Source organism: Polynucleobacter brandtiae, from assembly GCF_002797575.1.
GTDB lineage: Bacteria > Pseudomonadota > Gammaproteobacteria > Burkholderiales > Burkholderiaceae > Polynucleobacter > Polynucleobacter brandtiae.
In genome coordinates this window covers 336,858-394,528 of record NZ_PGTX01000002.1, presented here as the reverse complement: position 1 = coordinate 394,528, position 57,671 = coordinate 336,858, and the positions used below count along the sequence as shown (strand labels likewise).

The window sequence follows — 57,671 nt, the reverse complement described above, 5'->3', positions numbered from 1 at the left end:
GAATCTCGGACAGACTTAGCGGGTGGACGATTTGTTAAGGAATCCGTGGCCCAACACATCAAGCGCCTAAAGCAAATCAATAAAGCTACGCAATGACTTGGCAGTTAATCTTTACCGAACAGTACAACAAGCGTGCCGCTAAGTTCTTAAAGCGTCACCCTGATGTGGAAAGCCAATATGCCAAAACATTAGCGCTTTTAGAGCTTAACCCAAATCACCCCTCACTACGTCTTCATGGATTGACTGGCAGACTAGATGGCCTACAAAGCATCTCCATTAATTTGAAATACCGTGTCACGATTGAAATGATTATTACTGAAAATGAAATCGTATTGATTAATGTAGGTGATCACGATACGGTGTATTAAGCTTTGCGATATCTCTCTTTAGTTTCTTGAATAATTATTTCGCTGGGTTTTAAGCCCTCGATACGAAGTGATCCAATCGCGCCAGACACTATTTTTTTCCGATTAGCTATTTCGGAATTAGTTTTCATTTTAGTAGTTTCAATTTGGCTCGAGTTTTTGGATTTTCAATCTCTTCCATAGCGGTAATAGTTTTGGCATTAGGCATACGAAGGTCAAACGGAATAGTGCCATCAGTAGCTACACGCTTTAAAAATAAACGGATAGCATCTGAGACATTTAACCTCATTGCCTCAATGGCCTCTACTGCATCAGCTTTAACTTTTGCATCAATGCGGCAGCGTACATTTGTGAGAGTCACTCTTAATTTTTTTTCATACATAACGTAATAGTAATTGCAAATTGAAAGAAGTTCAAAATAGTCAAAAAGAATTTTTGAGCTATTTTTTTTAGCACCCTATAGCAGCCGGTCATATCGCCTGATACTAGCCAACTTCTTATCAATGCGGGATATTTGAACGCTGTTGATGCCACTTTGGGTATATCGGAAAGCGCTGCAAGACAATAGATTTAGTGCCGAGCGCGCTGTGGATCTTGCTGTGCTTAGACCCAATGTGCAGAACTGTTTTAGTCCTCTATCCTACGTTTTCAATCTTCTGCTCTACCGACTGAGCTACCAGGCCAAGACAATTATTATAAATGAAACTGCTGAAATGCTTTGAAAATATGACTACCGTAGCTAACTCTTGGGAAATCCCTAGAAATCCTAGCTAACAGGGATGTTTATCCTGCTTACGATATAAGGCATCTTTAGCTTGTGCGGCGGGGGTTGAGTGGCGTGTTACTCATTTTCTGTTTTGCGGACTGCGCCCAATTTGAAACCAAACTCTAAACCCTGGCAAATTTAGCTCGCGCCACATGCAGTTTTTTATAGCTATCAATCAGCCGATGATGTCTATCAAGACCCTCAAGTTTCATGCTGGTGGGAGTTAAGCCATAAAAGCGAATGCTGCCGTCCATTGATCCTATTACCGCGTCCATTCTCTCATCGCCAAACATCCGCCGGAAACTCAGAATGTAATCATCAAGCTGCAAATCTATATCTAGCGCAATCTCAAGAACAGCATTAATGGCCTGATAAAACAATTTTCGCTCTACTGTGTTGTCGTTGTATTGAAGAAAGGCGCCCACTAGCTCATGTGCCTCATCGAATCTGCGTAAGGCCAGATTAATCAGTAGCTTCAGCTCTAAAACAGTTAGCTGGCCCCAGGGCGTATTTTCATCAAACTCAATGCCAATCAATGTAGCGATATCGCCATACTCATCAAGCTCGTTATTTTCTAAGCGCTCAAGCAGGCTACTTAAACTGACATCATCTAAGGAGGATAAATTTAAAATGTCTGCCCGAAATAACAAGGCTTTGTTCGTGTTATCCCAAATAAGGTCTTCTATTGGGTACACCTCAGAATAGCCCGGCACTAAAATCCGACAGGCTGTTGCACCAAGCTGATCATATACAGCCACATAGGCTTCTTTGCCCATAGACTTGAGAATATCAAATAAGGTTGCCGCCTCTTGTGCATTCGACACTTCACCCTGACTAGAAAAGTCCCACTCTACAAATTCATAATCTGGTTTTGAGCTAAAGAAGCGCCAAGAAACAATCCCACTTGAGTCAATAAAGTGCTCAACAAAATTATTTGGCTCGGTCACTGCCTCACTTGAAAAAGTTGGAGGAGGTAAGTCATTGAGGCCTTCCAAGCTACGCCCCTGAAGAAGCTCTGTCAAACTTCGCTCTAACGCCACAGCCAAACTTGGATGCGCGCCAAAGGAAGCAAACACACCACCCGTGCGGGGGTTCATTAAAGTGACGCACATGACCGGGTAAATACCGCCTAACGATGCATCCTTCACCAGCACCGGAAAGCCTTGTTCCTCTAAAGCCCTTACACCAGCCAAAATATCGGGATACTTGGCTAACACTTCGGGCGGAACCTCTGGCAGTGCAATTTCATTCTCAAGAATTTCTCGTTTTACTGCCCGCTCAAAAATCTCCGACAAGCATTGCACCTGTGCTTCTGCTAGGGTATTGCCCGCACTCATACCATTGCTGACATACAAGTTTTCAATCAGGTTTGATGGAAAATAAACTGTCTCACCATCGGACTGGCGTATGTAGGGCAACGAGCAAATGCCTCGCTGCACATTGCCTGAATTAGTATCAATCAGATGGGAGCTGCGCAGATCACCATCAGAATTAAAGATATTAAGACAGTACTCATCTAGAATATCTACCGGCAGGGCATCGTTAGCGCCCGGTTTAAACCAGCGCTCGTTTGGATAATGCACAAATGCTCTGCTGGCGATATCCTCACCCCAGAATGCGCCCGCATAGAAATGGTTATTACTCAGCCGCTCAATATACTCACCCAAAGCAGATGCCAATGCGCTTTCTTTTGTCGAGCCCTTACCGTTGGTAAAGCACATCGGTGAATGGGCATCACGAATATGTAATGACCAAACATGAGGAATAATGTTGCGCCACGAGGCAATCTCAATTTTTATACCCAGGTTTGCCAACACAGAAGACATCTGGGCAATCGTTTCCTCTAAGGGGAGATCTTTACCTGAAATATAAGTGAGGGCCTCGGAGGCTGGTTTCAAGGCCAACAAAGACTGTGCATCGGCATCTAAGTTTTTTACTTCTTCGATGACAAACTCTGGTCCTGCCTGCACTACCTTTTTAACGGTGCAGCGCTCAATTGAACGCAATATGCCTTTACGATCGTTAGCGGATATATCTTGAGGTAGCTCAACTTGGATCTTAAAAATCTGTTGGTAGCGGTTTTCAGGATCAACAATGTTGCTTTGTGAAAGGCGAATATTCTCGGTAGAGATCTTACGAGTATCACAGTAAAGTTTTACAAAATAGGCCGCACATAGAGCAGATGAAGCTAAAAAATAATCGAATGGGCCTGGAGCCGAGCCATCGCCTTTATATCGAATAGGCTGATCTGCAATTACGGTGAAGTCGTCAAACTTTGCCTCAAGACGCTGCTTATCGAGAAAGTTGACCTTAATTTCCATGGGAGTGATCCGATAATGATGTAGACATGATTATCCTCTGGAACGGCCCCACTTAAACTGCATCGATACTTTAAGCAAACTAGGTGTTATTGCTCACCCTTATTGCGAGACGTATCAATACCTAAGGCCTTGAGCTTACGATAGAGATGGGTTCTTTCGAGGCCCGTGTATTCAGAAATCCTGGTCATGCTGCCGCCCATAATGATCATCTGATGCTCAAAATAGGCTTTCTCGAAAAGATCTCTGGCTTCTCTGAGCGGTAAATCAAAATAGGTTTTTGCAATACCGCTGATATATTCGCCGGCTGACGATGCTAGAGGTTGCTCAAGAGTCGATGCTTTTGGGCTACCACTACCTGCGGAAAGGGATGGCTGGGATGCCTTATCTTCTGGTGGCTCGACATATTTAGGTGAACTCTCTAAGGCTTTATTAACCGTCTTGAGTAGCTTTTGTAGTGCAATAGGTTTTTCTAAAAAATTAAGGGCGCCGATACGAGTTGCCTCAACCGCTGTATCGATGGTGGCATGACCAGACATCATCACAACCGGCATCGTAAGTTGCCCTGCCTTAGACCACTCCTTTAATAAGGTAATGCCATCAACATCGGGCATCCAAATGTCCAGCAAAACTAAATCCGGCCGCATTTGCTCACGAATAGTGCGAGCCTGCATTGCGTTCTCTGCAGCGTACACAGTATGGCCCTCATCCGATAGAATTTCATTAAGAAGTTCGCGGATCCCCATCTCATCATCGACCACCAAAATACACGCCATACCTATGCTGCCTCTTTTGCTAGATTCATAAACAAAATGGATACTTGCGCTCCGACCACCACATCTGCCCGCATGCGGTTACGGATTTCAATTTTGGCGCCATGATCATCCACTATTTTTTTCACGACTGCTAACCCTAATCCAGTGCCTTTACTCTTAGTAGTCACATAAGGCTCGAATGCTCTAGCCAGTATCTTAGCTGGAAATCCTGAACCACAATCACTAATGGTCAAGCGTACTGCATTTTGGACTGCGTTATGAGATTCGCCATAAGGAACTAGTTCTGTTTTGACTTCTACTGGCGCATTTTTTTGCCCGCCTTCCAGAGTGGCATCCTGCGCATTTTGTAAAAGGTTGTGAATCACCTGCCTTAGTTGTGTAGCGTCGCCCATAATATTTGGGCAGAGCGGATCGAGCTCAGCCTTTAAAGGGCTGCCCTCATACAAGCCCAAAATCTCCTGGGTGAGGCTATTAATTGAAATCGCTTTTAATTGAGGTGTGGGTGTTTTTGCAAAGTCTCTAAAGTCGTTCACCATTTCTTTCATGGCCTGCACCTGACCAATGATGGTCTCAGTACTACGATTCATCATTTCTTCCTGCTCTGGAGTGAGTTTGCCGGCTAACTTATATTGCAACCTCTCTGCTGAGAGCTGAATAGGAGTCAGCGGATTCTTAATTTCATGAGCCAGGCGCCTAGCCACTTCGCTCCAAGCAATTGAACGTTGTGCACTGACGACGTCTGTAATGTCATCAAATACCACCATCCGCAAATCAGGATTGAGCTCTGTACCGCGGACAAATAAAGTGACGCCCAACTCATTCTCAAACTCATTGGTGCTTTGTAATTGAATCTGTTTTTGCCATACCCGGCCAACTCCTGCCTGGCTTGCCCCAGCTAGATCACTATCGACCCCGACCGCTAGTTTCATTGTGGCGAAGCCCTCTTTGATGGCCTCTTCAAACTCCAGCAGAGCAGGACTATCACTTAATGGACGTCCACTTGCCTTAGTTAGGTCTTTCTTAAAAATGCGATCTGCTCCAGCATTACTTGAAACTACATTAAATTCTTTATCAAAAATACAAACGCCTGCAGTCAAGTTACCCAGCACTGTTTCTAAGAAAGATTTGGATTCTTGTAATAATGTTCTGGTATCCGCCAACTGGCGTGTCATTACATTAAATTGGCGCGTCAGCATGCCCAACTCATCGCCAGTATCTAACTCTGGCTTAGGCGAAAGGTCGCCCTGAGCGACGGCTTGTGTTCCTTTAAGCAGCATTAATAGCGGTCTTGCCAACTGACGACCCAATATCAGGGCCAAAGTAACCGCTACAAACAATGCAAAAAACAAAGTCAATGTCAGCGTGCCCACGAACATTTTTCGCAGGCCGGTCCGCCCCAAAGACTTCTCCTGATAGTCACTATAGGCCGCCTGAACTGCTAAGGTATTTTTTGTAATGCCCTCAGGAACGGTTTTAATTAGCTGCAAGTACCAAAACTCTTTTTGATATTGCGCATTTAAACCGAATCCACGCGCACTAGTAGTGCGCTCTTTCAATAGGGGGATGACTACCCGTAGACGATATTCGGGGGACCCACCATTGAGCTGGGGCTCATCAATAAATGCCGTACCACTAGCACTACTAGAGGCCTGCCTAATGACCTCTGAGCTAGGAGCTCCTGCTGGCTGCTTCACCGTATCTGATACTGCCGTTACGACTACTGCTTGACGACCATTAAAAATCGTAATCTCTTGAATACCAAACTGATCGCGCATTCGTGAAATCAGCAAAGTTAACTCGGCCGGACTAGACGAGTTAGGCATGATTTGAATTTGGTTGGCAATAACCCTGCCTTCTTCTTGCAATTCTTGCAATGAGGTACTTAATGTCGCACGACCCAACTCCAAGCCGGCCTCCAGCGCAGACTCTACCTTAACGTCAAACCAAGTCTCAATACTGCGAGAAACGAATTGTAAGGAAACGCCGTACAAAATTAACCCTGGCACAACACCAACCAAGGCAAAAATCATGGCAAGTTTTGCAATCAGTCGTGCACCAAATCGTCCCTTGTGCCATCGAATTGCGATTACGATCACCAGTGTCACAATCACTAAGGCAAGACAAATGCCGATAGCCATATTGGCCGCATAGAGCCAAATAAAGTAATTATCAAAGAACGCTGTATTGGACGACGCGATCGACAGTAATACCAACAACAATAGTGCAAATGCCCCTATAAGGCTTGCGGCAATCGGTAAGGCGCGCCTCTTCCACGCCTCCTTTTCAGGAGCGCTTAGCCTAAAGAGGGGAATAGCAATTCTCATCGCTTAATGATGTTGGGGCCGTTTGGTAAAAAAGGAACGCGAACCCAATCACTAGAAATATTCCAATCCCGATTATTTAAGGCGTTTACTTGGAAGGGTTTGGGGAGCTTACTCAAATCTAAGGACATTCTGACTGCCGCTATATAAGACTTGCTCGAGTCTATTTGATTGTTATCAATTACCTTCCAACCGCCAATAGTGCCTACGGCCTGCAATGCTTCAAAAATGGTCTTAGCGGAAAAAGTAAAACCCTCCGAGGCAATTCGATATTGTTGTGTGATTGGCTGATAAGAGAGGCGGGTCTGGCGCTGTGCAAGGGCCGGCCTCTCATCAAACCAATACCAACGTGCGCGAGTAAGGTCAAACTCTGTTTGAAAATAAAGCACCACCCCTTTTTGTACCGCATCTTCCAACCCCGGAGTTAGCTCAACCTGAAATGCCGTGTTGAGTAGCCAGTCGTTTTCCACTCGCTCAAGTTCCAGCGCTTTAAGCTTTATTCCTTCTGCGCTTGCTGTGGCCGAGAAAAAGGTCAGCACCAATAAAAGGCAAAAGATAACTTGGTTAATGCGTTGGCTCATTACCCATTTTTCTTAAACAAGGCGTAGTAAAAACCATCGTTGACCTCAGTCGGTAAAATTTGGCCAGGGGCCGGCAATCGTAATGCATCGACAAACTCAGCAGCAAACCAAGTTGCTTGATCTGCCCCCTCCTCCGGAAATACCGAGCAGGTCACATACAATAAAAGACCGCCCGGCTTAAGCATGTTCCAAGCTTGGGTCAAAATCGCACGCTGACGTAACTGTAAAGCATGAATATCTGCCTCACGTCGCAAAAATGGAATATCGGGATGTCTAGCTACGATACCTGATGCAGAACAGGGGGCATCGAGCAGTATTTTGTCAAACAGCACGCCATCCCACCATGCCGTTTTCGAAGCATCTCCACGAACAATCTTAACCGCGTCTGACTGCAAGCGTAAACGATCTAAATTTCCACCAATTTTTCCAAGACGCGTGCCGTCCAACTCTAGGGCAATCATTCCGCATTCGGCCAACTCCAATAGGTGTGCCGTTTTTCCACCAGGCGCAGCACAGGCATCCAAAACACGATCTCCTGGCTTTGGATCAAGCAATATCGCCGCAATCTGCGCGCCCGCATCTTGGACCGAAACGGCACCGGCGTAAAAACCTGGTAAATCAGATACGGGAACAGCTTCCCTTAATAGCAAAGCTGAGCTCAAGGCAATGCCTGCGATTTCAGCAATCGGTTCAGATGCAATCCCCTCTTGCTGTAGTAGATCTTGATATTCCTGACGCGTATGCTGTTGAGCATTGACACGCAAGATCAAGGGGGCTCGCTGAGCCTGCTGTATCAGCATTGCTTGCCATACCTTAGGAAAATTCTTCTTCAGGCTCGCTCGCCACCAAGGAGGAAAGAACATCGGGATTGGATCAGGTGGATAAGCACCCTCATTCTGCGCCTGTATTTTAAGGCTCACTTTACGCAACACCGCATTTACCAAACCCTTGGCATACATCGTTGGCTCATACTCGCTACAGGCCTTTACCGATTGATCAACAATGGTGTGCGCTGGGTACCCCTTGCCGCCAGTACTACCCTGTAGCAATAAGGCAATCGTAACGCTAAGCAAATATTCGACTTCTGGCGGTGGCACTTTCGGAATGTATTCCTTGATGAACTCATGGCTTCTTACCCACTTTCGTAAAGCATCAAAAGTAAGGCTTTGAACAATCGGGCGCTCATGAGCATCTAGCTGATCAAGAACCTCGGTTAGCGATCTTCCAAGCATCACCTCGCCAACAGCTTGTGCAGAAATGGTGATGGCCTCAGATAAGGGGAGGCTATGTAATATTTTTTGATCAGTCAACACTATCTTTCTGAAACTGCATTATTTTTTCTTGCGACCGATAAGGGCTTAGACAAGCGCCTGCGCTCATTCTTTTCCCGCCGGGCTTTTGCATTTCTAAAACCTCAATGACGCCATCGCCACACTGAACAAATACACTACCATCGTTTATCTCCAGTACCTCGCCGGGATTTTTTGTTTGAGAGGCAGCTATTTTGTTTGGCAAACAAGCATTCCAGAACTTCATTGGCTCGTGATCCAGGCTGCTAATTGCCCCTGGAAATGGATTAAAGGCGCGGATACGTCGTTCAATTTCTATAGCGCTGAGCTGCCACTGAATTGCCGCTTCGTTTTTAAGAATTTTATTAGCATAGGTAACGCCCTCAAGCGCCTGGGCGGTGCGCAGTAGCGGCGTGCCTTGTTCAATACTGCTAAGCACCCGCACCATCAGCTCCGAGCCCATGTCCGCCAGACGATCATGTAATGAAGCGCTTGTTTCCTGCGGTGAAATCTTCAGCTCGCCTACCAACACGACATCGCCCGTGTCTAAGCCTGCATCCATTTGCATGATGCTGATACCCGATTTGATATCGCCACGCTCAATTGCACGCTGAATGGGCGCTGCCCCACGCCAACGGGGTAATAGTGAGGCGTGGATATTAAAGCAACCATGCCGATGATTTTGTGACGCAAGATCTAGGATTTCTTGCGGCAGAATCAAGCCATATGCGACCACTACCATTGCGTCAAACTCTAGTCCGGCAAGGTGCTGATATATCTCTTGCGCCTTAGTGCTTTTTTCTACATCAACATGGTCGCGCTTTAATGTAAGGGGTTGCAGCACCGGGATATTTCTTTTCAATGCCTCTGCTTTGGTTGGGCTTGCTTTTAAATGCATCCCCCTGCCTGCTCGTCGATCAGGCTGAGTTAGCACCAGCACAATTTCATGACCTGCCGCTACTATGGCGCGCATCGCATGGGCTGAAAATTCTGGGGTGCCTGCAAAAACAATTTTCATTGGGCGCTCAAAAATTATCAATGCGTTCTTTTGCGCGCTTTTTCATTTTGAGTGAAATACGGTTACGCTTCAGCATAGAAAGATACTCAACAAATACTTTTCCCTTGAGATGATCCATCTCGTGCTGCAAGCAAACTGCCAATAAGCCGTCGGCCTCTACTTCAAACTCTCTTCCATGTTCATCTAGCGCCTTGACTCGAACAACTGCGGGCCTATCCACATCATCGTAATACTCCGGCACTGAAAGACATCCTTCGCGCCAAGATTTTTTTTCCGGACTTGCCCAAACTAATTCTGGGTTAATGAACACCATCAACTCATTTTGGTTGTCCGACACGTCAATAACAATAATCTGCTCATGAATGTCGACCTGTGTAGCAGCCAGACCAACACCGGGCGCGTCGTACATCGTCTGAGCCATATCAATCACAATTTTTTTAATGCGCGCGTCAACCTGCGCTACAGGTTTAGCAACCTTGTACAAGCGTGGGTCTGGGTAACAAATAACAGTTAATAGGGACATATCGGAATTATCCAACAGAGTAATCCGCCTGTCCTGATAGTTTGCACTTTCTTAATAGGGACAATTGCTTAATGCCTCAAGCAAATAACCCTCAAATCATCTCGATTGAACGAAATAGCCCCCGATATCCAGCTCGGCTTCTTGATCTCAGCGACCCCCCGAACACGCTCTACTTATCTGGCGAGGGATTCTGCCTCAATGCTCCAATGATCGCCATTGTCGGCTCACGCAAACCTACCGCACAAGGCATTAAAAATGCAGTTGACTTCTCTCAAGCCCTATCTAAGGCTGGATTTTTAGTGATCTCTGGAATGGCTCGCGGTATTGATGGTGTAGCCCATTCAGCCGTGCTTGGGCTTGCCACAGGTCACCCTACCGTAGCAGTTTGTGGAACGGGCTTAGATATTGTGTATCCACCAGAGCACCATACCTTGGCCAAGTCTATCCGCCGGCAAGGTCTGCTGATATCCGAACTGGCACCTGGGGTCGGCCCAAAGCCCTATCACTTCCCTCGCCGCAATCGCATCATCGCCGCCCTATCGCTGGGAGTTCTAGTGGTGGAGGCTGCCGAGCGGTCCGGATCCCTCATTACTGCTAGATTGGCCTGTGAGCTAGGAAGAGAGGTGTTTGCCATCCCGGGATCAATCCATAGCCCACTATCCAAGGGGTGCCATCAATTAATTCAACAAGGGGCCAAATTAGTTCAAAATCCCGAAGATGTCCTGGTGGACTTGCAAATATATTCAAAAAACCCCTTTAAGAACGTCTAGATTGGGGATTCGAGAACAAATGCGTGATCTGTAATCCTCTTATATCAGGCCTGCATTTGCGCTTTTTGGACTTTTTTCAATTTATCGGTTAATAATAAATAAGGAGCAAGGATGACTAAATTCTATTTTGATGTGAATTCGTTATCCAATTTCCTTATTAAAAACACCATTTCCAGCTCAAATTTAGGCAAAAACGCGTGGCTACAAAAGCAACTACCAAAAAAAGCACCCCAAAGGCATCTTCAATAGATCACCCTAAATCGCTCATCATTGCGGAGAAGCCCTCCGTTGCCAACGATATTGCCAAAGCACTGGGTGGCTTTACAAAATATGAAGATTATTTTGAAAGCGATGATTTTGTTATTTCGTCTGCAGTGGGTCACCTTTTAGAAATTGCAGCGCCAGAGGAGTTTGAGGTCAAGCGCGGCAAATGGTCTTTTGCAAATTTACCCGTCGTACCCCCCTATTTTGATTTGCGCCCGATTGCAAAAACAGAGTCTCGGCTCAAAGTTTTACAAAAACTCATTAAACGTAAAGATATTAATGCGTTGATCAATGCCTGTGACGCGGGACGTGAAGGCGAACTCATCTTTCGATTGATAGCGCAGCATGCTAAAGCCCAACAGGCCGTGAAAAGACTATGGCTGCAATCTATGACGCCCGCGGCAATTCGTCAAGGTTTCGCATCACTACGAAGTGATGAGGAGATGAAGCCTTTGGCCGATGCTGCACGCTGTCGCTCTGAAGCGGATTGGTTGGTTGGAATTAACGGTACCCGTGCCATGACTGCTTTTAATAGCAAAAGTGGGGGCTTTTTCTTAACTACAGTAGGACGAGTTCAAACGCCAACACTTTCTATTGTTGTTGAGCGTGAAGAGCTCATTCGTAAATTTATATCTAAAGATTATTGGGAAGTGAAGGCCGAGTTTATTGCTGCGGCAGGCGTTTATGAGGGTCGTTGGTTTGATCCTAAGTTCAAAAAAGATGCTACCAGTCCCGAGGCTCGCGAAAATCGACTTTGGAGTGAAGCGGCGGCACAAAGTATTGTGGCGGCGTGCCGAGATAAAAAGGCAAGCGTCAAGGAGGAAGCAAAACCCGCCACCCAATTAGCGCCACAGCTATTTGATCTAACTAGCCTGCAACGCGAAGCGAATGCACGCTTTGGCTTCTCCGCAAAAAATACGCTGGGCTTAGCTCAAGCGCTTTACGAGCGCCATAAGGTGCTGACCTATCCACGTACTGATGCAAAAGCGCTGCCGGAAGATTACCTAGAAACCGTCAGGCAGACGATGGAAAATTTAGTTGAGAATTCTCAGGAATATCGCTCCTTTGCTAAAACAATTTTGCAGGGAGATCCCAAGGATTCAAAGGCGGGCTTCGGTTGGATCCGGCCTAATAAACGTATTTTTGATAACTCTAAAATTTCAGATCACTTTGCGATCATTCCCACTTTAGAGTCCCCTAAAACCTTAAGCGAGCCCGAACAAAAGCTGTATGACTTAGTGGTGCGGCGCTTCTTGGCAGTTTTTTATCCTGCAGCAGAATTCCGCGTAACCACCCGTATTACCGAAGCCTCCGGACACCACTTTAAAACGGAGGGTCGCGTTCTAGTCAACCCAGGATGGCTGACGGTTTATGGAAGATCTACCCAAGCAGATGACGAACTCGTTGCAGTACAAGAGGGCGAAACTGTTCAAAATGAATCGATTGCTGCGCTAGCCCTAAAAACTAAACCGCCAGCTCGATATACAGAAGCAACGCTTCTTTCTGCGATGGAAAGTGCCGGTAAGTGGGTCGATGACGAGGATATGCGTGAAGCTATGGCTGAAAAAGGTCTTGGCACACCTGCAACCCGCGCTGCCATTATTGAAGGCTTGCTTGCAGAGCGCTACATGGTACGTGAAGCCCGTGAACTTATTCCTACTGCCAAAGCCTTTCAATTAATGACGCTCTTACGCGGCCTTGATGTTGAGGAATTAACTCGACCAGACTTAACGGGTAGCTGGGAAAATAAGCTGGCACTGATCGAGCGCGGCGAAATGAATCGCGATACTTTCATGCAAGAAATTGCACAAATGACACAGCGCATTGTTAAACGCGCCAAAGAATACGATAACGATACGATCCCGGGCGATTATGCAACGATGTCGACCCCTTGCCCACACTGCAAGGGGTCTATTAAAGAAAACTACCGTCGCTTTGCCTGCGAAAAGTGCGGCTTCACTATCAGCAAAACACCGGGTGGGCGCGCATTTGAATATCCCGAAGTAGAAGAGCTACTGCGTGAAAAAACAATCGGCCCTCTACAAGGATTCCGCAGCAAAATGGGTAGGCCATTTGCTGCCATTATTAAGTTGAGTGAAATTCCAGAGGATGATGCTGACTATCCTAATGCCGGCTTTAAGTTGGAGTTTGATTTTGGCAACAGCCAAGAAGACGAATCTGAAGCGATTGACTTTACTGGTCGTCAAGCTTTAGGGGTATGCCCAAAATGCGCTAGTGCTGTGTATGAAGACGGTATGCGTTACTTATGTGAAAAAAATACTGGGCCGGATAAATCGTGCGATTTCAAAACAGGTAAGGTAGTTTTACAGCAAGAGATCTCAACAGAGCAAGTTCAGAAATTACTCACTGAAGGCAAAACGGATTTATTGACGAACTTTAAATCTAACCGGACTGGAAGGGGCTTTAAAGCTTATTTAGCACTGGGCACTGATGGCAAGATTGGCTTTGAATTCGAGGCGAAAGCACCTAAAGCTGAAGGCGCAGCTAAGGGCACGGCTAAAGTCCCCGCAAAAAAACGGGCCGGTGCGAGCGCAGCAACTAAATCAGCCGCAAAGCCCAAGCGTGTCAGCAAAGCAAAATCATCCTCTAGCACTTGAGCGGTAATTAGTTTAGCTGCCAAAGCAGACCATAGAATTCCCCTTGACCCCAGGGCTGTTGCCATAAATATCCCTGGGCGTTGAGTGAGGGCGCCAATAATTGGCAAGCGATCACCAGCCACACAACGAATACCAACAAAGCTTTCCTGTTTTTGTAACGCCTGCTCTTCTCCCTCTTCATAAGCGATCAAGCCTTTGGCTTGTTTGCGATTGAATTCATCGCTCGAATCCCAGGCCTGTAAATCATCTACGCCCTCATCAAAGCTAGCGCCAACAGCCCAACAATAATTTCCATTACTTAATTTTTGTGATGGTAGGCAATAGCCCTCACCCGAGATTGCGGTCTTAGGCATCTTCATAGCCCAAGGCGTGTCACGTGCAATTGAAAATATGCTTAACTGTCCTCGCACCGGTCTCAGAGGTAGGCGCACACCAATACTGGCGGCCAAGCCTTTACTTTGGGCTGCTGCTGCAATAATGACTTTTTTTGCAAAAAGAATGGGCTGATTTTGATAATTCATTAAGACCCAAGAGTCTCCATCTTTTATCAAATGCGAAACGCTCGTGTCCCACTGGGTGCTTAATTTTGGATGGGCGTTTAGTAATGCGCTTGTTGCTGCTGCCAAATCTAATGAAGCACCTCGTGGAAGCCAAATTCCGTTTTGCCCAACTCCACAAACCTTCATTGCTTCGTCTGCTAGCAGGGCTTGCGCCATCCCCTCATCTAACTCTAGATCACGCAGGTGACTAGCCACCTCTTCACGATTGAACGTTTTACCTTTTTTTGCCGGCTGAAATACACCATGCTGATTCCAAACCTGACCCCAACGGGCCTCTGCCATTAAAAAGGCAATGCGTGTCAAGCGGAGTAGGCGTGGGGCACCCTTGCCTACGTGCGGGTGCGCAATGGCATGACGATGGCTTGAACATTGTGTAGCAGGAAATCGGGCGGCATCAATCACACAAACAGATTGGCCACGTTCAAGCAGTTCTCGGGCAATAGCTGCCCCTGCAATACCAGCCCCAATCACCACGATGTCATGGTGTTGGGGTGAGATCATTAAATAAAAATAGCTCTAAGGAATATAAAAGTAAATTACTTAAAAGCTTTTAGGCGCTTAATCGCTTCTCAATATTGCTACGTACTTCAATTAACTCTTTTGGCACTCGATCACCAAGGTGCGCAAATAACTCTGAGTGCAACTTTAATTCTTCTTTCCATTCATCGGCAGCAACTTCAATGGCTTTTCCAAATTTTTCAACAGAAAAATCAAGGCCATCCCACTTTAAATCGGCATATTCAGGGCAAATACCAAAAACAGTTTCTTCGCCTTTGGCTGTGCCCTCTGCGCGCCCCAAAATCCAGGAGAGCACTCTCATATTTTCACCGAAGCCAGGCCAAACAAACTTACCATCTTCGCCCTTGCGGAACCAGTTCACGCAATAAATTTTAGGCAATACAGCGCCCTCAGCAGCAAGCGTTTTACCAATGTTGAGCCAATGCTGGAAATAATCACTCATGTTGTAGCCAGCAAAAGCAATCATTGCAAATGGATCTCGACGAACCACCCCGATCTGGCCGGTAATCGCTGCGGTTGTCTCAGAACCCATCGTGGCGGCCATATAGACGCCCTCTACCCAATCACGTGCCTCACTCACCAATGGCACTGTATTTGAGCGGCGACCGCCAAATAAAAATGCGTCAATTGCAACGCCCTCAGGATCATCCCAATTAGGATCAACCGCTGGGTTATTGGTAGCGGCTACAGTAAAGCGCGAGTTTGCATGTGCCGCTTTACGTCCCGCTAAGCCATCGGCAGGTGTCCAATCCTTGCCTTGCCAGTCAATTAGATGGGCCGGAGGTGTTTCAGTTAAGCCCTCCCACCAAACATCACCATCATCAGTTAACCCAACGTTTGTAAAAATAACATCACTATTTAAAGAGTCCAAGCAGTTTGGGTTCGTTAAGCGATTGGTTCCTGGAGCCACGCCAAAGTAGCCTGACTCTGGGTTAATGGCAAATAAGCGCGTCTTGCCAGTGACGGAATCTTTGCGGGGTTTGATCCAAGCAATGTCATCACCAACGGTGGTTACTTTCCAACCCTCAAATCCCTTTGGAGGAATCATCATAGAGAAGTTGGTTTTGCCGCAAGCCGATGGAAAAGCTGCGGCGATATGGTACTTCTTGCCTTCAGGCGAAGTCACACCCAAGATCAACATATGCTCTGCTAACCAGCCTTGATCGCGCCCCATATTGGATGCGATACGCAAGGCAAAACATTTTTTACCCAAGAGTGCGTTGCCGCCATAGCCCGAGCCAAAAGACCAAATTTCTCGAGTCTCAGGGTAGTGAACAATATATTTAGTCTTATTGTTGGGCCACAGGACATCCTTTTCGCCAGCCGCCAATGGTTTGCCTACAGTGTGCACACAAGGCACAAATTCACCGTCTACACCTAATTGATCAATAACTGCTTTACCCATACGGGTCATGAGGCGCATATTGATTGCTACGTAAGGGCTATCAGACAACTCAACGCCAATATGAGCAATGGGGGATCCGATTGGGCCCATTGAAAACGGCACAACATACATTGTTCTGCCACGCATGCAGCCATCAAACAATGGGTTTAATGTAGCGCGCATTTCGCTTGGCTCTACCCAATTATTAGTTGGACCCGCATCATCCTTTTTTGCAGAACAAATATAGGTTCTATCCTCTACTCGAGCCACGTCATCTGGATCAGAAAGGGCTAAAAAAGCATTTTTTCGTTTCGCTGGATTAAGACGCTTAAAAACACCGGCACTCACCAACAATTCACAAAATTCATCATATTCAGCCTGAGAACCATCGCACCAACGAATACTATCCGGCTTGGTTAGGGATGCAATATCTGCAACCCACTGAATCAGTTGCTGATTTTTTACGTATTCTGGTGCATTCGCCACATTGGTTGTCATGAGAATCCTAAATTAAAATAATTTTGATTGTGAATTTTAACATTTATGTCACATTTGAAGGTGCGCGCCTAGGCTAGCGCCACCCTTATTTACCAATGCAAAATTGGCTAAATATCTTACCCAAAAGGTCATCTGGCAGTAGTTTACCGGTAATTCTTCCCAGCTGATCCTGGGCCAAACGAAGCTCTTCTGCAAACAATTCCAGCGAAATATTGCCATTAGCGGCAAATTGCTCCGAACGCTCTAGGTGCTCCAAAGCTCTATTAAGGCAATCTAAGTGTCGGCCACGCGCAATGATGATGCCCTCCTGCGACCCACCCCAGCCCACGGCTGCCAAAATGCTTTGTTTTAAATCCTCGATTCCGACACCCGTTTTAGCTGAAATATGTAATGCCTTGTGATTGCTTGGAGGCACAGGGCCAGTCATTAAGTCAGCTTTATTATTAACCTCTAATACAGGGCATCTAGGAGGTATTGCTGTCAATATTTGATCCTTGAGGCTTTGGCTTGCTGGGTCCAAAAATGCTTCTGAGGAAGCGGGATCTTTGAGGAATATTACCAAATCCGCCGTCCTAATTGCTTCCCAGGATCTTTCAATCCCTTTTGCCTCAACTACATCTTGAGTTGCGCGTAATCCCGCAGTATCAATAATATGCAATGGAACGCCGCCTATCTGGATACTTTCCTTCACTCGATCTCGGGTAGTTCCGGCAATAGGAGTAACAATGGCAATCTCCTCTCCTGCAAGACGGTTTAACAGAGAGCTTTTGCCTACATTAGGGGCTCCAGCCAACACGATCTGAATGCCGTCCCGCAGTATCTTCCCTTGTTTTGCGCCGTCAACCAGAGAATGTATTCGCCCCATGACGACCTTCAGTCGATCCCGTGCATGGGCGCTTTCTAAGAACTCAATCTCCTCCTCGGGGAAGTCTAAAGTAGATTCCACTAGGATTCTTAACTGGGTAATTTCCTCAATCAAAGCATTGATATCGCGTGAAAACTCGCCCTGTAGGGAGCGAGCTGCACCGCGCACTGCAGCCTCGCTCTGAGCATCAATCAAGTCAGCAATCGCCTCCGCTTGCGCTAAATCGATTTTATTATTTAAATAGGCCCGCAAACTGAACTCGCCTGGCTCTGCAATTTCTAGGCCCTGGTCTTTACTTAATTCAAGGCACCGCTTCATTACTAAGTCAAGAAGCTCTGGGCCGCCATGGCATTGCAATTCCAGAATATCCTCACCCGTAAACGACTGAGGGGCTGCAAAATAAATGGCGATAAGCTGATCTATCACTGCGCCCTGACCATCCCTTAAATTCAAAAGATTTGCACGGCGAGGTAGAAGTTGCTTTTGAAATAATGCCTGCACAATTGGCAATAATTTTGCCCCGCTAATGCGGATAATGCCAATGCCTGCCTTGCCTGGAGCCGTAGCAACCGCAATGATGGGGGTCTTTCTGGTCATCATTGCGGAAAGTTGTCGATCGATACTTACCAAATATTTATTTGGTGAGCTTCTTTCCAAACATTTGATTAATCTGCCACTGTTGTGCAATGGAAAGAATGTTGTTCACTACCCAGTAAAGCACTAAGCCTGCGGGGAAAAAGAAGAACATCACCGAAAAAACTAGAGGCATGTACATCATTATTTTTGCCTGCACAGGATCCGGTGGAGTTGGATTTAATTTTGTTTGTATAAACATCGATGCCGCCATGATGATGGGCAAAATGTAATACGGGTCAGGGACTGATAAGTCATGAATCCATAAAACCCAAGGCGCGTTACGCATCTCCACCGATGAGAGTAAGACCCAATATAAAGAAATAAATACCGGAATTTGAATGACTACGGGCAAGCACCCACCCAATGGGTTAATTTTTTCCTTGCGGTACATCTCCATCATTGCCTGGTTTAACTTTTGTGGCTCACCCTTGTATTGCTCTTTCATTAGCAACAAACGTGGCTGCACTTCCTTCATGCGCGCCATTGATTTATAGCTGGCGGCAGATAAAGGAAAGAACACAAGCTTAATCAAAATCGTGAGGAGGATGATTGACCAACCCCAGTTCCCCACATAAGCGTGAATATTTTCCAGCAACCAAAAAATAGGTTTTGCCAAAATAGTCAGGTAGCCGTAATCTTTTAGGAGCGCAAACCCAGGCGCAATAGTCTCCAAGAGGCTCTCCTCTTGTGGGCCGACAAATAGCCTTGCGTTTTCAATAACAACCATGCCTGGCGCCACCACACCTAATGGTATTTGCATACCAATGCGATATAAGTTGTTGTCAATTTTTCCCGCATATATATCGCGCACCGTTTTATCACCAGGGATCCATGCGCTGGCAAAATAATGCTGAACCATAGCAATCCAAGCTGGATCGCCTGCTGCAACCTGAGTCGGAATGGTAATTTTGTTTTTATCGATTGCTGTAAATTCTAATTTATTGAATTTTTCTTTTTCGGTATATACAGCCGGGCCGGTAAAGGTACTTGCAGAGAAGGCGCCATCGAATGGACCGATTTTTTGTTCCTGAGCACCATCACGTACTAATTCGGTATAGAGCACGATAGGGTTTGTATTGGCACCCATTTGAGTAACTCGGTGGCTAATGTCCACTACGTAACTGCCAGGATTTAATGTAAACGTCTTTTCAAGCTTAGTACCATTGCGCTCGCTCATCAAAATAGCAAAGGGCCTGCCTGATGCATCCTTGCCCGACTGCATTAATTTAAATGTGCTCGTGTGATTTGGTAAGTCAGGATTACCCAAAGTGATCAAGCCTGAGCGTGCAAAATATTTATGTGTCGGCGTGTACTGAAATAATTCAACCGGCTTATTTTCTGCGGTCAACTGTTTTGGCAACCTTGCTTCAACGATGTTTGCTCCGATTGCGCTAATTTCTAAAACTAGCACCTCATTTTGTAAGGTGAACTTTTCAGCCGCCTCAATTCCACTGGCAATAGGGTTGCTTGCCTGATTGGGTGCGGCTAAGTTTTCACTCTGCAACACCCTTGGTGTATCAATGCTGGTTGGCTGTCCTTTTTTATCAATGGCCGCGCTGTTATTTTGCGATCCCCCGAATAAGGATGGCTTACCTTCATGAACTTGCCAATTGTTGTAGAGCATGAGGCCGGCCATAGAGAAGACCGCCCAGAGAATCGTTTTTTTAAAGTCCATTTGTATTCAATCAGTAAGGGGTTGTTTTTTTACTGCGGGATCATAGCCGCCACGTGACCATGGGTTACAGCGTAAAACGCGCATGGTCGTAAGACCTGCACTTTTAAAAAATCCATAGTGGGCAAAGCAGTCGCATGCATATTGGGAGCAGGTGGGCTCAAACCTACAGTGCATTCCCAAGTGAGGGCTTAATGCAATTTGATACATCCGAAGTAATTTAATTGCTAGCTTGTTTAATAGATACATACTAGATTAACGCCGTGATTTGAGCTCGCATGATAACTTGCTCTTTTTTCCTGAGCTTGCCGCGAGTTTCTCTACCAATGGGTTTTTTTAACTTCATCACAACATCGCCGATAGGCGCAGCTAACTGCGCATTGCGCACATGCTCACGAATCATGCGCTTTAGTTTGTTGCGATCTACAGCACGTTTAGCTAATTTCTTAGCGACCGCAACACCTAAATCCGACTTTATGCCTGGATTTTTCTCAACCAAATACAAGCCCCAATAAAAACTGGTCTTAGGGCGTGTTTTTAGTAGTTCAGAGATCCTGGCGCTATTCAACGGCTAGGTTAAACAGCTAAACGTTTGCGACCTTTTGCACGGCGAGCATTAAGTACTGCGCGCCCGCTTTTGGTTTTCATGCGAATACGAAATCCGTGTGTGCGTTTACGACGTGTTACTGAGGGTTGGTATGTTCTTTTCATGATTCATCCTGCAAAACCGCTTATTTTCCTCGCTGCCAGTCAAAAGGTCAACCAATGTCAGCAAATATATTGTTGATTTCTTAGGTTTTATTGATCAAAAGTAGCTAGCTTGTTGTTTTTTATGGGGTTTTCATTTTTATCCCCAAGTTATCCACAGCTTTTCCACGTTTTCGGAGCTTGTGGATAACTTCGCGAAATCGCTACAATGAATCCTCTAAAAATGAACAACTTACAAAACTCACCCACATTAAATGCGCTTAGTCCTCCGAGATTTTGGGATGATGCGCTTAGTAAATTAGCGCGAGAGCTTTCACCTCAACAATACAAAACTTGGATACAGCCTTTGATTTTTGTTGGCCAAGACGAAAGTGAGCAATCACTCACTATAGGAGCGCCAAACAGATTCAAATTAGACTGGATTAAAAAGACTTTTTCAGATCGTTTCCAGGCGCTAGCATGCGATTATTTTGGTTGTGCTATGACGGTTCACCTGGTATTGAGCGTTGATGGGGCTAGAGAAGATGTTGGCCAACTGTCATCGCCTATAGGTAATCCATCTTTTAAGGAAGAAATTACCACCAAGGAAGACTCTTTGGTTAATGAACAGGCGTTTGAAATTGAGGATCATTCAAAACTAAACCCCAACCTTACGTTCGAAACGTTTGTTACGGGTAAAGCCAACCAGCTAGCTCGGGCGGCATCTATTCAAGTTGCCCACAACCCCGGAACCTCTTATAACCCCATGTTTTTATATGGTGGGGTTGGGCTTGGAAAGACGCACCTAATTCATGCGATTGGAAATCACCTCCTGAAGGAAAAACCAAACGCCCGCATTCGATATATTCACGCTGAGCAGTATGTTTCAGATGTGGTTAGGGCCTATCAACAGAAAGCGTTTGATCGTTTTAAGCGCTACTACCACTCCTTAGACCTACTGCTAATTGATGATATTCAGTTTTTTAGCGGCAAATCAAGAACCCAGGAAGAGTTTTTTTATGCCTTTGAGGCCCTTTTAGGCAATAAAGCGCAGGTCATTATTACTAGCGACACCTATCCAAAGAAAATAGCGGGTATTGATGATCGCCTTATTTCTCGCTTTGATTCTGGTCTTACTGTAGCTATCGAACCACCAGAGTTAGAAATGCGCGTCGCTATTCTGATGAAAAAGGCACTAAGCGAGGGGATTCCCATGAGCGAGGATGTTGCCTTTTTCGTTGCCAAACACCTAAGGTCAAACGTAAGAGAGCTTGAGGGGGCGTTAAGAAAAATCCTAGCCTATGTTCGTTTTCATGGCAAAGAAGTCACTATTGAAGTTGCTAAAGTGGCACTTAGGGACCTTTTATCCATCCAAAACCGACAAATCTCGGTGGATAGTATCCAAAAGGCTGTTGCAGATTTTTATAGCATTAAAGTCGCTGATATGTACTCCAAAAAACGTCCAGCAAACATTGCGCGACCTCGGCAAATTGCTATGTTTATGGCAAAAGAGTTAACCCAAAAGAGTCTGCCGGAAATTGGCGAGTTATTTGGTGGCCGGGACCACACCACTGTATTGCACGCAGTGCGTAAAATTGGTGAAGAGCGTTCCCACAACAGCCAACTGAATCATGAGGTCCATGTAATAGAGCAAACATTAAAATCATAACTTTCTTAGGTGAAAAAAGGTTGTGGATAAGTTAATGAATAAGTATGGGGATTGTTTGTGGATAAGTTGTAAAAAGACAGTGCTTCATGCAAAAATAGTGGCACAGTAGAATGTTATACACAACTTATGAAGCATTTATACAAAAGATTTCCACAGGTTTTAGTTGTCTTAATTGCTTGTTTTTAATGGGAATTTTGACTTACCCACAGAAAATGCAGGCCTTATTACTACTACTAATAAGATATATACAAGGATTTAAAAACAATGCAACTCGTAAATGCTTCGCGTGACAGTCTATTAAAACCATTACAGGTTGTAAGTGGAATTGTTGAACGTAGACACACCCTGCCAATACTCGCAAACCTTCTTTTTAAAAAGTCGGGTGACAAGATTTCATTTGTTTCAACAGATATTGAAATACAAATTACAACTAGCGCCAATTTTGGGATTGGGTCCGAGGAAGTAACAACGACAGTAGCTGCAAGAAAGTTGCTCGATATTTTGAGGGCGCTTCCTGAGGGGCCGGTTGCATTAAATTTAAAAGATAACAAGATGGTTGTTCAAAGCGGTAAAAGCCGCTTTTCTTTGCAGACTCTTTCTGCTGCCGAATTTCCGGTTATGCAGAGTGTTGGAGAAGTAACGGCCAGTTGGAAGATGACGCAAAAAAGTTTTCGTCAGTTAATTAGCCAGGTGCACTTTGCTATGGCACAGCAAGATATTCGCTACTACTTAAATGGGATGCTTTTAGTAGTCGAAGGTAAAAAAGTGATCGCTGTTGCAACTGATGGGCATCGACTCGCCTTTTCGCAAGTAGATTTATTAGAGGCGCCGATCGGTTCTGGTGAAAAGCAAGAAATTATTATTCCGCGTAAAACCATTCTCGAGTGTCAACACTTGTTAGGAGACTCTGACGACACACTTGAAATGAGCTTAACCTCAAATCAAATCAAGTTTTCCTTCGGAGACATTGAACTCATCTCCAAATTAGTTGAAGGAAAATTTCCGGACTTTCAGCGAGTTATTCCGAAAGGCCATAAAAACACATTGGTTGTTGGTCGAGAACTCTTACAGTCGGCACTGCAACGCGCAGCCATTTTGACTACGGACAAATTCAAAGGTGTTCGTTTTTCACTCTCACTAAACAAAATCACAATTCAATCAACAAATGCAGAACAAGAAGAGGCACAGGAAGAAATTGTCATCGAATATGACAGTGAAGATGTTGAGATTGGGTTTAACGTAAGTTATTTAATAGACGTTTTGTCGAATTTAAAAAATGAGAATATTCAAATTAGTTTAGGTGATGCCAATAGTAGTGCGGTAGTCACTCTTCCAAACTCAGAAGATTTCAAGTATGTCGTAATGCCAATGCGTATTTAATTTAGAAAAAAATGACTGAAGAAAAAAAAGTAGTAGAGCAGTATGGTGCATCATCAATTCAAATACTTGAGGGTCTAGAGGCGGTTCGTAAGCGTCCTGGTATGTATATCGGAGACACCTCCGATGGAACTGGCTTACATCATCTTGTTTTTGAGGTTTTAGATAATTCTATTGACGAGGCTCTGGCTGGGCATTGTTCCGAAATTACGGTGGTAATTCAAACGGATAACTCTATTTCTATTGTTGATAACGGCCGGGGTGTTCCAACAGGCATTAAGTACGACGATAAGCACGATCCTAAAAGAAGTGCGGCCGAAATCGTAATGACTGAGTTGCATGCAGGTGGTAAGTTTGATCAAAACAGTTATAAGGTTTCTGGTGGTCTTCACGGAGTTGGTGTTAGTTGCGTAAATGCATTATCGAAATGGCTTAAGTTAACCATTCGTCGCGACGGTAAAACACATTACATGGAATTCGCGCGCGGCGTAATTCAAAATCGTAATATTTTGGATGAGGGCGGTGTAATAACATCCCCAATTACAGTAACTGGTGATACCAACCTTTCTGGCACAGAGGTACATTTTTTAGCAGATGAAGGAATCTTTGGAAACGTTGAGTTTCATTACGAGATTCTTGTTAAAAGAATTCGAGAACTTTCTTTTTTAAATAATGGGGTGCATATCAAGTTAATTGATCAACGCTCTGGAAAGGAAGAGGATTTCGCTTTTTCTGGTGGTGTTAAAGGTTTTGTTGAATACATTAACCAAAACAAAAATGTGCTGCATCCAAATATTTTTTATGCGGAAGGTATTCGCCCCTCTGACTTAGGTGGCGATATTACCGCTGAGGTATCAATGCAGTGGAATGATAGTTTTAGTGAGCAAGTACTTTGCTTTACCAACAACATCCCGCAAAGAGACGGGGGATCACACCTTACCGGGCTTCGGGCGGCCATGACGCGTGTTATCAATAAATATATTGATGAGCACGAAGTTGCTAAAAAGGCAAAGGTAGAAATCTCTGGTGATGACATGCGCGAAGGTTTGGCTTGCGTCTTATCAGTTAAAGTCCCTGAGCCTAAATTCTCAAGCCAAACAAAAGATAAGCTGGTTTCAAGTGAAGTTCGTGGCCCAGTCGAAGAAATTGTTGCCGAGGCCTTAAGCGCGTATTTGCAAGAGCGTCCAGCAGATGCAAAAATATTGTGCGGAAAAATTGTTGATGCGGCTCGTGCGCGTGAAGCAGCACGTAAAGCGCGTGATATGACAAGGCGCAAAGGCATGCTTGATGGTCTAGGCTTACCAGGGAAACTGGCCGACTGCCAAGAAAAGGATCCCACCAAATCTGAACTTTTTATTGTTGAGGGGGATTCTGCGGGCGGCTCAGCGAAACAAGGGCGTGATCGTCGCTTTCAAGCGATCCTTCCCTTAAAAGGAAAAATTCTTAACGTCGAGAAGGCGCGCTTTGACAAAATGTTGGCCAGCCAAGAAGTGGTTACTTTAATTACTGTTTTGGGCACTGGAATTGGTATTGAAGAATACAAGGCTGATAAGTTGCGCTATCACCGCATCATCATCATGACCGATGCGGACGTCGACGGCAGCCATATCCGAACCTTGCTCCTCACTTTCTTTTATAGGCAAATGCCGGAACTAATTGAGCGGGGTCATATTTATATAGCCCAACCACCCTTGTACAAGGTGAAGTACGGTAAAAACGAACAATACATCAAAGACGATGCCCAGCTTAATCAATTGTTATTAAAAATTGCTCTTGAGTCTGCCTCCCTTCAAACGCCGTCCGGAGAAATTATCGAAGGGGATGCGCTAGGAGAGCTGGCAAAGCACTATCAAGTGATTCAGTCAGTTGTGGATCGGCTCTCTCGAACAATCGATGAGGATGCTTTGCGTGCAATTGCATCAGGCACCCCATTAAACTTAGACACCGAAAAAGAGGCGCAAAATTCGGCGGAGCGACTACGTGTTGCATTAGCCCAATCTTTGAACCCTTTGGCTTTGCCCCCAGAAATTGTTGTGCAAAAGGAAGAGCGCACTGAGCGCTATAAGTTATTGTTTTCCCGCCGCATTCACGGCAACCTAAAGCTTTCGGCCATTAACTCAGACTTTGTACAGGGCGATGATTATCAAAGCCTGGCTAATGCTGCGGCGGTGTTGTCCGGCAAAGTCTTGCCGGGTTCAAAGGTGCGCCGCGGCGACCCTGATAAAAACCAGAAAGAACAATCTATCCAAGATTTTAGAGCAGCCTTTGCCTGGTTGTTATCTGAGGCGGAGCGCATTCTTAGTCGTCAACGATACAAAGGTTTGGGTGAGATGAACCCCTCCCAATTGTGGGAAACCACAATGGATGCGGGCTCTAGAACGTTGCTTCAAGTAAAAATTGAAGATGCCCTGGCTGCTGATCAAGTTTTCACCACACTAATGGGGGATGATGTTGAGCCGCGCCGCGCCTTTATTGAAAAGAACGCCCTAATTGCTCGTAACTTAGACGTTTAATTTATATGAGTAAAAAGAAGTTGCTGGCCCCTGATATTGATCGCACTCGAATTGTTGTGCAATCCTCTCCTATTCACGGGAGGGGTGTGTTTGTAGCTAAGGCGATTAAAAAAGGTGCGGCCATTATTGAATACAAGGGTGAACGCATTAGTTGGAAGCTCGCTGAAAAGCGTCATCCACACGATCCTAGCGATCCAAACCATACCTTTTATTTTTCTCTTGAAGATGGTCGGTGCATTGATGCAAAGTATGGTGGCAATGCAGCGCGCTGGATTAACCACTCCTGTAAGCCTAGCTGCGAAACCCGCGAAGAAAGCTTTTCTGGGGAGCCTCGTGTTTTTATTTACGCTAAGCGCGATCTCAAGGTTGGTGAGGAGCTGTTTTATGATTACTCGCTTGATGTTGAGGGCCCCATCACAAAGCAGATGAAAAAAGATTACAGCTGTCGCTGCGGTGCAAAGAAGTGTCGTGGCACCATGCTTTCCCTTGATACAAAGTAGCCTACCCTCAATGGTATTTTTATCCATTCAAGAACTAGAATTAGCAATTAACTACTGGCGTAGCCAATTACCCGCGCTAGGGGAAGAGCTTTACCTTTGCCCCGAGGTTGCAGCGCTGGCCAAGCCTTATGCTCTGATGATTATGCAGGGCGCCCAAAGGGTGCCTATGGATATTTTGGATGAATCTGCAATGGTTGCTATTCAAGGTTATCTAAAAAATACACAAAACAATTAAAAGCTAACATTACCCTTTTAGGGTTACCGCTATACAGATAAATGATTGCTTAAGGTATTCTTAATCTTTATTTTTAAATAATCCAAGGAATTGCGTTTGCAAGACACCATATTAAAAACCGTCAGTCTTGGGAAGACCTTTAAAGGCTTTCAAGCGGTTAGTGATGTTAATTTAAATGTAGCTCGTGGCTCTATTCATGCGCTCATTGGGCCAAACGGTGCCGGCAAAACAACCTGTTTTAATTTACTTACTAAATTTTTAGAGCCATCTAACGGTCAAATTATATTTAATGGCCTAGACATTACCAAAGAGCGACCAGCCCAGATAGCGCGGCGCGGCATCATTCGCTCTTTTCAAATTTCAGCGGTTTTTCCGCACCTTAGTGTTTTAGAGAATGTTCGTGTTGCACTCCAGCAGGGGTTGGGCTCTAGCTTCCATTTTTGGAAATCTGGCGCCTCACTGAAGGTTCTTCATGAGAGGGTAGAGGAGCTTTTGTGTGAGGTGGGTTTGGCTGACTTTGCCGACGTAGAGGCCGTCAACTTGGCTTATGGTCGCAAAAGAGCCTTAGAGGTTGCAACCACCCTTGCGATGGAGCCTGAGCTCATGCTGTTGGATGAGCCGACCCAAGGCATGGGGCATGAGGATGTAGAGCGGGTAACCGAGTTAATTGAGCGTGTGTCCAAAGGCCGCACCATCCTAATGGTGGAGCACAACATGAAGGTGGTTTCTTCAATTGCTAATCGCATCACTGTTTTGCAGCGTGGCTCGGTTCTGGCTGAGGGCTCTTATCAAGAGGTTTCTTGCAATCCGTTGGTTGTTGAGGCTTATATGGGCAGTCAAGGCGGGGGGGTGTTGTGAGTTCGGTTGCGCTTAAGGTTGAGGGCCTAGAGTCTTGGTATGGAGAGTCCCACATTTTGCATGGGGTAGATTTCTCTGTAAATAATGGGGAGGTAGTCACATTATTGGGCCGCAATGGCGCCGGCAGAAGCACAATTCTTAAAACTATCTTGGGTTTAACCAGCAAGAGAAAAGGCTCCATCCGCATCTATGGTGAAGAGACCATTGCTATGCCAACATATAGGGTTGCACGATTAGGCATTGGTTATTGCCCCGAAGAGAGAGGTATTTTTGCCAGCCTAAGCGCAGAAGAAAACCTACTTCTATTGCCTGAGATAGCCGCGGGCGGTATGGGTTTGGATGAAATCTACGAGATGTTTCCTAACTTATATGATCGGCGCAATAGCCCTGGCACCCGACTGTCTGGTGGGGAGCAGCAAATGTTGGCAATGGCCCGGATTTTAAGGACTGGCGCCAAATTACTACTATTGGATGAAATTACAGAAGGTCTTGCCCCGGTTATCGTTGAGAAATTGGCTGAAGTGGTAAGCAGCCTAAGGAGCAAAGGGTTCACTATTATTTTGGTGGAGCAGAATTTTAGGTTCGCGGCACCTTTGGCGGATCGGCATTATGTTGTAGAGCACGGTAGAGTGGTTGAGGTGGTTGAGCAAAGAGAGTTGGCAGAAAAAGCCGCCCTGTTAAACGAGTATCTTGGTATTTAGTGATTTTCTATAGGAGATGGGAATGAAGTTAAAGCAAATAACCGCATGTCTGGTTGCGGGCGCCTTGTTCGGCACCAATCCAGCGTTCGCTCAAGGCGCCTCTAAAGTAAGTGGCGATGTTGTCAAAATTGGAGTGCTGACGGATTTATCCTCAATATACTCAGATTTGGCGGGTCCTGGCGCCGTTATCGCAGCAAAAATGGCGATTGCTGACTTTTCAAAAGATGGCACAGTAATTGGCAAAAAGATAGAGTTGGTCAGTGCCGACCATCAAAATAAAGCTGATATTGCCGCCAATAAAGCGCGAGAGTGGTACGACAAAGATGGTGTAGATGTCATTGTTGAATTGGTATCCACCAACGTTGCCCTAGCGGTTATGGAAGTGGCTGAACAAAAAAATAAAATTACCCTAGTCTCGGGCGCTGGCTCAGTAACCATTACCAATGAAAAGTGCACTCCAAATAATGTTCATTGGGCATATGATACTTACGCGTTATCAAATGGCACCGGCAAGGCCGTAGTTAAGCAGGGAAAAAAGAATTGGTATTTCATTACGGCAGACTATGCATTTGGGGCTGCGCTTGAAAAAGACGCTACTGCCGTGGTTACTTCAAATGGCGGTAAGGTTTTGGGCACCAGTAAACACCCATTTCCCAATAGCGACTTTTCTTCATATCTATTAAAGGCGCAAGCTAGTGGCGCTGATGTGGTTGCTTTAGCCAATGCTGGTGCTGATACGATTAACACCGTTAAGCAAGCCTCCGAATTTGGCGTTAATAAAAAGCAAACGGTTGTTCCTTTGCTCATGTTTATTTCTGATGTGCATTCTTTGGGTTTGAATGCTGCGCAAGGAATGTATTTGACAGAGGGTTTCTACTGGGATAAAGACGATAAGACACGTGAGTTTTCTAAGCGCTTTATTTTGCAACATAAGCGTATGCCAACCATGGTTCAGGCCGGCGTTTATTCATCAGTCCTTGCTTATTTAAATGCGGTTCAAAAAGCTGGCACTGACGACACCCAAGCGGTTATGAAAGTGTTGAAGTCTACAAATATTGATGATGGTTTGTTCAAAGGCAAGATTCGTGCTGATGGAAAGTTCGAGCATGATATGTATCTGTTGGAAGTGAAAAAACCATCTGAATCAAAAAGCCCTTGGGATTATTACAATGTGCGCGCAGTGATTCCTGCCGCCGAAGCAACACAGCCCCTTGCATTATCAAAATGTAAATTAGTTACTAATAAGTAATTGAGTCTTAACTCATATGTTTGAAATTTTAGGAATTACCCCCCAAGGGCTGGCTGCTCAGCTCTTGGTGGGGCTTATCAATGGATCGTTCTATGCGATCCTAAGTTTGGGCTTAGCTATTATTTTTGGCCTTCTCAACATCATTAATTTTTCTCATGGTGCTCAGTACACTATGGGTGCTTTTATTGCTTGGATTGGGTTAACTCAAGTTGGGCAATGGTTTGGCTTCCCTGATTTTTCAATTAATTATTGGTTTGCTCTAATTCTTGTTCCTTTGGTGATGGCGGGGTTTGGTTTAATTCTAGAGCGCACCATGTTGCGACGCCTTTATCATTTAGACCATTTATATGGGCTGCTGCTCACTTTTGGTTTGGCGCTCATCATTGAGGGAATGTTCCGGCACTGGTATGGTATTTCGGGTGAGAGTTATTCCGCACCAGAAATTTTGCAAGGGGCAATCCCACTAGAAGCCATCGGCATTATCTTGCCCAAATATCGCCTCTGGGTAGTAGTCGCGTCTTTAACAGTTTGCTTTTCTTCTTGGTATGTTATTGAGAGAACAAAGCTGGGTGCCTATCTTCGTGCAGGTACAGAAAACCCAAAACTACTTCAAGCTTTTGGTATTAATGTGCCACTAATGATTTCGTTGGCTTATGCATACGGTGTTGGCCTTGCAGGTTTTGCTGGTGTTCTGGCCGCCCCTATTTTTCAAGTAAACCCATTAATGGGTTCTAATTTAATTATTGTTGTTTTTGCTGTCGTTGTTATTGGTGGTATGGGCTCCATCATGGGCTCGATCTTGACGGGTCTCGCTTTGGGTCTAATAGAGGGGCTCACTAAAGTCTTTTATCCTCAAGCATCCGGCGTTATTATTTTTGTGATCATGGCGATTGTTTTATTAATTCGCCCTGCCGGTCTTTTTGGGCGGGAAAAATAAAATGAGTTTAAATGTTAAGTGGGTCTATGCTGTTTTGGTTTTGTTGTCTTTGATTTTCCCCTTTCAAGAATTTATTTATTTAGTATTTGCGATGAAGGTGTTGTGCTTCGCCCTTTTTGCTTGCGCGTTTAATTTGCTATTGGGCTTTACAGGGCTTCTTTCTTTTGGGCATGCAGCCTTCTTTGGAACTTCTGCTTACATTACCGCCTATTTATGTAAAGAGATTGGCCTATCCCCTGAGCTTGCCATTCTCTTAGGCGTTCTGAGTTCTGCAGTGTTGGGCTTTTTAATTGGTTCGCTAGCTATTCGTCGCCAAGGTATTTATTTTGCGATGGTGACTTTGGCCCTTTCTCAAATGGTATATTTTTTAGCAGTACAACTTCCCTTTACTGGTGGTGAAGACGGTATTCAGGGTGTACCCCGCGGCATGCTGTTTGGTTTTATTGATCTTAAAAATGATGTCACGATGTATTACTTTGTATTGGCCGTTTTCTTGGGCGGCTTTGCTTTGATCTTGCGCACGGTGCATTCACCTTTTGGGCAGGTGCTTAAGGCTATTCGAGAGAATGAGCCGCGCGCTATTTCTCTTGGCTACAACGTTGATCGTTTTAAGTTGATTTCGTTTGTGCTTTCTGCCGCGCTTGCTGGTCTGGCTGGATCGTTGAAGACCCTAGTTTTTCAGTTGGCGACACTGACAGATGTCCATTGGCATATGTCGGGCGAAGTAGTACTAATGACGCTTTTGGGTGGCGTGGGAACTATTCTTGGCCCAGTATTGGGCGCCAGCATTGTTGTTGGGTTGCAAAATTATCTAGCCAACATAGGCTCTTGGAGCACTATTGCTACTGGCTTTATCTTTGTTGTCTGTGTTTTGGCGTTTCGACGTGGTGTCGTTGGTGAGATTGCGCATTTCTTCAAAAGCAAAAGCTAGCCCTACCCTTTCTAGGCCGTTTTTGTTTTGGGGTGGATTTACGGTATTAATTTCAATAATTATAAATATTTAATTAAATCAATAACTTGCGTTATTTATCACCACAATATTGACATTAAAGTAGTCAATTGTTTCACGTGAAACCCACAAAATGCTATGATCATCGCCCTATCTAAGGCAATTCATGCGCTATTTAAAAAATTTCGATGTCATTGTGGTTGGTGGCGGTCACGCTGGGACTGAGGCCGCACTTGCTTCTGCGCGCATGGGCTGCGATACCTTATTGATTACCCATAGTATTGAAAGTTTGGGTGCTATGAGCTGTAACCCCTCCATTGGAGGTATTGGCAAAGGTCACCTAGTTAAAGAGATTGATGCGATGGGTGGTGCCATGGCTGCAGCAACAGATGAAGCTGGAATTCAATTTCGAATTTTAAATTCAAGTAAGGGGCCTGCGGTACGCGCAACTCGTGCTCAGGCTGATCGTGTTCTGTATAAGGCAGCTATTCGGCATCGCCTTGAGAACCAGGAAAATCTCACCCTTTTTCAGGCTGCTGTTGATGATTTGGTCGTTAAGGGCTATGAGGTTCAGGGTGTTATTACTCAGATGGGTTTGGAGTTCACCGCCAAGAAGGTGGTACTTACTGCCGGGACATTTCTGAATGGAAAAATCCACGTAGGACTAAATAACTATGCTGGGGGAAGGGCGGGCGATCCCGCGGCCGTTTCTTTATCTGATCGTCTAAAAGAGTTAAAGCTTCCGCAGGGAAGATTAAAAACAGGCACCCCACCCCGAATTGATGGCCGGACCATTGATTTTTCTGTCATGCTGGAGCAACCTGGCGACTTAGATCCCGTGCCAGTGTTTTCCTACCTGGGTCGTCCCGAGCAGCACCCTAAGCAGGTTCCTTGTTGGATTTCTCATACAAATGAACAAACGCATGACATCATTCGTGGTGGCCTAGACCGATCTCCAATGTATACCGGCGTGATTGAGGGGGTTGGGCCCCGTTACTGCCCTTCTATCGAAGATAAAATCCACCGCTTCGCCTCTAGAAACAGCCATCAAATATTTCTGGAGCCTGAGGGCCTTACAACTAATGAGTTTTATCCCAATGGTATCTCTACGAGCCTTCCCTTCGATGTTCAGTGGGATTTGGTGCGCAGTATTCGAGGGTTGGAGGCCGCCGTAATTGTGCGACCTGGTTATGCCATTGAGTATGATTTTTTTGATCCCCGTCACTTGCGCCATAGTCTGGAGACTAGGGCTATTGGCGGACTTTATTTTGCTGGCCAGATTAACGGTACAACAGGCTATGAAGAGGCGGCTGCTCAGGGTATGCTTGCCGGCATTAACGCGGGCTTGGCGGCTCAAGGTAAAGAGCCTTGGGTGCCTAAGCGAAGTGAGTCTTATATTGGTGTTTTAGTTGATGATCTGATTACTATGGGGGTCCAAGAGCCCTATCGCATGTTTACTAGCCGCGCTGAATACCGGCTAAGCTTGCGGGAAGATAATGCCGATTTGCGTCTAACAACCACAGGGCATGATTTTGGCTTGGTTGATGAGCACCGCTGGAGAACCTTCTGTAGAAAGCAGGACGGTGTTTCACGTGAAACATCGCGCCTGCAAGACATTTGGGTGGGCCCAAAACACCATGCAGCAAAGGCGCTCTCACAGCTTTTAGGTCAAGACCTATCCCATGAGTGCAGTTTGGCTGAAATCTTACGTCGACCAGGCCTCACTTACGACGCGATTACTGGGTTAGAAAACGGCTTGTGGTCTGTGGGCAGCCTGGATGACGATTTAGGTTTAGCGAGTCAAATTAGTGATCAAGTTGAAATATCGATTAAATATCAAGGATATATAGATCGACAAACGGCAGAAATTGCACGTCAAGCCTATAACGAATCCTTTCCCTTGCCCGAGTCTTTAGACTATACCGAGGTTGTCGGCCTATCCAAAGAGGTTCAGCAAAAGCTTAATCTCCATAAGCCAGAAACCTTGGGTCAGGCCGGTAGAATTTCTGGGGTCACTCCTGCCGCCCTTTCCTTATTGCTGGTCTATCTCAAAAAAGGCTTGGGGCGCGCTCAGGAGGAAATTCATGAGTAGCGAATTAATGGCTTTAGGCATTGAAAATATAGGGCTCGATTTAAGCTCCTCAAATATTGCGGATCTAGACTTATTTTTGCAGGAAATGGGCCGCTGGAATCGGGTACATAACTTAACGGCAATTGAGGGGGCTGAAGAGTCAGTTCGATTGCATCTCATTGATTCTATTACAGTTTTACCAGTCATGCGTCAGTTTTTGACGGCCGCAAACCCCAAAATCGCTGATCTTGGCTCGGGCGGAGGTTTGCCTGCAATTCCAATAGCCATTGTGCAGCCAACTTGGCATTTAACGCTGATTGAAGCAGTTCGCAAGAAAACCGCTTTTTTGCAACATGTTCGAGGAAGGTTGGCCCTAAAAAATATCGAGGTGCTGAGTGAGCGCGTTGAGGCGGTAGCGCAATCTAGACCCAGACAATTTGATGCTGTTATTTCTAGGGCATTTACCAATCTCAATCATTTTTTAGACTTATCTTTGCCTTTATTGAAGCCTGGCGGCTTGGTGTTTGCTATGAAAGCAAAGCGTGCGGACGAAGAGTTGCTGGAGGTTTCCATGAGTAACTGGACATTGTTGGCTGATGAGGCTTTACATATTCCGCTTTTAGCGGTGGAACGACGCCTACTGGTGTTGTCCCCTGCAATAACCCCTTCCACTCTTTAAGAAAAAATGGCGAAAATATTCTGTATTGCAAACCAAAAAGGGGGGGTCGGTAAAACGACCACCGCTGTTAACTTGGCCGCTGGATTAGCGGGCCATCAGCAGCGCGTTCTATTGGTGGACTTGGATCCACAAGGCAATGCAACGATGGGCTCAGGCATTGAAAAAGCAGATTTAAAAAACACGGTTTATCAGGTGCTAATCGGGCTCTCTTCAGTCAAGGCAAGCGCGCTGCGATGTGAAAGTGCGGGCTATGATGTTTTGCCAGCAAATCGTGATTTAGCGGGCGCTGAAATAGAGTTAGTAGATTTTGATGACCGCGAAGGTTGTTTGAAAGCAGCGCTCTCTGAAGTGGCCAATGATTATGATTTTATTTTGATTGATTGCCCGCCCGCTCTTTCTTTGTTAACGCTAAATGGATTATGTGCGGCCAATGGTGTGATTGTGCCAATGCAGTGCGAGTACTTTGCGCTTGAAGGTTTGTCGGACTTAGTAAACACGATTAAACAGGTACATGCCAACCTCAATCCTGATTTAGTCATCATTGGTCTTTTGCGCGTGATGTTTGATTCTCGGATGACATTGCAGCAACAGGTATCAGATCAACTGCTGGAGCACTTTGGCGATAAGGTATTTAAAACTATTATTCCTCGCAATGTACGCCTGGCAGAAGCCCCGTCCTATGGGCTCCCTGGGGTGGTTTTCGATAAAGCATCACGAGGCGCTAAATCCTATTTGGATTTTGGCGCTGAAATGATCGAACGTATTAAGCAAATGTAAAGCCAGGGACAGGTAAAAATATTATGGTTGCAATTAAGAAAAAAGGTTTGGGTCGCGGGCTCGATGCATTATTAGGTAACAAGGCGCCTAAAGACGCTGTTGCTCAAATTAATTGTCTGCCATTAACGGCATTACAAGCCGGAAAATATCAACCACGTCAAAAAATGGAATTGAGCGCCCTTCAGGAGCTGGCGGAAAGTATTCGTGAGCGAGGTGTAATGCAGCCGCTGTTGGTTCGTTTGGTTTCTCCAGGGAAATATGAAATTATTGCGGGCGAGCGACGCTTTCGGGCTGCAACTTTAGCTGGATTAAAAGAGGTTCCTGTGCTGGTTTCCGGTGCAGACGATCAAGCTGCTGCTGCAATGGCTTTGGTCGAAAATATGCAGCGAGAGGATTTAAATCCGCTGGAAGAATCTCAAGGATTGGCGCGCCTAATTGAAGAGTTTGGGTTTACCCATGAGCAGGCCGCCAAAGCAGTTGGAAAGTCTCGCAGTGCCATTACAAACTTATTACGCTTAAGTCAGTTAGCAAAGCCGGTTCAGGCAATGCTTTTGGCGGGCGCTATTGACATGGGGCACGCACGCGCATTGCTTCCCTTGCCTGGAGCCAGCCAAGTTGCTTTGGCGCAAAGAATTGCTGCCCAAGGCTTATCAGTTCGTGAGGCCGAAAGAATGTCTACAGCCTTGGCTTTAGCAGGGGGTCAAATTGGTGATAAAAAGACAAAAATAAAGTCAGGCGATAGCAGTACACCCAGCAGCGACCCTGATATGCGTAGTTTGACGCAAGAGATTGCCGATTTAATCGGTTTGAGTGTGGATTTTAAGTTTAAGGGCCAAGGGGGTGAGCTCAGAATTCGCTTTAGCCAATTTGATGAGCTGGACTCTTTGCTAAAAAAGCTAGGTATTCAAGCGTAAATGCCCCTCAAATGACCTTAAAACAATTGACCAATTGCAGGGCGCACCTTAAACTCACGGAGCTAAATTGATTCCTCAAAAAAATCAATTTTCTGAGGCAAACGATTGGGAAAAGCCCGAAGAAGAGGTTTATCGGGTTTTAAGCAAGGCAGAGATGGCGGAGCTTCAAAAAAGCAACGCCATAAAGTATCCCTCCCTGTCGCCTTGGAAAATTTTGCTTGCACAGATAGTGCTCACCATGCTTAGCATGGTGATTTGGTCATTTTTTGGGGAGCCGAGAGGGATAAGCGTTTATACTCAGTCGGCCTTTTTAGGTGGTTTAACTAGCGCGTTGCCTTCTGCTTTATTTTTATTGAGGCTTGAAGCGGCAAAAAAGACGCAACAGTTAAATCCAGGTAAATTTTTAGCAGCATTAGTTTCCGGCGAATTTATTAAAATCGTCGCTACGCTAATGATGTTTTTGGGAGTTGCGGTCTTAATTCCGGGTGTTATGTGGGTCCCTCTGTTGGTGACTTATGTGCTTGCCCTCAAATGTGTGTGGCTGGCGTGGTTTTGGCGCCAAAAGTAATAAACAAGATTGAACCAAAGGACTAGTTAAGAGATGTCTAGCGAAGTAAACACAGCCCATGCGGCAGCAGAAAAAATGACGCCAACAGCGTACATTTCTGAGCACCTACAAAACCTTACGAATTCGGGTGGTCCACAAACCTCGATCGTTGATTTCAGCATCATCAATTTAGACACTATTTTCTGGGCCTCGTTGATGGGCTTGCTCGCGGTTTTTATTCTGTTGATTGCGGCTCGCCGTGCTACACCAGGTGTTCCTGGTCGCTTCCAATGTTTTGTAGAAATGATTGTGGAGATGGTTGATACGCAAGCGAAAAGCATTGTGCACGGGGATCGCTCCTTTATTGCTCCTTTGGCCCTGTTCGTTTTCTTTTGGATTATTTTGCTCAACACCTTGGATTTGATTCCAGTGGATTGGGTATTGGGCGTTAACCACTTCATCGAGAGTTTTGGCGTACACGTGCCCCATCACAGACTGGTCCCTACGACCGACCTGAACGCTACGATGGGTATGTCGATGTCAGTGCTGCTATTGGTTTTCTTCTACAGCTTTAAGGTCAAGGGCTTTGGCGGATTCTTGCATGAACTCATCTCAGCCCCATTTGGTGCTGAGTGGTATTTAGCCCCATTTAATGTTGCTTTAAACATCATTGAGTACCTCGCAAAGGGAGTTTCACTTGGAATGCGACTATTTGGCAACATGTATGCCGGAGAGTTGGTTTTCTTATTAATCGCCCTGCTTGGTAGTGTTTGGACCTTTAATTTAGATTTATCCTTGTTCGGATTGGTGGGCCACGTTATTGCTGGATCAGCTTGGGCCATCTTCCACATTTTGGTGATTTTGTTGCAAGCCTTCATTTTTATGATGTTGACCTTGGTCTACATCGGGCAAGCACATAGTCACCACTAAGATTTTTTATTTTTAACTTATCTCTTTAACTTCAGGAGTCAGCAACATGCAACAATTTCTAGCAAACATTCAGGGTTTCACAGCAATCGCCATTGGCATGATTATCGGCCTAGGCGCTATCGGTGCTTGTTTGGGCATTGCATTGATGGGCGGTAAATACATCGAAGCATGTGCGCGTCAACCAGAATTGATGGAGCCGCTCCAAACAAAAATGTTCCTTTTGGCTGGCTTGATTGATGCCGCGTTTTTGATCGGTGTTGGTGTTGCAATGTTATTTGCCTTCGCAAACCCACTCCTCGCAGTTATTAAGTAATTGTTTTGGCGTGGATGACCATTTGGTCGTCCAACCGTTCACTACAATACTGAAAGGAATATCGTGAATCTGAACGCGACCCTATTCGCGCAAATGATCGTTTTCTTTGTCTTATGGTGGGTTGTTGCACGCTTTGTGTGGCCACCGCTAGTTAAGGCATTAGATGAGCGTTCATCCAAAATTGCCGATGGTTTGGCTGCTGCTGAGCGTGGTAAAGAAGCGCTTGCATCTGCTAACAATGCAGCCGAACAAGAATTAACAAAGGCACGCCAAGAAGGTGTGCAGCGCGTTGCTGAAGCTGAAAAACGTGCACAAATGTCCGCAGAAGAAATTCGGGCGAATGCACAAGCCGAAGCTGCTCGTATTATTTCTCAAGCTAAACAAGACGCTGATCAACAGGCTACTAAAGCCCGTGAGGTGTTGCGTGCCGAAGTGGCATTTCTAGCCGTTAAAGGCGCCGAGCAAATTTTGCGTCGTGAAGTGGACGCAAAGACACACGGTGCTTTGCTTGATCAACTGAAGACAGAGCTCTGATATGGCCGATTTAGCAACGATTGCACGCCCCTACGCTGAAGCGATTTTTCAAAGCGCTAAGCCTGCTGATTTTGCTAGCTTCATAGACCAGCTAAATGAGTTGGCCCAGTTAGCTGCGCTACCAGAAGTTGCTGGCCTATCAAATAATCCAAAAGTTTCTGCGACTGATCTAGGTAAGCTTCTTTCTGGCATGATGAAGACGAAATTAGACAGCCAGGTTGCTAGCTTTTTGAGTTTAGTAATTCAAAGCCATCGCTTATCAGCCATGCCCGAAATTGCGAGTCAATTTGAAGGCATGAAAAATAAAAGCGAAGGCGCCGCAGAGGTAATGATTACTAGCGCTTTTCCCTTAGAGGGATCTGCGTTAATTGATTTGTTGTCAAGTTTGAAGAAGCGCTTTGGGGGCAAAGAATTGCGTCCAACTATTCAAGTTGACCCAGCTTTGATTGGTGGTGTTCGCATTCAAGTTGGCGATGAGGTAATGGATAGTTCTGTAAAAGCACAATTAGCTCAAATGCAAATAAGTCTTGGCGCATAAATATCCCTATTAAGAACATACGAAATAAGACCCAGGAGTAAGTAATGCAACTCAATCCTTCCGAAATCAGTGAACTGATTAAAAGCCGAATTAGCGAAATGGGCATTGACTCCCAAGTTCGTAACGAGGGTACTGTTATTTCAGTAACCGATGGTATCTGCCGTGTACATGGCTTATCTGGCGTGATGCAGGGTGAAATGTTGGAGTTCCCTAACAACACGATCGGCCTTGCTCTGAACCTTGAGCGTGATTCAGTTGGCGCGGTAGTGTTAGGTGAATACACCCATATTAAAGAAGGCGATCCAGTAAAGTGTACGGGCCGCATTTTAGAGGTGCCGGTTGGCCCAGAGCTTCTTGGCCGAGTGGTAAACGCACTTGGGCAGCCAATTGATGGCAAGGGCCCAATCAACACGAAGTTAACAGACTTTATTGAAAAAGTGGCGCCAGGAGTTATTGCGCGTCAATCTGTTAGCCAGCCACTACAAACAGGCCTGAAGGCTATCGATGCGATGGTTCCCGTCGGCCGCGGTCAGCGCGAGTTGATCATTGGCGATCGTCAAACAGGTAAAACAGCGGTTGCAGTAGATGCGATCATTAACCAAAAAGGTAAAGGCGTATATTGCGTTTACGTTGCGATCGGTCAAAAAGCCTCCACTATTGCAAACGTAGTCCGCAAGCTGACTGAGTTGGGCGCGATGGAGTACACCGTTGTTGTTGCGGCGAGTGCCTCTGAATCAGCGGCCATGCAATATCTTTCAGCCTATGCTGGCTGCACCATGGGCGAATACTTCCGTGATCGCGGTGAAGATGCGTTGATTGTTTATGACGACCTTACAAAACAAGCTGTTGCCTACCGCCAAATTTCTTTGCTACTACGTCGTCCACCAGGTCGCGAAGCCTATCCTGGCGATGTGTTTTATCTTCACTCACGTTTGCTGGAGCGCGCTGCTCGTGTAAGCGCAGATTATGTAGAGAAGTTTACTAATGGCACAGTTAAAGGTAAAACAGGCTCATTGACTGCATTGCCTATTATTGAGACTCAAGCAGGTGACGTTTCTGCATTCGTTCCAACCAACGTGATCTCCATTACCGATGGCCAGATCTTCCTAGAAACCGATTTGTTTAACGCAGGCGTACGCCCTGCGATCAATGCGGGTATTTCAGTTTCTCGTGTTGGCGGAGCAGCTCAAACTAAGGTGATCAAGAAATTGTCCGGCGGTATTCGTACCGACTTAGCGCAGTATCGTGAATTAGCCGCCTTTGCGCAGTTTGCTTCCGATCTTGATGAGGCAACACGCAAGCAATTAGAGCGCGGTCGTCGCGTTACTGAATTGTGTAAGCAAGCCCAATACAAGCCTTTGCAGGTTTGGGAAATGGCCGCTTCACTTTACGCGGTTAATAATGGCTTCTTTGATGACCTCGAAGTAAAGCATGTGCTCGCATTTGAAAAAGGTCTTCAAGATCATTTGAAATCAAAATACGCAGATTTAGTTGCGCGTATTGAAGAGACTAAAGATCTGAACAAAGATGACGAAGCTGCCTTACGTGCTGCGATCGAGGACTACAAGCGTTCAGCCTCTTTCTAAGAGGATCCGCATAAATCATGGCAAGTACAAAAGAAATACGATCTAAGATCAAGAGCGTACAAAATACGCGCAAGATCACGAAGGCAATGGAAATGGTCGCCGCATCCAAGATGCGTCGCGCTCAGGAGCGCATGCGAAATGCGCGCCCGTACGCTGAAAAAATTCGTGAAATTGTCGCCAATCTCTCTAAAGCAAATCCAGAGTTTCGTCCTGCTTATATGGCGACTCGTGAGATTAAGAAAGTTGGCACGATTCTAGTTACAACAGACAAGGGCTTGTGCGGCGGTCTAAATACCAACGTACTGCGTTTGATTGCAAATCAAGTACGCGACTTTCAAGAGCAAAAGATTGAAATCTCCTATACGGCGATTGGCTCAAAAGGACTGCAATTTTTGAATCGCTCTAAAGCAAAGCTACTATCCCAAATTATTCAGATTGGCGACACGCCACATATGGATGTATTGATTGGGGCAATTATCGCGCAATTAGAGGCATTCGAACGCGGCGAGATTGACGCTGTCTATTTGGCGTATACCCGCTTTGTTAATGCGATGAAACAAGAGCCCGTTTTGGAAAAGTTATTGCCCTTAGAGCCGGCTGCCTTAACTCCGGAGGAAAAGGCAGGAAACTCTTGGGACTATATCTATGAGCCTGATGCCGAATCTATTTTGAATGGCTTGTTAAAGCGTTATGTTGAAGCAATGATTTATCAAGCGGTTACCGAAAATATGGCCTCTGAACAATCTGCAAGGATGGTTTCGATGAAGGCTGCTTCGGATAATGCAAAGAATGTGATTGGTGAGTTGCAGTTGGAATACAACAAGACACGACAAGCGGCTATTACTAAAGAGCTGTCAGAGATTGTTGGTGGAGCGGCTGCTGTTTAAGCGGTCAGCGTTTAGGAATACGAAAAGAATTTACAGAATTAAAAGCGGAGAAATGCGATGAGCAACGGAAATATTGTGCAATGTATCGGTCCAGTGGTGGATATTCAATTCCCACGTGACAAAATGCCAAACATTTATGATGCATTGACACTAGTTGAAAGTGGTGAAAAATCATTTGCTGAAAAAGGCTTAACCTTTGAAGTTCAGCAGCAGATCGGCGATGGTGTAGTACGCGCTATTGCCATGGGAGCAAGCGATGGATTGCGTCGTGGCATGGAAGTCAAATCTACCGGCGGGCCAATTTCTGTTCCTGTTGGGCCGGCTACATTAGGCCGCATTATGGATGTTCTTGGCCGACCAATTGATGATGCGGGCCCAATTGCTACCGATGTACGCCGCTCCATTCATCAACCAGCACCAAAGTTTGATGAACTGTCGCCGTCGGTTGATTTGCTCGAAACGGGTATTAAAGTTATCGACCTGGTTTGCCCATTTGCTAAAGGCGGTAAGGTTGGCTTGTTCGGTGGTGCTGGTGTTGGTAAAACCGTCAACATGATGGAGTTAATTAACAACATCGCCAAACAGCATTCCGGCCTATCTGTGTTTGCGGGCGTGGGTGAGCGTACCCGCGAAGGAAATGACTTTTATCATGAGATGAAAGAGTCGAACGTTATTGATAAAGTAGCGATGGTTTTCGGTCAGATGAATGAGCCACCTGGTAACCGTTTACGTGTTGCGTTAACTGGCTTGACAATGGCTGAAGCATTCCGTGATGAAGGTCGCGATATTTTGTTTTTCGTTGATAACATTTACCGCTTTACTCTTGCTGGTACTGAAGTTTCTGCGCTGTTAGGTCGTATGCCTTCCGCAGTGGGTTATCAGCCAACTTTGGCAGAAGAAATGGGTAAATTGCAAGAGCGCATTACTTCCACCAAGACTGGCTCTGTTACTTCGATTCAGGCCGTGTATGTTCCTGCGGATGACTTGACCGACCCATCACCAGCAACAACCTTCTTGCATTTAGATTCTACGGTGGTACTTTCACGTGATATCGCTGCTCTGGGTATCTATCCAGCAGTTGATCCACTGGACTCAACGAGTCGCCAGCTTGACCCACAAGTAGTTGGCCAAGAGCATTACGATGTTGCTCGTGAAGTGCAGATGACTTTACAGCGCTACAAAGAGTTGCGCGATATTATTGCAATTTTAGGCATGGATGAGTTGTCCCCAGAAGATAAGCTGGCCGTGTCACGCGCTCGTAAGATTCAGCGTTTCTTGTCACAGCCTTTCCACGTTGCTGAGGTATTTACAGGTTCACCAGGTAAATACGTTTCATTAAAAGAGACCATTCGTGGTTTCAAAATGATTTGTAGTGGTGAATTGGATCACTTGCCAGAGCAAGCGTTCTACATGGTGGGTTCAATTGATGAAGCCATCGAGAAAGCTAAGAAGCTTTAATCGAACTCATCTAGGGAAATCATGTCTACCATACGCGTTGATGTTGTGAGTGCTGAGCAGTCTATTTTCAGTGGCGAAGCCAAATTTGTAGCGCTTCCCGGTGAAAATGGCGAGCTCGGTATCTTGCGTGGCCACACCCCTTTAATTACTCGTATTCGCCCTGGCTCAGTACGCATTGAAAAAGCAGACGGTGATGAGGAGTTTGTATTTGTTGCGGGCGGCTATTTAGAAGTACAGCCTGATCACGTTACAGTTTTAGCCGATACCGCTATTCGTGGCCATGATCTAGACGAAGCAAAAGCGATTGAAGCGAAGAAGCGCGCAGAAGAAGCAATGCAGAATCGTGGAACAGACTTTGATTTAGCTTTGGCCCAGTCAGAGTTTGCGATGGCAGCAGCACAGTTGGCGGCGCTTGCGCGTTTTCGGCGTAAAAAATAAAAACCGGCCATCCTTTGCTGTTAAATGATCGGTTTTTAAGGGCCTGCTTAGGCGAAGCGGTTGACCAAACCCCGCTTTGGCTCATGCGTCAAGCGGGGCGCTATCTTCCAGAATATAACGCCACACGTGCAAGAGCTGGCAGCTTTCTTGGCCTTGCAAAAAACCCAGCCTATGCAACTGAAGTAACATTGCAACCACTGGATCGCTACCCACTAGATGCAGCAATTTTATTCTCTGATATTTTGACCATTCCCGATGCAATGGGTTTGGGTCTGAAATTTACAGCAGGTGAAGGCCCAAGTTTTGATAAGCCACTTCGCACAGAAGAAGCAGTAAAGAAATTACGAGTTGCCGATATGGACCAACTCAGATATGTTTTTGATGCAGTTTCAGAGATTCGAAAAGCGCTCATACAAGATGGGAAGCAGCGGGTTCCTTTAATAGGCTTTTCAGGAAGCCCTTGGACTTTAGCTTGTTACATGATTGATGGATCGGGATCTGATGATTTCCGCCATGCAAAAACAATGATGTTCAGCCGTCCCGATTTGCTAAACCATATTTTAGAGATCAACATACAGTCAGTTGCGGCCTATTTACATGAACAGGTTAAAGCAGGCGCTCAAGCATTAATGATTTTTGATACTTGGGGAGGCTTGTTGCCAGATGGCTGGTACCAGCGCATGTCATTGTCTTCAATGCAAAGAGTGATTGAGTTGTTACCGCGTGAATATGAGGGTAAAAAAATACCCGTCATTATGTTTACAAAGGGTGGCGGCATCTGGTTGAATGACATTGCACAAGCGGGTGCCGATGTAATTGCAATAGACTGGACAATGCCGTTAAGCCGAGCCCGGAAGCAGTTACTAGAAATCAACAAGCCCTTAGCCTTGCAGGGCAATTTAGATCCACTAATTCTATTTTCTGACCCCAGTCAGATTGAAGCGGCAACTTCAGCCTTGCTTGATGATTTAGCAAAGGCGCCCCCACTTAAGTCCGGACTACATCCACTTGATGGACATATTTTTAACCTGGGACATGGTATTAATCAATTTACTCCGCCAGAAAGTGTAAGCGCCCTATCTGCAGCGGTAATTTCAAAGTCAAAAGCACTCAGAGCCGTCGAATAATTCAAAGTAAATGCTAACTTAGGCCCAATTTTGGGAAAAGTTATGCACATATTAGTGCAGACATATAAATACAGTGAGATTGGAAGCAAGTTTCAATAGCTACATTTAATAAATCTTATAAGTACTTGATTAATATAGTTATTAATGAAAATACTGAATTATGATTTCAAAATCAATTGCTATAGAATAAATAACAGAAAACCAAATTTTGTATGATATCCACAGACTTATCCACAAGCAAAGGCGGCAATCTAGGGCAAATGATGCTTAAGCCTATTGTGGTTCAAGTGGTATTCGATAAGCCTTTGGCCCAAGGATTTGACTATCTCTGGGATGCTGAAAAAATAGGCAAATTACCAGAAATAGGTAATTTAGTAGAAGTGCCACTTGCTAGGTCAAAGAGTGTTGGGCTTGTTATAAAAGTAAGCGATCACTCCGATTTTGATATTAAAAAGCTTAAATCAGTAAATTATTTAGCGCCGTTACCGGCGTTAGACCCCTCTATGTTGCGCCTAATCAATTTTGCCAGCCAGTACTACGTCCACTCGCTAGGAGAAACGATCTTGCCGACCATTCCACAAATGTGGAAAAAGTCAGATGAATGGGGTCAAATCCTTCAAAAAATAGAAGTTGCAGAAAAAAAGAAAGCCAAAAATAAAGCCCTTGTTACGGAAGGCTTAATTACAAAAGACCGGTTAAACCCTAATCAAAAAGAAGCCCTTGATGCACTAATTGCAAATAAGGAAAAAGCCGGCGGCTTTAGAGCAATCTTGTTGCAAGGACAAACAGGTAGCGGCAAAACAGCAGTATTTCTCAATTGGCTTGCTGATATTTTAGAAGACGAAAGTGCGCAAGTGCTTTTGCTGGTGCCAGAAATAAACTTAACCCCACAGCTGGAAAGAAGGGTTAACGCATATTTTCCAGAAAAAAAGATGGTGGTGTTACACAGCGGCATTAGCGAAAAAAAGAGGGGCATTGCATGGTACGAGGCAATGACAGGAAAGGCCAAAATTATTTTAGGAACGAGATTGGCCGCTTTAACCTCCCTCCCCTATCTCAGTGCAATTGTAGTAGACGAGGAACATGATGCCTCTTACAAGCAGCAGGATGGAATAAGGTACTCTGCTAGGGACTTAGCAATATGGAGGGCGCATGATCTGGGCATTCCAATTTTATTGTCTTCCGCAACGCCATCACTAGAAACGTGGATGGCCGCACAGTCAGGTCGATATGAAAATATAAGACTAGATCAGCGCGCGCAGGGAGCGGCCTTACCTAAAGTACATTTAATCAATACGCGTGACCCACAAAATCAATATAGCCCTGGTGACGTTGGCGCACCCAAACAGAAAAGCTTAATAACTAAAACATTAGCGCTAGCAATTACAAAAAATCTAGAGGCAAAAAAACAAAGTTTAATACTGATTAATCGACGTGGCTTTGCACCGGTGCTCAGTTGCAATGCATGCAATTGGCTATCAAAGTGTACGCAGTGTTCGACTTATACCGTCATGCATAAGGCAGGATCTATTGGAAACAAAGCACTATTAAATTGTCATCATTGTGGATTAGTCAAAAGTATTCCTAGTTTTTGCCCAGACTGTGGCAACGCTGATCTTAAAACACTGGGGCATGGAACGCAAAAACTAGAAGATGCTATTGAAGAAATGTGGCCCAATGCAAGTGTATTAAGAGTGGATATAGATTCAAGTAGAAAGAGCAAGGGAGCAGAAGCGCTTTTTCAAAAAATACATGAGGGCCATGTCGATATTATCGTTGGCACGCAAATGATCGCAAAAGGCCATGACTACCAGAACATAGGGCTGGTAGCGGTACTGGACGCCGATAGCCGTTTATATTCTGCTGACTTTAGAGCGGCGGAACGATTATTTGCGCAATTGGTACAAGTAGCTGGGCGCGCTGGAAGAGCAGGTACAGATGGGGAGGACGGTGGCGCTATTTATATTGAAACACAATATCCAGAGTCGCCCGTTTATCAATACTTATTACATCATGACGTTGATGGTTTTTTAGCGTTTACTGCGAATGAAAGAGAAGAGGCTAAACTACCGCCCTGCTCTTATCAAGCCTTGATTCATGCCGAGGGAAAAAGCTTAGAGAAGGCAATTCAATTTTTAAATGAGCTAAAGCAGTTTTTAAGGGCGCGTGGTGTTATTACAAAAGAATTGAAGATTTATGATCCCGTTCCTAAGCCCATCATGCGGGTTGCCGGATCTGAGCGAGCCCAATTGGTAATTGAGTCTATGAATCGCAAAACATTACAAGAGGCTCTTGAAGTCATTGATCAACATTTGCGTCACAATTCTCAAGGACGTATTAGTAAGACATCAAGAGTGCGCTGGTTAATTGAGCGCGACCCGATTGCTATTTAGTTCCCAGCATTAGCGCTGTATTGATCCAAGTTCATTAGGGAGCTCAATTCTTTATCAAGGGTCTGGGAAGAATGAGGTTTGATTTTAAAAAGCCACATTGCATACGGGCTTTGATTGACTGATTCTGGGGATGAATCCATGTCGGCGTTAAGGGCAACAATCTCCCCGCTAATCGGCGCATGAATATCACTCGCTGCCTTTACCGATTCGATGACTGCTATTGCTTCGCCTTGCTTTACCTGTTGACCAATTGTGGGCGCCTGAAAAAACATAACGTCACCAAGCGCCTCTTGGGCATGGTGACTTATTCCAACCCAAATTAAATCATCTGCTTCCGCACTGGCCCACTCATGGGTTTGTGCAAACTTAAATGTATCTTGAGTGTTCATGAGTTAACCTATTGCGAACAAAAGAAGAACTCCATGGCAGGATGGAGCGCATGACGCTAACTACGACAAATCCAAAAGTGGTAGTTAGGTTTTTGCAGAGCCGGTGCGATGGGTGCGATTGTACAAACAACTGGCACAAATCCAGCGTTGCTTACGATTGCTGGTTGGTATCCAGGTGCCGCCTTCCAGACGCTTCTCTCGACTGCAAGATGAGCAAAATTTCAGGCTCTGAGAGGTGTCTTGAGTGGCGGCTGGAGTAGATGTAGTCATGGGCAATCCGGGTAATCCAAATCTTTTACAGGAGACCTATTTTACCCGTTTTGTACTGACGGAGCTGGACTTAAAACAACCCTGACAGATTCGGCCATCTTATTGCCATCAAAATCAAGCCAAGCTTTGTTTTCAAAGTCATATAGTTTGCATTTGCGGGCAGTATCAAAATACCAAGCCCAGGAAAACTTTTGAATAAAAATACGCTCCGGAAGGATAGTTTCAAGCGTATTTTGTGCTTCTGGTAACCGATACAGGGGAACACTCATGTCTACATGATGTGCAGTATGCTCCATGATGTGGTGCATCAGTTTGCCCCAGATCCAGTTAAAAGTAAGGTGGACGGTGGTGGAAACAAAGGGCTGGGCACGTAACCACTCTGATTTCTTGTCATACCAGGATACATTTGGGTGGGTATGGTGAACATACACCACAAAACCAATCATGCCATTCCAAAACAAGAAAGGCAGTGCAAAGCCAGCAAGTAAGCCAGTTAATACTGATTGGTCTGTAGCTAGGGCGCCAACAATCAGGCAGGCAATCCAAATAATGGCAAATGCGGTAACGAGTAGGTTGTCCTTCAGAAAAATTGGGCGATTACCGGGTTTATTTTGTGCGTTAGGAAAGTACTCCCGTCTCCACCAAATTTCAATGAGGTAATAAAAGACAGGTCCCCAGCCGCTTCGATATAAGCGCTCTAGACTTTTACGCCAAGCAGGTAAGGCGTCAAATTCAGATTTGGACAATGGGGCCCAAACAAAGTCAAAGCCCTTTAGATTGGTTTGGCCGTGGTGAACCACATTATGGCCTACGTCCCATAGGCTATATGGTGTTAGGGATGGCAAGAAAGCAATACGACCTAGCACTTTGTTTAGTTCGCGGTGGGGCGTGAAGCTTTGATGGCACGCATCGTGGCCCAATATAAAGATGCGTCCAGTTACAAAACCAGCCACGATACCAAAAACAATTTTGAGCAAAATACTTTCTACAAAAATGGTTCCAGCAATACAGCCAAGCCACAAGACGGCATCGGTCACCAGTAATAGCAGTGCCTTCGCTGTTTCGCCCTGTGCCATAGGAATTAACCAGCTACGAATAATTTTTCGGTGCGGTAATGGTAGCTCGGGGGCCAATGGATTGAGTATGGATGGCTCAGAAAGGGTAGTATTTAAGTGTGTGGACATGATTAGAATCAATAAGTTAGACAGAAATGATAGCCTTATTCATAACTTCTCGCATGACGTGAGTCAAAAACCCCTCACATTGGTGCGCCCGGCAGGAATCGAACCTGCGACCCTTGGCTTCGGAGGCCAATACTCTATCCACTGAGCTACGGGCGCTTATTGAGAAAAACGCATGCTCGCACATTGTAAGTGCCTATAGGGCTGAGCTCTCGTTATAATCTGTCGAAATCTACTTTAAACCCGTTAAATAATAAAAAGTCCTATGAGCGAAGAGCACGGAAATCTAATTAAGACCCCTAAACAGTTAATCATCATGGTGTTTGCGTGCTTTTTTGTGCCGCTAATCATCATTTTATTATTGTTAGTCTATGTCAACAGTGGAAAGCGGGCCGATACCGAGGCTTCGGCGGAGCAGCTGATTAAGCCGGTGGCTCAGCTGAACTTTAAAGACGCTAGTGCGCCACGGGAAATGCAAACAGGCGAACAGGTTTACAAAGCGGTCTGTTCCTCCTGTCACGCGACTGGCGCGGCTGGAGCCCCTAAATTCGGCGATACCAGCGCTTGGGCTGCACGCCTAGGCAAGGGTTACGATGTGCTGCTTACTTCGGTGATTAAAGGCAAGGGCGCAATGCCCGCCCGCGGTGGTGCAAATCCGGCAGATATAAGCGACTATGAGCTGGGTCGTGCAGTTGTTTATATGGCTAATGCGGCCGGTGGAAAACTAGTAGAGCCTAAGGCCCCTGCTGAGAAATAAACTTCAGTAAAAATGAAACAAAAAAGCTGGCTTAACGCCAGCTTTTTTACTTTTCAGGATTTTGCTCTTTCGCAGCCAATGCAACCTGATAGGCTTCTTTCTTGCTCATTCCCAGTACCTGTGCAAGTACGGCCGCGATTTCTTTGCTCGCTAAATAGGGGCTGAGGGCATTTGCCCATAATAGTAGGCTTGCATGTTCTGGGGCCTCGCTCCCATTGGCTTGACGCCCCGCTACTAAAATAATGAATTCCCCCCGAAGACTTTCTGCTTCTTTAAGCCATTGCGCAATGTCTGCGGCTTTTAGGGAAACTAGCTGTTCAAATTTTTTAGTAAGCTCTCGGCCGACTACTATTTGGCGATCGGGCTCTAGTTGCTTGCCCAGTAATGCAAGGGTTGCTTGAATGTGATGGGGCGACTCAAAAAAGATAGTAGTTTTGGAGCTCGTTTGGAGCTCCTGAATAAAAACATCTCGTTCCTTTGCCTTATTTGGCCAAAAGCCCAGAAACTGAAAGCGCCCCTCGGATGGCAGCATAACCGTACCACTTGCAGAAATGGCAGTAGAAATGGCGCTGGCACCCGGCACGGGAATAATTCGAAAGCCTGCTTTTTGAACTGCATTTACAAGTCTTGCCCCAGGATCTGATATTCCTGGAGTCCCCGCATCTGATATGTAGGCCCATCGCTCATTTTGGGAAAGACGCTCAATGATGGTCTGTGCCCCCGTAATTTCGTTATGTTCGTGTAGTGCTAGGCATTTTTTATGGATACCGAAATACTGCAATAGCGGCCCACTGTGGCGGGTATCTTCGCAGGCAATACCATCTACTGAATTCAGGATGTGTAGTGCCCTCAAAGTGATGTCTCCCATGTTTCCAATCGGAGTGGCAACCATGTATAGGGCGCCGCTTGGCATATCTTGCTGTTTTAAAAAATCGAGGTTACTTAAATCCATGAAGGGAATCTTCTGCTTAGGGGGGTATGAATAAGTAAGAGAATACGTCCCTTTTCAATTCGATAGTCAGCAAGTGAATTTAGCTTCCTTTTGGCGCATAATATTGTGATGGACAAAGACACCTTAGAGCGGTTAAGCGCACGCACATCACAGCACTTTTTCGATAGTATTGCCGTTAAGCAAGAGGCAGAAAAAATACTTCCAGATCAAGTGGCTCATGGAGTTGTTGCAATGACAAGTTGTTTACGCGCCGGCGGAAAGGTAATGGCTTGCGGAAACGGAGGCTCAGCAGCAGACGCACAACATTTTGCCGCAGAACTCATTGGGAGATTTGAGCGAGAGCGTCAAGAGTTGGCGGCCATAGCGCTGACAACCGATTCCTCTATTTTGACAGCTGTTGGGAACGACTATAGTTACGATGAAGTATTTAGCAAGCAGGTGCGCGGTCTTGGTAAGTCTGGAGACGTCCTATTGGGCATCTCTACTTCCGGAAACTCAAAAAATGTCGTTGCAGCAATTGAGGCAGCCAAAAAAATGGGCATTCAAATTATTGCACTTACTGGCAACGGCGGAGGAAAAATTGCGCAATTATTAGGGGCCGATGATATTCACCTGTGCGCACCCTCTACGCGTACTGCCCGTATTCAAGAAACCCATTTAGTTTTGCTTCATGCGTTGTGTGATGGCGTTGACCATCTTCTTTTGGATTAAAAAATATCCAATCTTTTTAGAGAGTGCCCAAATGCGAATTCAAGTCTTCAGTAAATTAGTTATTCTTTTGACCATCCTGTCTCAGCTCTCTGCTTGCGCAGTAGTTGCTGTTGGCGCCGCATCTGCGGGCGCGGTTGGCGGCATCGCCGTAATGGCAGATCGTCGTACTCCGGGCGTGCAAGCGATTGATAAAGGCATTGAGCTGGAGGCAGGCAATGCCCTGATTAAAAAATTTGGCGATAGCGCACATATAACCGTTACGTCATTTAATCAGAAAGTGCTGTTGACTGGAGAAGTAAAAAATACTGACATAAAGTCTCAGGCTACTGAGTACGTAAAAGCGATGAAGAATGCGCGCGCAGTATTTAATGAGCTCCTTATTGGGCCCAATAGTAGCTTTTCTGCTCGTGCCAACGACGCTTACCTGGAATCAAAGATCAAAACCCAAATGATTTTTATTAATAATCTGCCATCGAACTCAATGGCAATTATTGCTGAAGGAAGTAGTATTTTCCTGATGGGGATGTTGACGAAAAATGAAGCAGAAATTGCTAAGAAAATTGCCAGTAATGCTACGGGCGTGAAAGATGTTTATGTATTTTTTGATATTATTTCCGATGCAGAAAAAGTGCGTCTAGAAAAGCAAGGTAAAGCAGAAGAAGCTCAACCTACTTCCCCTCCGAACTTTTAAAAGCTTTTTTAAACAATGGCGGCACTATCAAAATTTATACTGGGGATATTTTTCCTTTCATTTTTTATGGTGCCCCATTCGCAAGGTGCGAATGCTGCGAATGTCTTAACTCAAGACCAAGCCGCCCTTCTGCTTGCCAAACAAAATGCTTGCTTAGGATGTCACGCAGTCAATAAAAAAATTGTAGGCCCCAGCTTTCAAGACATTGCAAAAAAGTATAGAAGCGATCCAAGCGCGGCAGATTTGTTAAAAAATAAAATTCATAAAGGTGGTGCGGGATCCTGGGGTGTAGTGCCGATGCCTGGGAATACTAAATTGAGTGATGATGAAATAGCCAGCCTAGTTACTTGGATATTGCGCGGGGCAATTGTTCCGAATTAGGGTGAGGTGTGGTGGAGCCCTAACAACCAATGCCATAGATAGTTAGAGTGCTTGATATTTTCTTTTAGGGAATAGTCGAGGCCCGCCCATTGCTCATTGATAGCTTCATCTACTATTGTTCCCGACGTAGCCGGAGAGAGCTTTAGGTAGGCATCAGCATCACCATCAGCATATTCAACTCGCATACCGGCCTTCTGGGCCAGATTCATCATGGCCTTATTGTTTGCTAGGCAATGCACAAATAGAGAATCAATCTTCGTGTTGCGAGAATGTACAGCTGAGCGCTGAAATAATGCCGCTCCCACCCCTCTGCCTCGAGCCTCTGAAAGAACCGAGACGCCCAGTTCTGCAGCACTAACTCGACCGATTACTCTAGGTAGATAGGCTAAATGAGCCATTCCTATTAAGTTTAAGTTGGAGTCAAAGCTGGCAAACACAGCAGCATTGTTGAAATCAATGCGGTCAACATAGCGTTCAATGACTTTATTCGATGTTTGCGTACCGAAGCGCAAGCGACGATCATCATCGTTAAGCTCCAAGAGATGAAGTAGGATTTTGTCTTTATAGCCTGCATGTAGCTCAAGCACCGGAATAGATAGGATGGCGGCGCTAGGCTGGGTAGCGGCATGACTGGTAAGAACATTTTTGTTCATAGCACCATATTAGCAGTTTTTACTCAAAATATTAGGGTTTTCCCTTAAATCACAAGACAATCCACTCCAAAAAGAATGAAAAACGGATGCGGATGGCATGAAAATGTATAGAGGAGGCTAAAAAGACAGATTAAATAGAAAATTTTTTAAAAAAAGATAAATTATTTTAAAAATATAAGTCTTTGTTTTTAAACATATTTATTCAGAAGTAGGAAAAAAAGATGGTTATTTGAGGAAAAAGACTACGAAAGGTGTTGACGACCCAAAATTAGTGCGCTATAGTCTTATCTCTCTGCTGAATGTTATTTGAAATACGAAACAAGTCAGCCCTCTTTAAAAATTAGTCAACCGATAATTGTGGGTACTAAGTGAAAGCATCAAGTCCTTCGGGACAGATGTAAATAAATAGTACTCATAGACAGTAAAAAGATTTGGTTTTATTACCAAGTCAATTTCTTTTGAATGAGTGCGACGATCCGCAAGGATCACAGGAATTAAACTGAAGAGTTTGATCCTGGCTCAGATTGAACGCTGGCGGCATGCCTTACACATGCAAGTCGAACGGCAGCACGGGTGCTTGCACCTGGTGGCGAGTGGCGAACGGGTGAGTAATACATCGGAACGTACCTTATCGTGGGGGATAACGCAGCGAAAGCTGTGCTAATACCGCATACGCCCTGAGGGGGAAAGCGGGGGATCGAAAGACCTCGCGCGATTAGAGCGGCCGATGCCTGATTAGCTTGTTGGTGGGGTAAAAGCCCACCAAGGCGACGATCAGTAGCTGGTCTGAGAGGACGATCAGCCACACTGGGACTGAGACACGGCCCAGACTCCTACGGGAGGCAGCAGTGGGGAATTTTGGACAATGGGGGAAACCCTGATCCAGCAATGCCGCGTGAGTGAAGAAGGCCTTCGGGTTGTAAAGCTCTTTTGTCAGGGAAGAAACACCGGCTCTAACACAGTCCGGGAATGACGGTACCTGAAGAATAAGCACCGGCTAACTACGTGCCAGCAGCCGCGGTAATACGTAGGGTGCAAGCGTTAATCGGAATTACTGGGCGTAAAGCGTGCGCAGGCGGTTATACAAGACAGGCGTGAAATCCCCGGGCTTAACCTGGGAATGGCGCCTGTGACTGTATAGCTAGAGTGTGTCAGAGGGGGGTAGAATTCCACGTGTAGCAGTGAAATGCGTAGATATGTGGAGGAATACCAATGGCGAAGGCAGCCCCCTGGGATAACACTGACGCTCATGCACGAAAGCGTGGGGAGCAAACAGGATTAGATACCCTGGTAGTCCACGCCCTAAACGATGCTGACTAGTTGTTCGGGATTTTCATCCTGAGTAACGTAGCTAACGCGTGAAGTCAGCCGCCTGGGGAGTACGGTCGCAAGATTAAAACTCAAAGGAATTGACGGGGACCCGCACAAGCGGTGGATGATGTGGATTAATTCGATGCAACGCGAAAAACCTTACCTACCCTTGACATGTCACTAACGAAGTAGAGATACATTAGGTGCTCGTAAGAGAAAGTGAACACAGGTGCTGCATGGCTGTCGTCAGCTCGTGTCGTGAGATGTTGGGTTAAGTCCCGCAACGAGCGCAACCCTTGTCTTTAGTTGCTACGCAAGAGCACTCTAGAGAGACTGCCGGTGACAAACCGGAGGAAGGTGGGGATGACGTCAAGTCCTCATGGCCCTTATGGGTAGGGCTTCACACGTCATACAATGGTGCATACAGAGGGTTGCCAACCCGCGAGGGGGAGCTAATCTCAGAAAATGCATCGTAGTCCGGATCGTAGTCTGCAACTCGACTACGTGAAGCTGGAATCGCTAGTAATCGCGGATCAGAATGTCGCGGTGAATACGTTCCCGGGTCTTGTACACACCGCCCGTCATACCATGGGAGTGGGTTTTGCCAGAAGCCGTTAGCCTAACCGCAAGGAGGGCGACTGCCACGGCAGGGTTCATGACTGGGGTAAAGTCGTAACAAGGTAGCCGTATCGGAAGGTGCGGCTGGATCACCTCCTTTCTAGAGAAAGATGCTGGATTTTAGTGCCCACACTTATCGGTTGACAATAAAAGCCACGGGTCTGTAGCTCAGCTGGTTAGAGCACTGTGTTGATAACGCAGGGGTCGTAGGTTCAAGTCCTACCAGACCCACCACCAGCCAGAAACAAGACTTAGTGGGACGTTGGGGGATTAGCTCAGCTGGGAGAGCACCTGCTTTGCAAGCAGGGGGTCGTCGGTTCGATCCCGTCATCCTCCACCATCATCTAAATGTCAAAACTAAACAAACATTTAATTGTTTAGTTTTGCCATTTATGGCTGTTCTTTAAAAATTTGAGTAAGCAAAGTGTCTAATGTTTCTTTGAGAGAGCATTAGACAATGTAATAGGGTAAAGATTGAATCATCAATCAGTAATATCAAACGAGTTTTTAAAGTTCTTTAATACGTACTTATAGTTTGGATTACGGCAAACATGTCAGTTGTAGAAGTAAAACCTGTAACGGTTGCTAGCAATGGTGCTCGTTATAGGATCAAGTGAATAAGTGCACATGATGGATGCCTTGGCGATTACAGGCGACGAAAGACGTTATAACCTGCGATAAGCCCCGGGGAGCTGGTAAATAAGCTTTGATCCGGGGATTTCTGAATGGGGAAACCCACCACTTTTGTGGTATCCATACCTGAATACATAGGGTATGAGAAGCGAACCTCGTGAACTGAAACATCTAAGTAGCGAGAGGAAAAGACATCAACCGAGATTCCCAGAGTAGTGGCGAGCGAAATGGGAACAGCCTTCTAGTGATATCTCAGTAATTAACAGAATGGAATGGAAAGTCCAACAATAAAGGGTGATAGTCCCGTATGTGAAAATCATTGAGTGGTACTAGGCTAGAGACAAGTAGGGCGGGACACGTGAAATCCTGTCTGAATATGGGGGGACCATCCTCCAAGGCTAAATACTCGTAATCGACCGATAGTGAACAAGTACCGTGAGGGAAAGGCGAAAAGAACCCCGGGAGGGGAGTGAAATAGATCCTGAAATTGTGTGCATACAAACAGTAGGAGCCTCGTAAGGGGTGACTGCGTACCTTTTGTATAATGGGTCAGCGACTTACATTCAGTAGCAAGCTTAACCGAATAGGGAAGGCGTAGCGAAAGCGAGTCCGAATAGGGCGCTAGTTGCTGGGTGTAGACCCGAAACCAGTTGATCTATCCATGGCCAGGTTGAAGGTGCGGTAACACGTACTGGAGGACCGAACCCACTAACGTTGAAAAGTTAGGGGATGAGCTGTGGATAGGGGTGAAAGGCTAAACAAAACTGGAAATAGCTGGTTCTCTCCGAAAACTATTTAGGTAGTGCCTCGTGTATCACTGTAGGGGGTAGAGCACTGTCATGGTAGTGGGGTCCATTGCGGATTACTGCGCCATAGCAAACTCCGAATACCTACAAGTGCAAGCACGGGAGACAGACATCGGGTGCTAACGTCCGGTGTCAAGAGGGAAACAACCCAGACCGCCAGCTAAGGTCCCCAATATATGCTAAGTGGGAAACGAAGTGGGAAGGCTAAAACAGTCAGGAGGTTGGCTTAGAAGCAGCCATCCTTTAAAGAAAGCGTAATAGCTCACTGATCGAGTCGTCCTGCGCGGAAGATGTAACGGGGCTAAGCATATAACCGAAGCTGCGGATCACAGTAATGTGATGGTAGGAGAGCGTTCTGTAAGCCTGTGAAGGTGTCTTGTAAAGGATGCTGGAGGTATCAGAAGTGCGAATGCTGACATGAGTAGCGATAAAGGGGGTGAAAAGCCCCCTCGCCGTAAGCCCAAGGTTTCCTGTTCAACGTTCATCGGAACAGGGTGAGTCGGCCCCTAAGGCGAGGCAGAGATGCGTAGCTGATGGGAACCAGGTTAATATTCCTGGACCATTGTTAAATGCGATGGGGGGACGGATCGCGGAAAGTTGTCCGGGTGTTGGAAGTCCCGGTTCTTACGTTGGAGATGGCTATTAGGTAAATCCGGTAGCGGGATTCAAGGGCGTGAGACGAGTGAATTTATTCACGAAGCAATTGGAAGTGGTTCCAAGAAAAGCCTCTAAGCTTCAGTTTAACAAGACCGTACCGCAAACCGACACAGGTGGGCGAGATGAGTATTCTAAGGCGCTTGAGAGAACTCAGGAGAAGGAACTCGGCAAATTTGTACCGTAACTTCGGGATAAGGTACGCCCTTGTAGTTTGACCGTGAACAACGGGAGGACGAAAGGGTTGCAATAAAAAGGTGGCTGCGACTGTTTAATAAAAACACAGCACTCTGCAAACACGAAAGTGGACGTATAGGGTGTGACGCCTGCCCGGTGCTGGAAGATTAAATGATGGGGTGCAAGCTCTTGATTGAAGTCCCAGTAAACGGCGGCCGTAACTATAACGGTCCTAAGGTAGCGAAATTCCTTGTCGGGTAAGTTCCGACCTGCACGAATGGCGTAACGATGGCCACACTGTCTCCTCCTGAGACTCAGCGAAGTTGAAATGTTTGTGATGATGCAATCTACCCGTGGCTAGACGGAAAGACCCCATGAACCTTTACTGTAGCTTTGCATTGGACTTTGAACCGGTCTGTGTAGGATAGGTGGGAGGCGTTGAAAGCGGGATGCTAGTTCCGCTGGAGCCAACCTTGAAATACCACCCTGGTTTGTTTGAGGTTCTAACCTTGGCCCGTTATCCGGGTCGGGAACAGTGCATGGTAGGCAGTTTGACTGGGGCGGTCTCCTCCCAAAGTGTAACGGAGGAGTACGAAGGTACGCTTGGTACGGTCGGACATCGTACCTAAAGTGCAATGGCAAAAGCGTGCTTAACTGCGAGACCGACAAGTCGAGCAGGTGCGAAAGCAGGTCATAGTGATCCGGTGGTTCTGTATGGAAGGGCCATCGCTCAACGGATAAAAGGTACTCTGGGGATAACAGGCTGATACCGCCCAAGAGTTCATATCGACGGCGGTGTTTGGCACCTCGATGTCGGCTCATCTCATCCTGGGGCTGTAGCCGGTCCCAAGGGTATGGCTGTTCGCCATTTAAAGAG

The 57,671-nt window shown here is 45.7% G+C and carries 53 protein-coding genes, 3 tRNA genes, 2 rRNA genes and 1 pseudogene (2 of these 59 cut by a window edge); 37 read left to right on the top strand and 22 right to left on the bottom strand.

The annotated features are described in order from the left end of the window. Positions 1-96: the 3' portion of a prevent-host-death protein gene (locus B0G85_RS06120; protein ID WP_100379544.1), read on the top strand. The gene continues 174 nt to the left of window position 1, outside the view; 96 of the gene's 270 nt are visible here — the last part of the coding sequence; its start codon lies off the left edge, out of view; the stop codon is at positions 94-96. Continuing rightward, a complete protein-coding gene (locus B0G85_RS06115; RefSeq protein WP_100379543.1) occupies positions 93-368 on the top strand; it encodes a type II toxin-antitoxin system RelE/ParE family toxin in 276 nt (91 codons plus the stop codon). The genes B0G85_RS06120 and B0G85_RS06115 overlap by 4 nt, the downstream gene beginning before the upstream one ends. On the opposite strand, the gene B0G85_RS10430 is transcribed toward B0G85_RS06115, so the two are convergent. The 9 genes from B0G85_RS10430 to def all read right to left on the bottom strand — a co-directional run bounded on the left by B0G85_RS10430 (position 365) and on the right by def (position 9,957). Next, positions 365-496, bottom strand: coding sequence for a hypothetical protein (locus B0G85_RS10430; RefSeq protein ID WP_255408135.1), 132 nt, complete (start codon positions 494-496; stop codon positions 365-367). The two genes, B0G85_RS06115 and B0G85_RS10430, sit on opposite strands and share 4 nt — an antisense overlap. Further along, on the bottom strand, positions 493-726 hold the full coding sequence (locus B0G85_RS06110; RefSeq protein ID WP_198508734.1) for a type II toxin-antitoxin system RelB/DinJ family antitoxin: 234 nt from the start codon (positions 724-726) through the stop codon (positions 493-495). Before B0G85_RS06110 ends, B0G85_RS10430 begins: the two co-directional genes overlap by 4 nt. 527 nt (positions 727-1,253) lie before the next feature. Then, a complete protein-coding gene (locus tag B0G85_RS06100; protein WP_100379540.1) occupies positions 1,254-3,452 on the bottom strand; it encodes an OsmC domain/YcaO domain-containing protein in 2,199 nt (732 codons plus the stop codon). A gap of 86 nt (positions 3,453-3,538) precedes the next feature. Next, the gene (locus B0G85_RS06095) at positions 3,539-4,225 is read right to left on the bottom strand and encodes a response regulator (RefSeq protein ID WP_100379539.1); all 687 of its coding nucleotides are present in this window, start codon (positions 4,223-4,225) and stop codon (positions 3,539-3,541) included. A 2-nt stretch (positions 4,226-4,227) separates the two neighbouring features. Beyond that, positions 4,228-6,549, bottom strand: coding sequence for a sensor histidine kinase (locus B0G85_RS06090; protein ID WP_100379538.1), 2,322 nt, complete (start codon positions 6,547-6,549; stop codon positions 4,228-4,230). Then, positions 6,546-7,127 (bottom strand): DUF4390 domain-containing protein, encoded by a 582-nt coding sequence (locus tag B0G85_RS06085; RefSeq protein WP_100379537.1) that lies wholly within the window; start codon positions 7,125-7,127, stop codon positions 6,546-6,548. The genes B0G85_RS06090 and B0G85_RS06085 overlap by 4 nt, the downstream gene beginning before the upstream one ends. Beyond that, a complete protein-coding gene (gene rsmB / locus B0G85_RS06080; protein ID WP_100379536.1) occupies positions 7,127-8,437 on the bottom strand; it encodes a 16S rRNA (cytosine(967)-C(5))-methyltransferase RsmB in 1,311 nt (436 codons plus the stop codon). Before rsmB ends, B0G85_RS06085 begins: the two co-directional genes overlap by 1 nt. After that, entirely contained in the window at positions 8,430-9,434 is a 1,005-nt protein-coding gene (gene fmt / locus B0G85_RS06075) for a methionyl-tRNA formyltransferase (RefSeq protein WP_100379584.1), read from the bottom strand. Before fmt ends, rsmB begins: the two co-directional genes overlap by 8 nt. 7 nt (positions 9,435-9,441) lie before the next feature. Continuing rightward, the gene (gene def, locus B0G85_RS06070) at positions 9,442-9,957 is read right to left on the bottom strand and encodes a peptide deformylase (protein WP_198508733.1); all 516 of its coding nucleotides are present in this window, start codon (positions 9,955-9,957) and stop codon (positions 9,442-9,444) included. Between the two features lie 71 nt (positions 9,958-10,028). Between def and dprA the strand changes: the two genes are divergently transcribed. After that, complete coding sequence (gene dprA, locus B0G85_RS06065) at positions 10,029-10,727, top strand: DNA-processing protein DprA (RefSeq protein WP_100379534.1); 699 nt, start codon at positions 10,029-10,031, stop codon at positions 10,725-10,727. 197 nt (positions 10,728-10,924) lie between these two features. Then, complete coding sequence (locus B0G85_RS06060) at positions 10,925-13,609, top strand: DNA topoisomerase III (RefSeq protein WP_100379533.1); 2,685 nt, start codon at positions 10,925-10,927, stop codon at positions 13,607-13,609. On the opposite strand, the pseudogene mnmC1 reads toward B0G85_RS06060, so the two are convergent. The 7 genes and pseudogenes from mnmC1 to rpmH all read right to left on the bottom strand — a co-directional run. After that, positions 13,582-14,670 (bottom strand): annotated as a pseudogene (mnmC1, locus tag B0G85_RS10390) (FAD-dependent 5-carboxymethylaminomethyl-2-thiouridine(34) oxidoreductase MnmC1); the annotation flags it as partial. The gene B0G85_RS06060 and the pseudogene mnmC1 sit on opposite strands and share 28 nt — an antisense overlap. 49 nt (positions 14,671-14,719) lie before the next feature. After that, the gene (locus B0G85_RS06050) at positions 14,720-16,570 is read right to left on the bottom strand and encodes a phosphoenolpyruvate carboxykinase (GTP) (protein WP_100379531.1); all 1,851 of its coding nucleotides are present in this window, start codon (positions 16,568-16,570) and stop codon (positions 14,720-14,722) included. Positions 16,571-16,655: 85 nt separating this feature from the next. Then, a complete protein-coding gene (gene mnmE / locus B0G85_RS06045; RefSeq protein WP_198508745.1) occupies positions 16,656-18,032 on the bottom strand; it encodes a tRNA uridine-5-carboxymethylaminomethyl(34) synthesis GTPase MnmE in 1,377 nt (458 codons plus the stop codon). Positions 18,033-18,069: 37 nt separating this feature from the next. Beyond that, positions 18,070-19,746 (bottom strand): membrane protein insertase YidC, encoded by a 1,677-nt coding sequence (gene yidC, locus B0G85_RS06040; RefSeq protein ID WP_100379529.1) that lies wholly within the window; start codon positions 19,744-19,746, stop codon positions 18,070-18,072. A 6-nt stretch (positions 19,747-19,752) separates the two neighbouring features. Then, entirely contained in the window at positions 19,753-19,992 is a 240-nt protein-coding gene (gene yidD, locus B0G85_RS06035) for a membrane protein insertion efficiency factor YidD (RefSeq protein WP_100379528.1), read from the bottom strand. Position 19,993: 1 nt separating this feature from the next. Further along, a complete protein-coding gene (locus B0G85_RS06030) occupies positions 19,994-20,311 on the bottom strand; it encodes a ribonuclease P protein component (protein WP_100379527.1) in 318 nt (105 codons plus the stop codon). A gap of 8 nt (positions 20,312-20,319) precedes the next feature. Next, on the bottom strand, positions 20,320-20,454 hold the full coding sequence (gene rpmH / locus B0G85_RS06025; RefSeq protein WP_011903922.1) for a 50S ribosomal protein L34: 135 nt from the start codon (positions 20,452-20,454) through the stop codon (positions 20,320-20,322). A 220-nt stretch (positions 20,455-20,674) separates the two neighbouring features. On the opposite strand from rpmH, the gene dnaA reads away from it, so the two are divergent. From dnaA to priA, 25 genes are all read left to right on the top strand, one after another. Beyond that, a complete protein-coding gene (dnaA, locus tag B0G85_RS06020) occupies positions 20,675-22,099 on the top strand; it encodes a chromosomal replication initiator protein DnaA (protein ID WP_100379526.1) in 1,425 nt (474 codons plus the stop codon). Between the two features lie 264 nt (positions 22,100-22,363). Further along, positions 22,364-23,479 carry a DNA polymerase III subunit beta gene (dnaN, locus tag B0G85_RS06015; RefSeq protein ID WP_100379525.1) on the top strand — a complete coding sequence of 372 codons (1,116 nt, stop codon included), beginning with the start codon at positions 22,364-22,366 and terminating at the stop codon, positions 23,477-23,479. Positions 23,480-23,490: 11 nt separating this feature from the next. Beyond that, positions 23,491-25,989 carry a DNA topoisomerase (ATP-hydrolyzing) subunit B gene (gene gyrB, locus B0G85_RS06010; RefSeq protein WP_100379524.1) on the top strand — a complete coding sequence of 833 codons (2,499 nt, stop codon included), beginning with the start codon at positions 23,491-23,493 and terminating at the stop codon, positions 25,987-25,989. Between the two features lie 5 nt (positions 25,990-25,994). Continuing rightward, positions 25,995-26,489 carry an SET domain-containing protein gene (locus tag B0G85_RS06005; RefSeq protein ID WP_100379523.1) on the top strand — a complete coding sequence of 165 codons (495 nt, stop codon included), beginning with the start codon at positions 25,995-25,997 and terminating at the stop codon, positions 26,487-26,489. Between the two features lie 10 nt (positions 26,490-26,499). Then, on the top strand, positions 26,500-26,724 hold the full coding sequence (locus B0G85_RS06000; RefSeq protein WP_100379522.1) for a DUF3717 domain-containing protein: 225 nt from the start codon (positions 26,500-26,502) through the stop codon (positions 26,722-26,724). 90 nt (positions 26,725-26,814) lie between these two features. Further along, the gene (locus tag B0G85_RS05995; protein ID WP_100379521.1) at positions 26,815-27,582 is read left to right on the top strand and encodes an ABC transporter ATP-binding protein; all 768 of its coding nucleotides are present in this window, start codon (positions 26,815-26,817) and stop codon (positions 27,580-27,582) included. After that, the gene (locus B0G85_RS05990; protein ID WP_100379520.1) at positions 27,579-28,283 is read left to right on the top strand and encodes an ABC transporter ATP-binding protein; all 705 of its coding nucleotides are present in this window, start codon (positions 27,579-27,581) and stop codon (positions 28,281-28,283) included. Before B0G85_RS05995 ends, B0G85_RS05990 begins: the two co-directional genes overlap by 4 nt. Positions 28,284-28,305: 22 nt before the next feature. Continuing rightward, a complete protein-coding gene (locus B0G85_RS05985; RefSeq protein WP_100379519.1) occupies positions 28,306-29,532 on the top strand; it encodes an ABC transporter substrate-binding protein in 1,227 nt (408 codons plus the stop codon). Positions 29,533-29,548: 16 nt separating this feature from the next. Further along, positions 29,549-30,469 (top strand): branched-chain amino acid ABC transporter permease, encoded by a 921-nt coding sequence (locus B0G85_RS05980; protein WP_100379518.1) that lies wholly within the window; start codon positions 29,549-29,551, stop codon positions 30,467-30,469. Position 30,470: 1 nt separating this feature from the next. Further along, positions 30,471-31,400: a branched-chain amino acid ABC transporter permease gene (locus B0G85_RS05975; RefSeq protein ID WP_100379517.1), complete on the top strand. Its 930-nt coding sequence runs from the start codon at positions 30,471-30,473 to the stop codon at positions 31,398-31,400. A gap of 184 nt (positions 31,401-31,584) precedes the next feature. Beyond that, complete coding sequence (gene mnmG, locus B0G85_RS05970) at positions 31,585-33,510, top strand: tRNA uridine-5-carboxymethylaminomethyl(34) synthesis enzyme MnmG (protein WP_100379516.1); 1,926 nt, start codon at positions 31,585-31,587, stop codon at positions 33,508-33,510. Next, the gene (rsmG, locus tag B0G85_RS05965; protein WP_100379515.1) at positions 33,503-34,168 is read left to right on the top strand and encodes a 16S rRNA (guanine(527)-N(7))-methyltransferase RsmG; all 666 of its coding nucleotides are present in this window, start codon (positions 33,503-33,505) and stop codon (positions 34,166-34,168) included. The genes mnmG and rsmG overlap by 8 nt, the downstream gene beginning before the upstream one ends. Before the next feature lie 6 nt (positions 34,169-34,174). Beyond that, a complete protein-coding gene (locus B0G85_RS05960; protein ID WP_100379514.1) occupies positions 34,175-34,945 on the top strand; it encodes a ParA family protein in 771 nt (256 codons plus the stop codon). 23 nt (positions 34,946-34,968) lie between these two features. Beyond that, positions 34,969-35,859: a ParB/RepB/Spo0J family partition protein gene (locus B0G85_RS05955; protein WP_100379513.1), complete on the top strand. Its 891-nt coding sequence runs from the start codon at positions 34,969-34,971 to the stop codon at positions 35,857-35,859. A gap of 67 nt (positions 35,860-35,926) precedes the next feature. Then, complete coding sequence (locus B0G85_RS05950) at positions 35,927-36,427, top strand: ATP synthase subunit I (protein ID WP_100379512.1); 501 nt, start codon at positions 35,927-35,929, stop codon at positions 36,425-36,427. Between the two features lie 33 nt (positions 36,428-36,460). Then, positions 36,461-37,336, top strand: coding sequence for a F0F1 ATP synthase subunit A (atpB, locus tag B0G85_RS05945; protein ID WP_100379511.1), 876 nt, complete (start codon positions 36,461-36,463; stop codon positions 37,334-37,336). Positions 37,337-37,382: 46 nt separating this feature from the next. Then, positions 37,383-37,649, top strand: coding sequence for a F0F1 ATP synthase subunit C (atpE, locus tag B0G85_RS05940; protein WP_100379510.1), 267 nt, complete (start codon positions 37,383-37,385; stop codon positions 37,647-37,649). Between the two features lie 63 nt (positions 37,650-37,712). Next, a complete protein-coding gene (locus tag B0G85_RS05935) occupies positions 37,713-38,183 on the top strand; it encodes a F0F1 ATP synthase subunit B (protein WP_100379509.1) in 471 nt (156 codons plus the stop codon). A gap of 1 nt (position 38,184) precedes the next feature. Next, positions 38,185-38,721 (top strand): F0F1 ATP synthase subunit delta, encoded by a 537-nt coding sequence (locus B0G85_RS05930; protein WP_100379508.1) that lies wholly within the window; start codon positions 38,185-38,187, stop codon positions 38,719-38,721. A 44-nt stretch (positions 38,722-38,765) separates the two neighbouring features. Then, complete coding sequence (gene atpA, locus B0G85_RS05925) at positions 38,766-40,307, top strand: F0F1 ATP synthase subunit alpha (protein WP_100379507.1); 1,542 nt, start codon at positions 38,766-38,768, stop codon at positions 40,305-40,307. A 17-nt stretch (positions 40,308-40,324) separates the two neighbouring features. Further along, complete coding sequence (atpG, locus tag B0G85_RS05920) at positions 40,325-41,194, top strand: F0F1 ATP synthase subunit gamma (RefSeq protein WP_100379506.1); 870 nt, start codon at positions 40,325-40,327, stop codon at positions 41,192-41,194. Between the two features lie 57 nt (positions 41,195-41,251). Beyond that, positions 41,252-42,652 carry a F0F1 ATP synthase subunit beta gene (atpD, locus tag B0G85_RS05915; protein WP_100379505.1) on the top strand — a complete coding sequence of 467 codons (1,401 nt, stop codon included), beginning with the start codon at positions 41,252-41,254 and terminating at the stop codon, positions 42,650-42,652. Between the two features lie 21 nt (positions 42,653-42,673). Continuing rightward, positions 42,674-43,090 carry a F0F1 ATP synthase subunit epsilon gene (locus B0G85_RS05910; RefSeq protein WP_100379504.1) on the top strand — a complete coding sequence of 139 codons (417 nt, stop codon included), beginning with the start codon at positions 42,674-42,676 and terminating at the stop codon, positions 43,088-43,090. Positions 43,091-43,104: 14 nt separating this feature from the next. Continuing rightward, complete coding sequence (gene hemE, locus B0G85_RS05905) at positions 43,105-44,217, top strand: uroporphyrinogen decarboxylase (protein ID WP_100379503.1); 1,113 nt, start codon at positions 43,105-43,107, stop codon at positions 44,215-44,217. A 212-nt stretch (positions 44,218-44,429) separates the two neighbouring features. Beyond that, a complete protein-coding gene (priA, locus tag B0G85_RS05900; protein WP_232725959.1) occupies positions 44,430-46,610 on the top strand; it encodes a replication restart helicase PriA in 2,181 nt (726 codons plus the stop codon). On the opposite strand, the gene gcvH is transcribed toward priA, so the two are convergent. From gcvH to B0G85_RS05885, 4 genes are all read right to left on the bottom strand, one after another. Continuing rightward, positions 46,607-46,999, bottom strand: coding sequence for a glycine cleavage system protein GcvH (gene gcvH / locus B0G85_RS05895; protein ID WP_100379501.1), 393 nt, complete (start codon positions 46,997-46,999; stop codon positions 46,607-46,609). The two genes, priA and gcvH, sit on opposite strands and share 4 nt — an antisense overlap. Positions 47,000-47,083: 84 nt before the next feature. Next, positions 47,084-47,269, bottom strand: coding sequence for a hypothetical protein (locus B0G85_RS10265; protein ID WP_129560400.1), 186 nt, complete (start codon positions 47,267-47,269; stop codon positions 47,084-47,086). A 41-nt stretch (positions 47,270-47,310) separates the two neighbouring features. Then, on the bottom strand, positions 47,311-48,345 hold the full coding sequence (locus B0G85_RS05890) for a fatty acid desaturase (protein ID WP_232725967.1): 1,035 nt from the start codon (positions 48,343-48,345) through the stop codon (positions 47,311-47,313). A gap of 188 nt (positions 48,346-48,533) precedes the next feature. Then, positions 48,534-48,609 (bottom strand) — tRNA-Arg (locus tag B0G85_RS05885). 106 nt (positions 48,610-48,715) lie between these two features. On the opposite strand from B0G85_RS05885, the gene B0G85_RS05880 reads away from it, so the two are divergent. Beyond that, positions 48,716-49,207 (top strand): c-type cytochrome, encoded by a 492-nt coding sequence (locus B0G85_RS05880; protein ID WP_100379499.1) that lies wholly within the window; start codon positions 48,716-48,718, stop codon positions 49,205-49,207. A 46-nt stretch (positions 49,208-49,253) separates the two neighbouring features. On the opposite strand, the gene rsmI is transcribed toward B0G85_RS05880, so the two are convergent. Beyond that, complete coding sequence (gene rsmI / locus B0G85_RS05875) at positions 49,254-50,159, bottom strand: 16S rRNA (cytidine(1402)-2'-O)-methyltransferase (RefSeq protein ID WP_100379498.1); 906 nt, start codon at positions 50,157-50,159, stop codon at positions 49,254-49,256. Positions 50,160-50,267: 108 nt separating this feature from the next. Here rsmI and B0G85_RS05870 point away from each other — a divergent pair, with 108 nt between their 5' ends. From B0G85_RS05870 to B0G85_RS05860, 3 genes are all read left to right on the top strand, one after another. Continuing rightward, a complete protein-coding gene (locus B0G85_RS05870) occupies positions 50,268-50,870 on the top strand; it encodes a phosphoheptose isomerase (protein WP_100379497.1) in 603 nt (200 codons plus the stop codon). Positions 50,871-50,901: 31 nt separating this feature from the next. Continuing rightward, on the top strand, positions 50,902-51,561 hold the full coding sequence (locus B0G85_RS05865) for a BON domain-containing protein (RefSeq protein WP_100379583.1): 660 nt from the start codon (positions 50,902-50,904) through the stop codon (positions 51,559-51,561). A 66-nt stretch (positions 51,562-51,627) separates the two neighbouring features. After that, entirely contained in the window at positions 51,628-51,942 is a 315-nt protein-coding gene (locus B0G85_RS05860; RefSeq protein ID WP_100379496.1) for a c-type cytochrome, read from the top strand. Here B0G85_RS05860 and B0G85_RS05855 read toward each other — a convergent pair. After that, the gene (locus tag B0G85_RS05855; RefSeq protein WP_100379495.1) at positions 51,939-52,595 is read right to left on the bottom strand and encodes a GNAT family N-acetyltransferase; all 657 of its coding nucleotides are present in this window, start codon (positions 52,593-52,595) and stop codon (positions 51,939-51,941) included. The genes B0G85_RS05860 and B0G85_RS05855 overlap by 4 nt on opposite strands. A gap of 496 nt (positions 52,596-53,091) precedes the next feature. Here B0G85_RS05855 and B0G85_RS05850 point away from each other — a divergent pair. The 4 genes from B0G85_RS05850 to B0G85_RS05835 all read left to right on the top strand — a co-directional run. Then, a 16S ribosomal RNA gene (locus tag B0G85_RS05850) occupies positions 53,092-54,624 on the top strand. Positions 54,625-54,681: 57 nt separating this feature from the next. Beyond that, positions 54,682-54,758 (top strand) — tRNA-Ile (locus B0G85_RS05845). Between the two features lie 30 nt (positions 54,759-54,788). Then, positions 54,789-54,864: transfer RNA gene (locus B0G85_RS05840), tRNA-Ala, on the top strand. Positions 54,865-55,131: 267 nt separating this feature from the next. Then, positions 55,132-57,671: ribosomal RNA gene (locus tag B0G85_RS05835) — 23S ribosomal RNA — on the top strand (it continues 334 nt past the right edge of the window). The 16S and 23S rRNA genes sit together here with 2 tRNA genes alongside, the layout of an rRNA operon.

Coding starts and splice junctions, on each gene's coding strand:
- B0G85_RS06115 (WP_100379543.1), top strand. CDS start 93: ATGACTTGGCAGTTAATCTTTACCGAACAGTACAACAAGCGTGCCGCT.
- B0G85_RS10430 (WP_255408135.1), bottom strand. CDS start 496: ATGAAAACTAATTCCGAAATAGCTAATCGGAAAAAAATAGTGTCTGGC.
- B0G85_RS06100 (WP_100379540.1), bottom strand. CDS start 3,452: ATGGAAATTAAGGTCAACTTTCTCGATAAGCAGCGTCTTGAGGCAAAG.
- B0G85_RS06095 (WP_100379539.1), bottom strand. CDS start 4,225: ATGGCGTGTATTTTGGTGGTCGATGATGAGATGGGGATCCGCGAACTT.
- B0G85_RS06090 (WP_100379538.1), bottom strand. CDS start 6,549: ATGAGAATTGCTATTCCCCTCTTTAGGCTAAGCGCTCCTGAAAAGGAG.
- B0G85_RS06085 (WP_100379537.1), bottom strand. CDS start 7,127: ATGAGCCAACGCATTAACCAAGTTATCTTTTGCCTTTTATTGGTGCTG.
- fmt (WP_100379584.1), bottom strand. CDS start 9,434: ATGAAAATTGTTTTTGCAGGCACCCCAGAATTTTCAGCCCATGCGATG.
- def (WP_198508733.1), bottom strand. CDS start 9,957: ATGTCCCTATTAACTGTTATTTGTTACCCAGACCCACGCTTGTACAAG.
- dprA (WP_100379534.1), top strand. CDS start 10,029: ATGCCTCAAGCAAATAACCCTCAAATCATCTCGATTGAACGAAATAGC.
- B0G85_RS06050 (WP_100379531.1), bottom strand. CDS start 16,570: ATGACAACCAATGTGGCGAATGCACCAGAATACGTAAAAAATCAGCAA.
- mnmE (WP_198508745.1), bottom strand. CDS start 18,032: ATGACCAGAAAGACCCCCATCATTGCGGTTGCTACGGCTCCAGGCAAG.
- yidC (WP_100379529.1), bottom strand. CDS start 19,746: ATGGACTTTAAAAAAACGATTCTCTGGGCGGTCTTCTCTATGGCCGGC.
- yidD (WP_100379528.1), bottom strand. CDS start 19,992: ATGTATCTATTAAACAAGCTAGCAATTAAATTACTTCGGATGTATCAA.
- rpmH (WP_011903922.1), bottom strand. CDS start 20,454: ATGAAAAGAACATACCAACCCTCAGTAACACGTCGTAAACGCACACAC.
- dnaA (WP_100379526.1), top strand. CDS start 20,675: ATGAACAACTTACAAAACTCACCCACATTAAATGCGCTTAGTCCTCCG.
- dnaN (WP_100379525.1), top strand. CDS start 22,364: ATGCAACTCGTAAATGCTTCGCGTGACAGTCTATTAAAACCATTACAG.
- gyrB (WP_100379524.1), top strand. CDS start 23,491: ATGACTGAAGAAAAAAAAGTAGTAGAGCAGTATGGTGCATCATCAATT.
- B0G85_RS06005 (WP_100379523.1), top strand. CDS start 25,995: ATGAGTAAAAAGAAGTTGCTGGCCCCTGATATTGATCGCACTCGAATT.
- B0G85_RS06000 (WP_100379522.1), top strand. CDS start 26,500: ATGGTATTTTTATCCATTCAAGAACTAGAATTAGCAATTAACTACTGG.
- B0G85_RS05985 (WP_100379519.1), top strand. CDS start 28,306: ATGAAGTTAAAGCAAATAACCGCATGTCTGGTTGCGGGCGCCTTGTTC.
- B0G85_RS05980 (WP_100379518.1), top strand. CDS start 29,549: ATGTTTGAAATTTTAGGAATTACCCCCCAAGGGCTGGCTGCTCAGCTC.
- B0G85_RS05975 (WP_100379517.1), top strand. CDS start 30,471: ATGAGTTTAAATGTTAAGTGGGTCTATGCTGTTTTGGTTTTGTTGTCT.
- mnmG (WP_100379516.1), top strand. CDS start 31,585: ATGCGCTATTTAAAAAATTTCGATGTCATTGTGGTTGGTGGCGGTCAC.
- rsmG (WP_100379515.1), top strand. CDS start 33,503: ATGAGTAGCGAATTAATGGCTTTAGGCATTGAAAATATAGGGCTCGAT.
- B0G85_RS05960 (WP_100379514.1), top strand. CDS start 34,175: ATGGCGAAAATATTCTGTATTGCAAACCAAAAAGGGGGGGTCGGTAAA.
- B0G85_RS05955 (WP_100379513.1), top strand. CDS start 34,969: ATGGTTGCAATTAAGAAAAAAGGTTTGGGTCGCGGGCTCGATGCATTA.
- atpB (WP_100379511.1), top strand. CDS start 36,461: ATGTCTAGCGAAGTAAACACAGCCCATGCGGCAGCAGAAAAAATGACG.
- atpE (WP_100379510.1), top strand. CDS start 37,383: ATGCAACAATTTCTAGCAAACATTCAGGGTTTCACAGCAATCGCCATT.
- B0G85_RS05930 (WP_100379508.1), top strand. CDS start 38,185: ATGGCCGATTTAGCAACGATTGCACGCCCCTACGCTGAAGCGATTTTT.
- atpA (WP_100379507.1), top strand. CDS start 38,766: ATGCAACTCAATCCTTCCGAAATCAGTGAACTGATTAAAAGCCGAATT.
- atpG (WP_100379506.1), top strand. CDS start 40,325: ATGGCAAGTACAAAAGAAATACGATCTAAGATCAAGAGCGTACAAAAT.
- atpD (WP_100379505.1), top strand. CDS start 41,252: ATGAGCAACGGAAATATTGTGCAATGTATCGGTCCAGTGGTGGATATT.
- B0G85_RS05910 (WP_100379504.1), top strand. CDS start 42,674: ATGTCTACCATACGCGTTGATGTTGTGAGTGCTGAGCAGTCTATTTTC.
- priA (WP_232725959.1), top strand. CDS start 44,430: ATGATATCCACAGACTTATCCACAAGCAAAGGCGGCAATCTAGGGCAA.
- gcvH (WP_100379501.1), bottom strand. CDS start 46,999: ATGAACACTCAAGATACATTTAAGTTTGCACAAACCCATGAGTGGGCC.
- B0G85_RS10265 (WP_129560400.1), bottom strand. CDS start 47,269: ATGACTACATCTACTCCAGCCGCCACTCAAGACACCTCTCAGAGCCTG.
- B0G85_RS05890 (WP_232725967.1), bottom strand. CDS start 48,345: ATGGCACAGGGCGAAACAGCGAAGGCACTGCTATTACTGGTGACCGAT.
- B0G85_RS05880 (WP_100379499.1), top strand. CDS start 48,716: ATGAGCGAAGAGCACGGAAATCTAATTAAGACCCCTAAACAGTTAATC.
- rsmI (WP_100379498.1), bottom strand. CDS start 50,159: ATGGATTTAAGTAACCTCGATTTTTTAAAACAGCAAGATATGCCAAGC.
- B0G85_RS05870 (WP_100379497.1), top strand. CDS start 50,268: ATGGACAAAGACACCTTAGAGCGGTTAAGCGCACGCACATCACAGCAC.
- B0G85_RS05865 (WP_100379583.1), top strand. CDS start 50,902: ATGCGAATTCAAGTCTTCAGTAAATTAGTTATTCTTTTGACCATCCTG.
- B0G85_RS05860 (WP_100379496.1), top strand. CDS start 51,628: ATGGTGCCCCATTCGCAAGGTGCGAATGCTGCGAATGTCTTAACTCAA.
- B0G85_RS05855 (WP_100379495.1), bottom strand. CDS start 52,595: ATGAACAAAAATGTTCTTACCAGTCATGCCGCTACCCAGCCTAGCGCC.